Source organism: Actinoplanes couchii, from assembly GCF_016862075.1.
Classification (GTDB): domain Bacteria; phylum Actinomycetota; class Actinomycetes; order Mycobacteriales; family Micromonosporaceae; genus Actinoplanes; species Actinoplanes couchii.
Genome location: NZ_BOMG01000056.1, coordinates 110,480 through 167,853 on the forward strand (window position 1 = coordinate 110,480; position 57,374 = coordinate 167,853).

General features: G+C 69.8%; 45 protein-coding genes, 1 tRNA gene, 2 pseudogenes and 1 riboswitch (2 of these 49 running past the window's edge). Of the genes and pseudogenes, 22 read left to right on the forward strand and 26 right to left on the reverse strand.

What is annotated here, in order from left to right; translation table 11 throughout:
- A protein-coding gene (locus Aco03nite_RS22960; protein WP_203797681.1) for an alpha/beta fold hydrolase crosses the window boundary here: on the reverse strand, positions 1–857 show its 5' portion. 112 nt of this gene lie to the left of the window's left edge; the window shows 857 of its 969 coding nt (coding positions 1–857); its start codon is at positions 855–857; its stop codon lies beyond the left edge, outside the window.
- Positions 857–2,530: a Daple gene (locus Aco03nite_RS22965; protein ID WP_239145352.1), complete on the reverse strand. Its 1,674-nt coding sequence runs from the start codon at positions 2,528–2,530 to the stop codon at positions 857–859. Before Aco03nite_RS22965 ends, Aco03nite_RS22960 begins: the two co-directional genes overlap by 1 nt.
- 302 nt (positions 2,531–2,832) lie before the next feature.
- On the opposite strand from Aco03nite_RS22965, the gene Aco03nite_RS22970 reads away from it, so the two are divergent.
- The 4 genes and pseudogenes from Aco03nite_RS22970 to Aco03nite_RS22985 all read left to right on the forward strand — a co-directional run bounded on the left by Aco03nite_RS22970 (position 2,833) and on the right by Aco03nite_RS22985 (position 7,635).
- Positions 2,833–3,492 carry a TetR/AcrR family transcriptional regulator gene (locus Aco03nite_RS22970; protein ID WP_203797686.1) on the forward strand — a complete coding sequence of 220 codons (660 nt, stop codon included), beginning with the start codon at positions 2,833–2,835 and terminating at the stop codon, positions 3,490–3,492.
- A 41-nt stretch (positions 3,493–3,533) separates the two neighbouring features.
- On the forward strand, positions 3,534–3,758 hold the full coding sequence (locus Aco03nite_RS22975; protein ID WP_092548968.1) for a DUF3107 domain-containing protein: 225 nt from the start codon (positions 3,534–3,536) through the stop codon (positions 3,756–3,758).
- 221 nt (positions 3,759–3,979) lie between these two features.
- A pseudogene (locus tag Aco03nite_RS22980) lies at positions 3,980–5,692 on the forward strand (DEAD/DEAH box helicase); the annotation flags it as partial.
- An 803-nt stretch (positions 5,693–6,495) separates the two neighbouring features.
- On the forward strand, positions 6,496–7,635 hold the full coding sequence (locus Aco03nite_RS22985) for a class I SAM-dependent methyltransferase (RefSeq protein WP_203797689.1): 1,140 nt from the start codon (positions 6,496–6,498) through the stop codon (positions 7,633–7,635).
- Here Aco03nite_RS22985 and Aco03nite_RS22990 read toward each other — a convergent pair.
- Positions 7,628–8,626, reverse strand: a complete 999-nt coding sequence (locus Aco03nite_RS22990; RefSeq protein ID WP_239145353.1) for a DUF8832 domain-containing protein — start codon at positions 8,624–8,626, stop codon at positions 7,628–7,630. The genes Aco03nite_RS22985 and Aco03nite_RS22990 overlap by 8 nt on opposite strands.
- Positions 8,627–8,669: 43 nt before the next feature.
- Here Aco03nite_RS22990 and Aco03nite_RS22995 point away from each other — a divergent pair, with 43 nt between their 5' ends.
- A complete protein-coding gene (locus tag Aco03nite_RS22995; RefSeq protein WP_203797690.1) occupies positions 8,670–9,254 on the forward strand; it encodes a hypothetical protein in 585 nt (194 codons plus the stop codon).
- A 431-nt stretch (positions 9,255–9,685) separates the two neighbouring features.
- The gene (locus tag Aco03nite_RS23000; protein ID WP_239145354.1) at positions 9,686–10,171 is read left to right on the forward strand and encodes a GNAT family N-acetyltransferase; all 486 of its coding nucleotides are present in this window, start codon (positions 9,686–9,688) and stop codon (positions 10,169–10,171) included.
- Between the two features lie 130 nt (positions 10,172–10,301).
- Here the strand turns inward: Aco03nite_RS23000 and Aco03nite_RS23005 are convergent, their stop codons facing one another.
- Positions 10,302–12,410, reverse strand: a complete 2,109-nt coding sequence (locus Aco03nite_RS23005) for a RecQ family ATP-dependent DNA helicase (RefSeq protein WP_203797786.1) — start codon at positions 12,408–12,410, stop codon at positions 10,302–10,304.
- A gap of 334 nt (positions 12,411–12,744) precedes the next feature.
- Between Aco03nite_RS23005 and Aco03nite_RS23010 the strand changes: the two genes are divergently transcribed.
- Positions 12,745–13,143 (forward strand): hypothetical protein, encoded by a 399-nt coding sequence (locus Aco03nite_RS23010; protein WP_203797692.1) that lies wholly within the window; start codon positions 12,745–12,747, stop codon positions 13,141–13,143.
- Between the two features lie 277 nt (positions 13,144–13,420).
- Here Aco03nite_RS23010 and Aco03nite_RS23015 read toward each other — a convergent pair whose 3' ends face one another.
- The 10 genes from Aco03nite_RS23015 to Aco03nite_RS23060 all read right to left on the reverse strand — a co-directional run bounded on the left by Aco03nite_RS23015 (position 13,421) and on the right by Aco03nite_RS23060 (position 24,815).
- A complete protein-coding gene (locus tag Aco03nite_RS23015) occupies positions 13,421–14,146 on the reverse strand; it encodes an SDR family NAD(P)-dependent oxidoreductase (protein ID WP_203797693.1) in 726 nt (241 codons plus the stop codon).
- A 37-nt stretch (positions 14,147–14,183) separates the two neighbouring features.
- Positions 14,184–15,983, reverse strand: coding sequence for a serine/threonine-protein kinase (locus Aco03nite_RS23020; RefSeq protein WP_203797694.1), 1,800 nt, complete (start codon positions 15,981–15,983; stop codon positions 14,184–14,186).
- Positions 15,984–16,181: 198 nt separating this feature from the next.
- Positions 16,182–17,690 carry a fused MFS/spermidine synthase gene (locus tag Aco03nite_RS23025; protein ID WP_203797695.1) on the reverse strand — a complete coding sequence of 503 codons (1,509 nt, stop codon included), beginning with the start codon at positions 17,688–17,690 and terminating at the stop codon, positions 16,182–16,184.
- A gap of 96 nt (positions 17,691–17,786) precedes the next feature.
- Positions 17,787–18,797 carry a coiled-coil domain-containing protein gene (locus Aco03nite_RS23030; RefSeq protein WP_239145355.1) on the reverse strand — a complete coding sequence of 337 codons (1,011 nt, stop codon included), beginning with the start codon at positions 18,795–18,797 and terminating at the stop codon, positions 17,787–17,789.
- Positions 18,798–18,860: 63 nt separating this feature from the next.
- Entirely contained in the window at positions 18,861–19,634 is a 774-nt protein-coding gene (locus Aco03nite_RS23035) for an SDR family NAD(P)-dependent oxidoreductase (RefSeq protein WP_203797697.1), read from the reverse strand.
- Positions 19,635–19,958: 324 nt separating this feature from the next.
- Complete coding sequence (locus Aco03nite_RS23040) at positions 19,959–20,786, reverse strand: inositol monophosphatase family protein (RefSeq protein WP_239145356.1); 828 nt, start codon at positions 20,784–20,786, stop codon at positions 19,959–19,961.
- Positions 20,779–21,231: a response regulator gene (locus tag Aco03nite_RS23045; protein ID WP_203797699.1), complete on the reverse strand. Its 453-nt coding sequence runs from the start codon at positions 21,229–21,231 to the stop codon at positions 20,779–20,781. Before Aco03nite_RS23045 ends, Aco03nite_RS23040 begins: the two co-directional genes overlap by 8 nt.
- Positions 21,228–23,174, reverse strand: coding sequence for a sensor histidine kinase (locus Aco03nite_RS23050; protein ID WP_203797701.1), 1,947 nt, complete (start codon positions 23,172–23,174; stop codon positions 21,228–21,230). The genes Aco03nite_RS23045 and Aco03nite_RS23050 overlap by 4 nt, the downstream gene beginning before the upstream one ends.
- On the reverse strand, positions 23,171–24,370 hold the full coding sequence (locus Aco03nite_RS23055; RefSeq protein WP_203797703.1) for a PP2C family protein-serine/threonine phosphatase: 1,200 nt from the start codon (positions 24,368–24,370) through the stop codon (positions 23,171–23,173). The genes Aco03nite_RS23050 and Aco03nite_RS23055 overlap by 4 nt, the downstream gene beginning before the upstream one ends.
- A 73-nt stretch (positions 24,371–24,443) precedes the next feature.
- Positions 24,444–24,815 (reverse strand): hypothetical protein, encoded by a 372-nt coding sequence (locus tag Aco03nite_RS23060; RefSeq protein WP_203797705.1) that lies wholly within the window; start codon positions 24,813–24,815, stop codon positions 24,444–24,446.
- A 75-nt stretch (positions 24,816–24,890) separates the two neighbouring features.
- On the opposite strand from Aco03nite_RS23060, the gene Aco03nite_RS23065 reads away from it, so the two are divergent.
- Complete coding sequence (locus tag Aco03nite_RS23065) at positions 24,891–27,227, forward strand: M28 family peptidase (protein WP_203797706.1); 2,337 nt, start codon at positions 24,891–24,893, stop codon at positions 27,225–27,227.
- A gap of 52 nt (positions 27,228–27,279) precedes the next feature.
- On the opposite strand, the gene Aco03nite_RS23070 is transcribed toward Aco03nite_RS23065, so the two are convergent.
- From Aco03nite_RS23070 to Aco03nite_RS23080, 3 genes are all read right to left on the reverse strand, one after another.
- Positions 27,280–27,564: a Smr/MutS family protein gene (locus Aco03nite_RS23070; protein ID WP_203797708.1), complete on the reverse strand. Its 285-nt coding sequence runs from the start codon at positions 27,562–27,564 to the stop codon at positions 27,280–27,282.
- A 10-nt stretch (positions 27,565–27,574) separates the two neighbouring features.
- Entirely contained in the window at positions 27,575–27,946 is a 372-nt protein-coding gene (locus Aco03nite_RS23075) for a tetratricopeptide repeat protein (RefSeq protein WP_203797710.1), read from the reverse strand.
- 86 nt (positions 27,947–28,032) lie between these two features.
- Positions 28,033–28,257: a hypothetical protein gene (locus Aco03nite_RS23080; RefSeq protein ID WP_203797713.1), complete on the reverse strand. Its 225-nt coding sequence runs from the start codon at positions 28,255–28,257 to the stop codon at positions 28,033–28,035.
- Positions 28,258–28,442: 185 nt separating this feature from the next.
- Here Aco03nite_RS23080 and Aco03nite_RS23085 point away from each other — a divergent pair, with 185 nt between their 5' ends.
- The 6 genes and pseudogenes from Aco03nite_RS23085 to Aco03nite_RS23110 all read left to right on the forward strand — a co-directional run bounded on the left by Aco03nite_RS23085 (position 28,443) and on the right by Aco03nite_RS23110 (position 35,460).
- Entirely contained in the window at positions 28,443–29,180 is a 738-nt protein-coding gene (locus Aco03nite_RS23085; RefSeq protein ID WP_092549042.1) for a response regulator transcription factor, read from the forward strand.
- 3 nt (positions 29,181–29,183) lie between these two features.
- Positions 29,184–30,776, forward strand: coding sequence for a sensor histidine kinase (locus tag Aco03nite_RS23090; RefSeq protein ID WP_203797714.1), 1,593 nt, complete (start codon positions 29,184–29,186; stop codon positions 30,774–30,776).
- Between the two features lie 197 nt (positions 30,777–30,973).
- Positions 30,974–32,038: a 3-deoxy-7-phosphoheptulonate synthase gene (locus Aco03nite_RS23095; protein WP_203797716.1), complete on the forward strand. Its 1,065-nt coding sequence runs from the start codon at positions 30,974–30,976 to the stop codon at positions 32,036–32,038.
- A gap of 93 nt (positions 32,039–32,131) precedes the next feature.
- Complete coding sequence (locus tag Aco03nite_RS23100; RefSeq protein ID WP_203797718.1) at positions 32,132–34,084, forward strand: ArnT family glycosyltransferase; 1,953 nt, start codon at positions 32,132–32,134, stop codon at positions 34,082–34,084.
- Positions 34,081–34,887, forward strand: a pseudogene (locus Aco03nite_RS23105) (dolichyl-phosphate beta-glucosyltransferase); the annotation flags it as partial. The gene Aco03nite_RS23100 and the pseudogene Aco03nite_RS23105, both read left to right, overlap by 4 nt.
- 276 nt (positions 34,888–35,163) lie before the next feature.
- On the forward strand, positions 35,164–35,460 hold the full coding sequence (locus tag Aco03nite_RS23110) for a DUF3040 domain-containing protein (protein ID WP_203797720.1): 297 nt from the start codon (positions 35,164–35,166) through the stop codon (positions 35,458–35,460).
- Between the two features lie 18 nt (positions 35,461–35,478).
- Here Aco03nite_RS23110 and Aco03nite_RS23115 read toward each other — a convergent pair whose 3' ends face one another.
- Entirely contained in the window at positions 35,479–36,195 is a 717-nt protein-coding gene (locus Aco03nite_RS23115; protein WP_203797722.1) for a hypothetical protein, read from the reverse strand.
- Positions 36,196–36,290: 95 nt separating this feature from the next.
- Positions 36,291–41,030, reverse strand: coding sequence for an ExeM/NucH family extracellular endonuclease (locus Aco03nite_RS23120; protein WP_239145357.1), 4,740 nt, complete (start codon positions 41,028–41,030; stop codon positions 36,291–36,293).
- Between the two features lie 585 nt (positions 41,031–41,615).
- Between Aco03nite_RS23120 and Aco03nite_RS23125 the strand changes: the two genes are divergently transcribed.
- Together Aco03nite_RS23125 and Aco03nite_RS23130 are read left to right on the forward strand one after the other, a co-directional pair.
- The gene (locus tag Aco03nite_RS23125) at positions 41,616–42,710 is read left to right on the forward strand and encodes an LCP family protein (RefSeq protein WP_239145358.1); all 1,095 of its coding nucleotides are present in this window, start codon (positions 41,616–41,618) and stop codon (positions 42,708–42,710) included.
- A 35-nt stretch (positions 42,711–42,745) separates the two neighbouring features.
- Positions 42,746–42,818: transfer RNA gene (locus Aco03nite_RS23130), tRNA-Arg, on the forward strand.
- A 54-nt stretch (positions 42,819–42,872) separates the two neighbouring features.
- Here the strand turns inward: Aco03nite_RS23130 and Aco03nite_RS23135 are convergent.
- Complete coding sequence (locus Aco03nite_RS23135; RefSeq protein ID WP_203797725.1) at positions 42,873–43,412, reverse strand: LysM peptidoglycan-binding domain-containing protein; 540 nt, start codon at positions 43,410–43,412, stop codon at positions 42,873–42,875.
- Positions 43,413–43,417: 5 nt separating this feature from the next.
- Positions 43,418–43,555: riboswitch (cyclic di-AMP (ydaO/yuaA leader) on the reverse strand.
- 210 nt (positions 43,556–43,765) lie between these two features.
- Here Aco03nite_RS23135 and Aco03nite_RS23140 point away from each other — a divergent pair.
- The 4 genes from Aco03nite_RS23140 to Aco03nite_RS23155 all read left to right on the forward strand — a co-directional run bounded on the left by Aco03nite_RS23140 (position 43,766) and on the right by Aco03nite_RS23155 (position 48,458).
- On the forward strand, positions 43,766–44,992 hold the full coding sequence (locus Aco03nite_RS23140) for a saccharopine dehydrogenase family protein (RefSeq protein ID WP_203797727.1): 1,227 nt from the start codon (positions 43,766–43,768) through the stop codon (positions 44,990–44,992).
- A 77-nt stretch (positions 44,993–45,069) separates the two neighbouring features.
- Positions 45,070–45,678: a GNAT family N-acetyltransferase gene (locus Aco03nite_RS23145; RefSeq protein WP_203797729.1), complete on the forward strand. Its 609-nt coding sequence runs from the start codon at positions 45,070–45,072 to the stop codon at positions 45,676–45,678.
- A 51-nt stretch (positions 45,679–45,729) separates the two neighbouring features.
- Positions 45,730–46,812 carry a DNA glycosylase AlkZ-like family protein gene (locus tag Aco03nite_RS23150; RefSeq protein WP_203797731.1) on the forward strand — a complete coding sequence of 361 codons (1,083 nt, stop codon included), beginning with the start codon at positions 45,730–45,732 and terminating at the stop codon, positions 46,810–46,812.
- A 32-nt stretch (positions 46,813–46,844) separates the two neighbouring features.
- Entirely contained in the window at positions 46,845–48,458 is a 1,614-nt protein-coding gene (locus Aco03nite_RS23155) for a rhamnogalacturonan lyase B N-terminal domain-containing protein (RefSeq protein WP_203797733.1), read from the forward strand.
- 42 nt (positions 48,459–48,500) lie between these two features.
- On the opposite strand, the gene Aco03nite_RS23160 is transcribed toward Aco03nite_RS23155, so the two are convergent.
- Both Aco03nite_RS23160 and Aco03nite_RS23165 read right to left on the reverse strand, forming a co-directional pair.
- Positions 48,501–48,716, reverse strand: coding sequence for a DUF397 domain-containing protein (locus tag Aco03nite_RS23160; protein WP_203797735.1), 216 nt, complete (start codon positions 48,714–48,716; stop codon positions 48,501–48,503).
- A 108-nt stretch (positions 48,717–48,824) separates the two neighbouring features.
- On the reverse strand, positions 48,825–50,834 hold the full coding sequence (locus Aco03nite_RS23165; protein WP_203797737.1) for a YncE family protein: 2,010 nt from the start codon (positions 50,832–50,834) through the stop codon (positions 48,825–48,827).
- Between the two features lie 158 nt (positions 50,835–50,992).
- On the opposite strand from Aco03nite_RS23165, the gene Aco03nite_RS23170 reads away from it, so the two are divergent.
- Entirely contained in the window at positions 50,993–52,465 is a 1,473-nt protein-coding gene (locus tag Aco03nite_RS23170; RefSeq protein WP_203797739.1) for an MFS transporter, read from the forward strand.
- On the opposite strand, the gene Aco03nite_RS23175 is transcribed toward Aco03nite_RS23170, so the two are convergent.
- From Aco03nite_RS23175 to Aco03nite_RS23190, 4 genes are all read right to left on the reverse strand, one after another.
- On the reverse strand, positions 52,462–53,100 hold the full coding sequence (locus tag Aco03nite_RS23175; protein WP_239145359.1) for a LuxR C-terminal-related transcriptional regulator: 639 nt from the start codon (positions 53,098–53,100) through the stop codon (positions 52,462–52,464). The two genes, Aco03nite_RS23170 and Aco03nite_RS23175, sit on opposite strands and share 4 nt — an antisense overlap.
- Positions 53,101–53,134: 34 nt before the next feature.
- Positions 53,135–54,022 (reverse strand): NAD-dependent epimerase/dehydratase family protein, encoded by an 888-nt coding sequence (locus Aco03nite_RS23180; protein ID WP_239145360.1) that lies wholly within the window; start codon positions 54,020–54,022, stop codon positions 53,135–53,137.
- A gap of 115 nt (positions 54,023–54,137) precedes the next feature.
- Complete coding sequence (locus tag Aco03nite_RS23185) at positions 54,138–55,706, reverse strand: methyl-accepting chemotaxis protein (RefSeq protein WP_203797743.1); 1,569 nt, start codon at positions 55,704–55,706, stop codon at positions 54,138–54,140.
- 56 nt (positions 55,707–55,762) lie between these two features.
- Positions 55,763–56,770: a LacI family DNA-binding transcriptional regulator gene (locus tag Aco03nite_RS23190; RefSeq protein WP_239145361.1), complete on the reverse strand. Its 1,008-nt coding sequence runs from the start codon at positions 56,768–56,770 to the stop codon at positions 55,763–55,765.
- A gap of 32 nt (positions 56,771–56,802) precedes the next feature.
- On the opposite strand from Aco03nite_RS23190, the gene Aco03nite_RS23195 reads away from it, so the two are divergent.
- Positions 56,803–57,374 carry the 5' portion of a hypothetical protein gene (locus Aco03nite_RS23195; protein ID WP_203797745.1) on the forward strand. 313 nt of this gene lie beyond the right edge of the window, so the window shows 572 of its 885 coding nt (coding positions 1–572); its start codon is at positions 56,803–56,805; its stop codon lies off the right edge, out of view.

Consider the following 57,374-nt stretch of genomic DNA (forward strand, 5'->3'; position numbering starts at 1 on the left):
AGCAGCCGCCCGTCCGGGACGATCCGGGCCACCTGCGCCGGCACCCGCGGGTCGACCAGTTTGTCGGTCAGGCCACCGATCACCAGCGTGGGCGCCTCGACCCGGGCGGCCAGACGCCACTGCGAGTCCTCACCCGGCAGGTAGGCCCGCAGGAAGCTGGCGACCAGGCCACGCAACGTGCCGAGATAGGCCTTCGGATAGTGGGCGACGGTGAACCGGAGCTGGATCTCCTCCATCGCCTCGGCCCGGCGCTGCGGATGCACCTTGGTGGTGTCGCCGAAACACGCCGCCAGCACCTGCTCGGCCATCTGCTCGGCGGTGAGCCGGGTGAGCGCCCAGGCCATCAGGCGCTCGGCGCCGGGCAGCGCCAGCAGCGGCAGCACCGGGCCCTGCGCGGTCCGCCGCGGGTTCAGGAACGGCATCGCCGGCGAGATCAGCGTCAGGGTCCGGACCAGGTCCGGCCGGAGCGCCGCCACCCGCACCGAGATCGAGCCGCCGAGCGAGTTGCCGATCAGGTGGACCGGACCGCGGCCGGACTGGTCCAGGTAGTCGATCAGGGTCGACGAGAAGGCCGGAATCGAGTACCTCGGGCTGGGATCGCTGTAGCCGAAGCCGGGCAGGTCGACCGCCTGCGCGTCGAGCCGGTCGGCGAGCAGCCCGGCCAGATCGGTGAAATTCTGCGAGGAGCCGCCCAGGCCGTGCACATAGACGGCGGGCTCGGCCTCGGGACTCAGCCCGGGGGTGTCCCGGACGTGCAGCATCGCGCCGCCGACCGAGACCCGGCGAGCGGGCCACGGCGGCGGAATCTGACCATCCGGCAACAGCGAGCTGTCGTCGGCGAGAATCGCACCCTTCATCAGGCCAAGAGTGCCTCAAGTCGACGGTTGACGGCCGCCAATGTGGCGCGGACCATCGCGTGCCTGTCGTCTCCGGTCACCACAGCCGATCCGGCCAGCTGCTCGACCCAGCCGCCGCCGCACGAGAGCAGCAGCACGACGACCGCGACCTGCATCGGCCCGAACGACACCGCGGCGGCGTGCTCGACGAAGCAGCGCGCCGGCCCGTCCGGGTGGGCGGAGGTGGAGAGCAGCTGGTCGACCGCACCGGCGGTGGCCGTCGCGCAGAGACGCAGGAGGTAGCCGTCGACCGCCGGGCCGGTGGCCACCCCCGCGGCGGTCCGGCCGCCGGCACGCAGCCGCACCTCGACGGTGGCCTCCGCACCGAACGTGTTGACGTGCACGTTCTCGATGATCACGCGCGGGCCGGGGTTGTCGCCCGGGTCCAGCGGGCGCGGCTTGGACGCGTCCGCCGGGACCAGCGCGGCCGGGGTGCTGATCACCGGCGCCGGCGACGGCACCTGCGGCGGCGGGGCCATCAACGGTGTCGGGGCCGGCATCGTGGGCACCGTGGGCATCGCGGAGACCGGGGCTGCCGGGCTCGAGACCGGGGCGACCGGGCTGGACACCGGACGGGCCGGGCTCGACACCGGACGGACCGGGCTCGACACCGGGCGCGCCGGACTGGACACCGGGGCGACCGGGAACGAGGCCCGGGCCTGGCGGGTGGGCTGACTGGGCAGCAGCGGCGTGCGCGGCGACGAGACCGGGGCACTGGACGGCCGGAGCGCGGCCGGCGGGTCGCCGGGCATGGCCGCGTCCAGACCCATCCGGTCCTGGAGCAGACGGGCCACCTGGCGGCTCACCTCGGCCGGGTCGGCGCCGTCGGACAGGTCGAGCCGGAGACTGTGCGCACCGGCCGGCGTGGCCCGCAACGACGCGTCCCGGACCCCGTCCACCTCGCGGACGGCGGCCAGGATGTCCTGGACGTCGAAGCCCTCCTGGCGCTCCTGGGCGGGCACGACGTCGCCGCGGCGCAGGTGCGTCGCTATCCGGGCCAATGCTGGTGCTTCGGCCGACGGCTCCACGGAGGGCGGCTCCGGAACTCTCGGGACGTCCGGCTGGGCCGGAACGCGCTGGGGCAGGACCCCGCGCGGCTCACCGTCGGCGTCGGTCTCGACGTCGCCGGCATCCGGCGGACCCGCTGAGGGGAACGACGGCGTACGCGGGAAGCTCGGCGAATCGTACGCCGAACCGTCACCGGACGGCCCGTCGAACGACGGCAGGCCCTGTGCCAGCGTGTCGGTCACCAGCGCGTGCCGGGACCGGATCGGGTCCGGGGCCGGGTCGGCGGCCGGCTGCTCGGGCAGCCAGTCCGGGCGGGGCGGCACCGGGGCCGAACCACGCTGCTGCGGGTACGAATCGTCCAGATCGCCCTCGTACGGGTACGGCGGAGCGCTGTTCGGGGTCGACGACAGCGGCGCCACCCCCGGCGGGCGGCGGTGGCCGAGAATGTCGGCGAGCCGGTTCCGGTCGGAGGACCACCCGTCCGTGGACCCGGACGAGGGAATCTCGGAACCCGGCGCGGCGGGAATGCCGGACGCCGGCGCGGTCCCGGTCGGTCGCTCGGCCGGGAACTGCTGCCGCCCGAAGGTGCGCCCGTCAGCCGGCCGCCGCCATGGAGGCGTGTCCACTCCCTGCTCCAAACCCGCTCCCGTGTTGGTCCACGGGCTCTCGTTACCCGCCCAGCCGTTCATCCGTGTGCGGTCTTGCGAGTCGGCTCCGTTGCCACCCGTTGAGGCTCCGGCGTCACCGGAATGCCCTGATTCATCCACCGCGTGCTCCTCGCTCGCCCCCGCTGAGGCTACCGTGTCGTTGCAGTGGCGATAAGTTGCAGCGTCGCGACAATTGCCCGCACGACCGCGACATGCGCCGAACCGGGCAATCCGAGACGACAAACCGCGGGGACACCAGACCCCCTGGGAGGTTCACAGAAATGACCGCTGCGTCCGGCGGGCCACAGACCGCACGACCCACCCGCCTGCCCCGCTCGGCCCGCCGCAAGCAGTTGCTGGCCGCCGCGCAGCAAGTCTTCGTCGCCCACGGCTACCACGCCGCGGCGATGGACGACATCGCGGAACGTGCCGGAGTCTCGAAGCCCGTCCTCTATCAGCACTTCCCCGGCAAGCTCGAGCTGTACCTGGCCCTGCTGGACACGCACTGCGACGCGATAATCGCCAAGGTGCGCGGGGCCATGCTGGCCTCCCCGGACAACAAGGACCGGGTGAAGGGCGCCGTTCGGGCGTACTTCGACTTCATGGATCACGAGAGCGAGGCGTTCCGTCTCGTCTTCGAGTCGGACCTGCGCAACGACCCCCAGGTCCGGCAGCGGGTGGAACGGGTCGAGCAGGGCTGCATCGCGGCTGTGACCGACACCATCATCTCCGACACCGGGCTCCGGGCCGACCAGGCCGAGCTGCTCGCCTCGGGCCTCGCCGGGGCCGCCGGGCAGGCCGCACAGTTCTGGCTGGCGAACGGCCGGCGTACGCCGAAAGCTGAAGCCGAAGCGCTCGTAGCTGCGCTGATCTGGCGTGGGATCGCCAGCTTCCCGCTTCAAGGCGATTCAACTGCCGGAACGGCTCCGGAAATCGGATAGCCTTTCGATCGGGTAGACGGATCTTTTTTGGGAGGGACTCCGTGGAGGTCAAGATCGGCGTGCAGCAGTCGCCGCGCGAGCTTGTGCTGGAGAGCGCTCAGACCCCGGCGGAGGTCGAGCAGGCCGTGACGGATGCTCTGGCCAAGGACGGTGTCCTGACACTGACTGACGAGAAGGGCCGCAAGGTGATCATCCCGATCGCCAAGGTGGCATACGTGGAGATCGCGGAGGCGACGCACCGTCCCTTCGGCTTCACCACTCGCTGAACCTCAGCGCCGGGAGGGATGCCCTGTCACAGGGCGCCCTCCCGTAACTCTCTCTCGGGTGCGTCTGCTATCAGGTCGGGTAGAGTGGCCTGTGTCGTCGTCGATCTGTCAAGTCGACGGCCCGCGTGTGGCCCGCTTTCGAGCGTGCGGCCCGCGCCTATACGAGACCGCGCCCAAAGACATCCGACGGGCGCACCACGAGAGGGCACCCGTAAAACTTCATGACCGACAATGAGCAAGCTCTAGTACCCGTGACCAGTCGCGCACCGGTCCGCGCCGACAGCCCCACCTTCGCTGAGCTGGGCGTTCGTGCCGAGACCGTCGAGGCGCTGGCCACCGCCGGCATCACCCACGCCTTCGCCATCCAGGAGTACGCGCTGCCGATCGCCCTGCGGGGCACCGACCTGATCGGCCAGGCGCCCACCGGCACCGGCAAGACCCTCGGTTTCGGCCTGCCCCTGCTGGAGCGCGTCACCGCCCCGTCCGAGGGCGCCGACGGCCAGCCGCAGGCCCTGATCGTCGTCCCCACCCGTGAGCTGGGTCTCCAGGTGGCCCGTGACCTCGCCGCCGCCGGTAGCACCCGGGGTGTCCGGGTTCTGCCGATCTACGGTGGGGTGGCGTACGAGCCGCAGGTCGAGGTCCTCAAGAAGGGCGTCGAGATCCTGGTCGGCACCCCCGGCCGTCTGCTCGACCTGTGCAAGCAGAAGATGCTCAAGCTGGGTTCGGTCAAGGCGCTGGTGCTCGACGAGGCCGACCGGATGCTCGACCTGGGCTTCCTGGAGGACGTCGAGAAGATCCTGGCGATGATCCCGGCGAAGCGGCAGACGATGCTGTTCTCGGCCACCATGCCGGACCCGATCGTCGCCCTGTCCCGCCGGTTCCTGACCAACCCGGTCACGATCCACGCCGGGCACACCACCGAGAGCGGCCCGTCGCCGCTGACCAAGCAGGTCGTCTACCGCACCCACCCGCTGAACAAGGTGGAGATGGTGGCCCGCATCCTGCAGGCCAAGGACCGCGGCCTCACGATGATCTTCACTCGTACCAAGCGGGCCGCCGACCGGGTCGCCGAGGACCTCGACTTCCGCGGGTTCGCGGTCGCCGCGGTGCACGGTGACCTAGGCCAGGGCGCTCGCGAGCGGGCGCTGCGGGCATTCCGCAGCGGCAAGATCGACGTGCTGGTGGCGACTGACGTCGCGGCCCGTGGCCTGGACGTGTCGGGCGTCACCCACGTGATCAACTACGACTGCCCGGAAGACCCGGAGACCTACACCCACCGCATCGGCCGGACCGGCCGGGCCGGTGCCACCGGTGTCGCGGTGACCTTCGTCGACTGGGAGGACATGCCGCGCTGGGTGCTGATCGACAAGTCGCTCGGCCTCAGCATGCCGGAGCCGCCGGAGACCTATCACACGAGTCCGGCGCTCTACTCCGACCTGGACATCCCCGAGGGCATCTCGGGCACCCTGCCGACTGCTTCGCGCAGCCGTGCCGGGCTGTCCGCGGAGGTCGAGGAGGACCTCGGCACCGTCGGGCGGCGCGGCGGCAGCCGTGGGCCGCGCGGGCGGGACCGTGACCGGGATCGGGACCGCGATCGCGACCGGGGTGGCCGTTCCCGAGGGCCCGCGCCGGCACCGTCGGAGTCCGCTGACAGCGGGACGACCGAGGTAACCGAGCGGCCCAAGCGGCAGCGTCGCCGTCGCAAGATCGGGGAGGAGGCCGCCGCTCCTGCTGCCACTTCCACGGTCGACTCCGCCGTCGACGTGCCTGTCGTCGACGGCCCTGTCATCGACGCGCCTGCTGCTGAGGCTCCGGCCGTCGACGAGGCCGCGCCGCGCACCCGGACCCGTCGTCGGCGGGCTCCCGCGACCACGCTGCCCTTCTCCGACGGCGCTGGCCCGGACTCCGGTACTGCGGCGGCTCCTGCCGTGGACGCCGCTCCCGCTTCGGAAGTCGCGCCCGCTGTGAAGGCCGCTCCCGCTCTGGAGGTCGCGCCTGCTGTGAAGGCCGCTCCTGCCGTGGACGCCGCCCCCGCTGCGGACACTGCGCCCGCCGCGGACACTGCGCCCGCCGCGCCTCGTCGCCGGCGCCGGGTTGCCGCAGCCCCCGTCGAGGCCACCGCGACCGCCACCGAGGGCACCGCGTCCGCCGCCGCACGCACCGCGTCCGCCGCACCCGCTGTCGAGAGCACTGAGGGCACCGCACCTGCTGTTGAGGGCACCGCCGAGGCTGCCGCTGAGCCGGCCGCCCCCCGTCGTCGCCGTCGCCGCACCGCCGCGGCACCGACCGAGGACACCGCCGCCGAGGCCTGACCCCCCGGCCCGACCCGGCCGTCGTTCATACGGTCCATACGTGGTGGATTCCCACCACGTATGGACCTTCGCGGGGCTCTCCCTAGCCATCGGCCCTCCTTGCCGCCGGCCCTTTCCTTGCCGCCGGCCCTTTCCTTGCCGCTGGCCTTCCTTGCCGCTGGCCTTCCTTGCCGCTGGCTCGACCATCACGCCGGCCCTTCCTTTGCCACCGGCCTCCCCTAGCCGTTGGTGCTCCCTTTGCCGATGTGCCGTCCCTTGCCTCCGGCCTTCCCATTGCCGCCAGGCCTCCCTTCCCTGACCGTCGTGCCCTCCGCTGGCCGCCCCTCTCCGGTCGGCGAGCCTTCCCCTGGCCGCGGGGTTTTCTCCGGCCGCGGGGTCTATCTCCGGCCGTGAGGTCTTCTTCGGTCGCGGGCAGAATAGGTCTCATGCCAGAACCGCTCGAATCAGTACTCGCCGAGGTGCGTGAGCTTCTGCTCGCGCCCGGCCTCACCCGAGCCGTCGCGGCCGGCCGTCGCCGCGGGCACGCACCCTCGGTGACTCGAGCCCAACTACGCCCGGTCACCTTGAAGCAGGGGCGGAAACTACAGATCGTCACCGACGACGGTGCCCGGCCGTTCACCCGGAACGTGGACGGCACCGAGGCCGCCGAGGCGGTGGACGCGCTGCTGGCCGAGCCGTTCGGCAACTGGCACGTGGAGACCGAGTCGGCGACCGTACAGGTGCGGGTGACCAAAAAGGGTGACGCCCAGGTGCACCGAGGCGCAGCCGTCGCCGCGCAGACCACGCCGGAGACTCACGACCGGGCCAAACAGTGGCTGCTCGACCCGGGCGACCCGCTCTTCACCGTGATCGGTGGCAACGCCGCCAAGCGCCGGCAGATCGACGCCTTCCTCCGGGCGCTCGCCGCGACCCTGCCCGACGAGCTGCCGTCGCCGCTGCGCGTCGTCGACCTGGGCTGCGGAAACGCCTACCTGACCTTCGCCGCCTATCGATACCTGGCCGGGCGGGGCGTACCGGTCCAGGTGGTCGGGGTGGACGTCCGCGAGGATCAGCGGGTACGCAACAACGCGGTCGCCGCCGAGCTGGACTGTGCCGACGAGGTGACGTTCGTGGCCGGCACCATCGAGGACGCCGAGCTGCCGTTCGAGCCCGATCTGGTGCTCGCGCTGCACGCCTGCGACACCGCCACCGATCAGGCGCTGGCCCGCGCGGTCCGGTGGGACGCCCGCTGGGTGCTGGCCGCGCCGTGCTGCCATCACGACATCGCGGCGCAGATCAAAGGCGGTTCGACCCCTTCGCCGTACGGGGAACTGACCCGTCACGCGATCATGCGCGAACGATTCGCCGACGTGCTGACCGATTCGCTCCGGGCCGCCCTGCTGCGGCTGAACGGGTACCGGGTGGACGTGGTCGAGTTCATCGACTCGGCGCACACGCCGCGCAACCTGATGCTGCGGGCCCGCCGGACCGGCGCCGCGCCCACCGCTGAGCAGGAGAAGGAGTACGCCGCACTGACCGGTCAGTGGGGTGTCGAGCCGGCTCTGGCCCGGATGCTGCTCAGCTGACCACGACGGTCCAGGCCGCCGTGGACACCTTCCCGGCGACCTGGAAGTCGAGGAACATCCGGTACGTGCCCGGACTCGGCGCGGCCAGCCAGAACTTGATCTTTCCGTCGATCAGCTGCGTCTCCGGGTGCACGTGGACATAGCCGAGATCGTTCTGGCGCAGCACCACCAGATGACCGAAAGCGCCCAGGTACGGCTCCAGCACGGCCGGCTTCCCGATGCCGTCGGTAACGGTCATCAGCAGCGGTTGGGTCGACTGGGTGGACGGCGTTCCCTCGTACCCCACCTGGAAGTTTCCGGCGGTCGCGACCAGGGCCGGATCGGGCAGGGTGACCGGCGCATAGTTCCCCGCGACCGTCAGGTCGCTGCCCAGGCTGCTGACCGTTTCGACCCCGCCGACCTGCGCGGTGAAATCGGCGATCATCCGGTAGAGGCCGGGCTCGGCCAGCGTGAGATCGACACTCCACGTGCCGTCGGGCGCCATCACCGGGTGTAGATGCTGAAACCCGGTGAGGTCACGGCGGATCACGATCAGATGCAACGGCTTGTCGTGTACGACGGCGAACGTGGTGACCGGCGCGCCGCCCGGGCCGTTGATCGTGAACTGGAGATTCAGCGCCTTCCCCGCTTCGAGGACGGTCGTCACCGGGGTCAGGGTGAGGCCGTTGCCGCTGAGCGATAGGCCACCGACCGGGGCGCTGCCGGACGTGCCGATCGGGGCGGTGGTGCCGTGCACGTGCGGCTGGCTCTCGTCAAAAGCGGACACGCTCGGCACCGGTTGCGGCGTGGCGGCGTTGGTGGCGGTGGTCCCGTTGTTGAGCCGGCCCAGCCCGTAACCGGCGAAGAGAACAACGATCAGCAGAGCCCCGACCGCCGCGAACCGGAACCCGTCACCGGTCGGTTTCGGACTCCCGCCCGCTTCCCCGGACCGCGCTCCGGCTCCTGCCGACCGCGAGAGGCCGAACTGCGGTTCCTCGTCGTCGTCAGGCATCGATTCAGCGTAACTGTCAGGGGTGGGGTCTAGCGTGCGGGGCGTGAGCCGATACGAGATACATCTGACGGTGTCCGCCGAAGCCGACGACGAGAAGCTTCGCGCCTGGGCGGCCGGGATCGGCGCCAAATACACCCGCATCGTGCTCGATCGGGGCGTCACCGCCGACCAGCCGATGCTGAGCTGGCTGACCGGTGGCACCGCCGCCGAGGCAGAGCTGTCCGCCCGGCGTACCGCGGCTGATCTGCAAGAAGCGGGTTTTCCGGTGACGAGGCTCAAAGTGGAGGCCGCGGCGTCGAGTCAGGAGGCTCCCGCCGCAGACGGCCGCTATTTCGAACACCACGTGAAACTGCTGCTCCCACCCGGCGCCGAGGTCGAGGCGGTCCGCGAGGTAGCGCTCCGGCACAACGCCCGCCTGTCCCGCAACGCCCGCCGAATCCGCCCCGACGGCATCCGCGAACGTTTCGTGACCCAGCGCTGTCACCGAGGAGACCGAACCGAGGCGGCCGAGGCTCTGGCCGCCCTGGTGACCGCCCTCACCACCCAGGGTTGGGAGATAGCCGAGGTAGAGGAGGAGTTCGTCCTGATAGACGACAACCCCACCCTCGACGCCGGCTGGTTCGGCTAAGCACACACCAACCCACCCACACCCCCAGCCAACTCAAAGGCACACACCGAGCCGTCCGCACCGTCAGCCAGCCTGCCTGCACCGTCAGCCAGCCCGGCCATCAGCCAGCTTGCCAGCGCCGTCAGCCACCTCGAAGGAGGCACCCCGCGCCGCCCGCATCGCCAGGCCGGTATCAAGGTGCACGCACCAAGCTGGCCTTGCCACCAGCTGGCTCGAGGGCGCACACCCCGAGCCGTTCCCGCCGCCAGCCGGTTCGGATGGCGCACTGAGCCGCTCGCAGCGCCAACCGGTTCGGAGGAACCCGCGCCACATGCCTCACCTGGACAACGTGCCTTCTCAACTGGACAACGTGGGGCTGCCGCCATGGGCCGAACGGCCCCTGTGACACCATGCGACCGGTTGGATACCTAGCCGTCGCGAAGGAGCACTCCGTGGAAGATTTGGAACGTGACGGCTACGTCCTGTCCGCAGACCCGAAGCGCGTCGACTTCGCCCGGGTCCACCGCTGGCTCTCCGAAGAGTCCTACTGGGCGGCCGGCCGCCCTTACGACCTGGTGGCCCGTTCCATCGACGGCTCCGTCCCGTATTCGGTCTTCACCTCCCCCACAGCCTCCACCGATCCCGCTCAGCCGGCCGAACAGGTCGCGTTCGCTCGGGCCGTCACCGACGGCGCCACCTTCGCCTGGATCTGCGACGTCTTCGTCGACGCCGATCACCGAGGCCACGGCCTGGGCAAATGGATGATCGACACGATCCTGGCCGACCTCTCCGAACGCGGCATCCAACGCTTCCTGCTGGCCACCCGCGACGCCCACGACGTCTACCGCCGCTCCGGCTTCACCGAGCTGGTAGGCGCCAACCGCTACATGGAGATCGACCACCGCCCCACCAGAAACGCCATCCTCGGCCTCCCCTGACCAGGACCAGGTCACCCGAGCATCCAGGCCCTCCGGCCCCGAGTGCTCAGGTCGTCCGACTATTGCGAGTGCTCAGGTCATCCGACCGCCCTGAGCGATCCGGTTCCCCGACCAACCGCGAACGATCAGGTCATCCGGCCACCGCGAGGGCCAGGGGCAGGATTCCGGGGGCTCCTGCGCGGCGGAGGGCCCGGCCGGCCAGGGTCATTGTCCAGCCGGAGTCGACCAGGTCGTCCACCAACAGCACCGGGCCGGACAGGGCCGGCAGCTCGGCGGCCATCTCCGGCGGCACCTCGAACGCGTCGTGCAAAGCGCGAACCCGCTGGGCGCTGTTGCCCCGATGACCACCGCCGTCGGGTGCCGGCGCAGCCTGGAGAACCCCGAGCATCGGCAGCCTCCCGACCTCGGCAATCCGCTCGGCGAGGCTGTGGATAAGTTGTGGATGACGCTGTGAATAAACTGCCGCGACGGCTGCCGGGCGCTGTTTCCAAGCGTCATCTCCCCTGGCCCAGGCCTTGAGCACCTCGACCACGGCGTCAGCCAGTTCCGGTGGGATCGGACCGTCCGGGGACTCCGGTGAGACCGCGGCACGCAGCCGGTTACCCCAGCCGAGGTCGGACAGACGGCCGACGGCACGGCCCGGTTCGATCTGCTCGGCGGGCGGGATCCGCCCCTTCAGCGAGACGCCGACCGCGGCCAGCCCGGTGGGCCACATCTTCTTCGGCGTGATCTCCAGACCGGGTCGCCCGAGGAACGCCTCAGCCGCCGCGAGCGAACTCGCCGACACCTCACTGTCGAACAGCGGCTCCGCACAGTTGTCGCACCGGCCGCACGGAACGGCGTCCGGATCGTCCAGGCAACGGCGGAGGAACTCCATCCGGCAGGAGGTGGTCACCGCGTACTCGAGCATGGTCTTCTGCTCTGTCTCGCGGGCCTCGGCGACGCGCCGCAACCGTGTCTCGTCGTAGGTCCACGGCTCCCCGGTGGCGAGCCAGCCGCCCCGGGTGCGATGCACCGCGCCGTCCACGTCGAGAACCTTGAGCATCAGCTCCAACCGGGTGCGCCGCAGATCGACAAGTGGCTCCAGCGCCTGTGTCGACATCGGCTGGACCGGGGAGAGCTGGTTCAGCACCGCACGCACCTGCTCCTCGGGCGGGAAGGCCAGCGACGCGAAGTAGCGCCAGATCGCGACGTCCTCCGGCCCGGGCAGCAGCACCACCTCGGCGTGCTCGACCGCACGGCCGGCCCGGCCGACCTGCTGGTAGTAGGCGATCGGAGAGGGCGGCGCACCGAGATGGACGACGAACCCGAGATCGGGTTTGTCGAAGCCCATGCCCAGCGCCGACGTCGCGACCAGCGCCTTGATCTTGTTGGTGAGCAGATCCTGCTCGGCGGCGCGGCGCTCGGTGTCCTCGACCTGGCCGGTGTAGGTGGCCACCTCGAACCCGCGGGATCGCAGGAAGTCGGCTGTCTCACCGGCTGCGGCGACGGTCAGGGTGTAGATGATGCCGGAGCCCGGCAGCCGCTCCAGGTGATCGGCGAGCCAGGCCAGCCGGTGCGCCGGGTCCTCCAGCCGGAGGGCGGCCAGACGGAGCGAATCCCGCTCGAGCGAGCCGCGCAGAACCAGCGCGTCGCCGAGCTGGTCGGCGACATCGGCGGTGACGCGGGCGTTGGCGGTCGCCGTGGTGGCCAGCACGGGGGTACGAGCGGGCAGGCCGGCCAGGAACGTCCGCAACCGCCGATAGTCAGGCCGGAAGTCGTGCCCCCAGTCGGAGACACAGTGCGCCTCGTCGACCACGAGCAGGCCGGTGCTGCCCGCGAGGCCGGGCAGGACGTTGTCACGGAAGTCGGGGTTGTTGAGCCGCTCCGGGCTGATCAGCAGCACGTCGACCTCGCCGGCCCGGATCTCCTGCTCGATCAGGGACCACTCGTCGAGATTCGCTGAGTTGATCGTGCGAGCCTGGATGCCGGCCCGGGCGGCCGCGTCGACCTGGTTGCGCATCAGGGCGAGCAGCGGCGACACGATGACCGTCGGGCCGGCCTGCCGGTCACCGGATCTCAGCAGCGCGGTGGCCACGAAGTAGACCGCTGACTTGCCCCACCCGGTGCGCTGCACGCACAGCACCCGCCGTCGGTCGACGGTGAGCGCCTCGATCGCCCGCCACTGGTCCTCCCGAAGCACCGCGTGCTCCCCGGCGAGCCGGCGGAGCACTTCTTCGGCCCGCTCTCGCACGGCCATCCGCGTCGTATCAGTCACCCGGCATGTCTATCAGCCCGCGACGGACCGCCTTCGAGTTATCCACAGCGGGGAGTTGTCCACAGGGCAGCGGACGAAGGCCCGGCGGATCGGCAATGCTCCGGGGCGTTCAGGCGGGTTCGTTCGAAGGGGTCACCATGCAGGCGTCAGGTGGATGCACGACCCGGTTCGTCCCGGCACGAAGTGGCGTCAAACCGGCCGAGGCCGGCCCCCGCCCACCACCAGGCCGGGCCGGCTCCGGCCGGCCCGGCACCCACGTGGGGCGCGTTCGGCGAAGACGACGATCCGTTGCGGTACGGATGGAAGTCTCGGTGGCATGACCACAACGATCGCCCAGAAGCTGCTGATCAAGCCGAACTCGACCGTCTGGCTCAACGAGCCGGCCCGGTTGCCGCTGCTCACCCCGATGCCGGAGGGCGTGCGGGAGACCGCGACCCTGGCGACCGCGAGTACGGCGGTGATGTTCGCCGAGGATGCCGCGGGTGTGCGGAATCAGCTCGAACAACATCGCCCTGATCTCGATAAGCCGGGCGCGTTCTGGATCGCCTATCCGAAGGGGAACAGGGCTGACATCAACCGGGACTCGCTCTGGCCGATCGTCGCCGATTTCGACATGCGCCCGTGTGGCCAGGTGTCGATCGACGAGCGGTGGTCGGGGCTTCGGTTCCGGGCCAATCGTCCTGACGAGGGCCGCTTCACCGGCGGTGCGGGATGAGACGGCGGCGCGGTGAGACGGCGGTGCGGGACCAGACGGCAGTGCGGGATGAGGCCGCGGCGGCCTCCGGATCCGGCCGTCGCCGTCCACGGTGGGGTGGCGGCGGCCGGTTCATGTCGTCGGTGACCGACGGCCGTTCGATCGGTCGCGGTCGGGAGATCGGTTGGGCGAGCGGACGGAGAGCAGCTCGTGCGGCGGCTGACGGCGCTTCGACGGGTGACGGCCGACACGACCGATATCGCCTATGTGCCGGCCCTGCGCCCGTCCGGACCCGCGGTCAGCGACCGAGGACGGAGCCGCCGTTGACGTTGATGATCTGGCCGGTGACGAAGCCGCCGCCCGGGCCGACCAGCCAGCGGACCGTTTCGGCGATCTCGTCGGGCGTTCCGGCGCGCTTGATGAGGGTCGCGTCGACGCGGTGCTGGTGTCCTTCCGGGGTCATCCGGCCCAGGAAGAACTCGCTGTCGGTGACGTAACCGGGCGAGATGACGTTGGCGGTGATGCCTTCGGCGCCGAGCGAGGTGGCCAGGTCGAGGGCGTAACCGTGCAGTGCGGCCTTGGCCGCGGAGTAGGGCCCGCCGCCACCACGCTGGGCGGCGATCGAACTGGTCAGGACGATCTTCCCGCCCGGACGGCGGAGAAGCGGAAGGAGGGCGGTGGTCATGAGAACCGCGGTGAGCACGTTGGAGTCCAGGTTGGCCCGCCAGCGGTCCGCCACGCCCTGCAGGGTGCTCTCGTCCCCGGCGAGGTACGCCCCCGCGTTGTTGACCAGCACGTCGACCGGCCGACCGGCCACCGCCTCGACCACGGCCGGGATCTGGGCCGGGTCGGAGACGTCGGCGGTCACCGCGGTGGCCTGCGGTCCGATCCATGTCACGGCGTCGTCGAGCACCTCGGCGCGGCGGCCGACGATGATCACGTCGAAGCCCTCGCCGGCGAGCATGCCCGCCGTCGCCCTGCCGATCCCGGTCCCGCCTCCGGTGACAACTGCGAGTCTTGTCATGTCCTCGACCCTATCGGCGGATCTTGTAGCCGGAGTTTCAGAGTGCCAGGGAGAAGCCGGTGGTCCGCTTGGGCCGGGGGATCAGTTTCGGGACGGTGGCCGGGCTCTTCCGGGCCGTCCCACCGCGCCGGGGCGGCTGGCGCTTGCGCTTGTGCGCCGGTTCTCTGCCGGCCGGTGGCTGCTCGACCGTCGCCGCATTGACCGAGTCGGCGCCGGACGACACCGGTGGCCTGGTGTGCGTGGTGCCGCCCAGGACTTCGGCGCGGCACGGCAGACCGTTCAGGGTGAAGGCGAGCGGCAGCGGGTTCAGGTCCCGATAGCCACCGTGCAGGGTGACGGCCCGGGACCTGCCGCGGCCGTCGAGCACGACCCGGCGTCCGTGCTGAGCCACCGTCGCGGGGGCCGAAGCGGAAGCCGAATGCGAACCGGAGGTCGAAGCGAGGCGCTGCGAGCCGGGATAGGTGAACTCGACCCGCCACCCGGCCGTCTCGGTGGTCCGCACGCTCAGTCGCGCCTCGAAATCGGTGCCGGAGTCCCGCTTGATCTGGTACTTGATCAGGCAGCGCCCGCGGGCCGGAGCGGCCACGGCGGGCGCGGCGGCGTCGGCCACGACGGTCTGGTCCGGCTCGGTGCCCGGTGTCTGCCGACGGGTGCTCCAGCTCGCGGTCCCGGCGAGCAGGACCAGGGTGGCCAGGGCGGCTATCGCGGGTTTCCGGTCCCGGACGCCCATCAGGCGATGCGCCGGGAGGATGCGGCGCCGGTCGGCGAGGAAGAGGCCACCGCCGAGCGGGCGGACCGCTCCGCGGCGCAGGAGCAGACCGGCACGCAGTCGTACGGCGGTGACCGCGGCTGTGGGCCGGGCCAGACAGACGCGCAGGATCCGGCGTACACCCGAACCGGCTCCTCGGGCGGCCGGCACCGACGCCACCGCCCGGGCCACCGGCGTCGTGGGCTTTTCGCCCGGCCGCAACGGCGGGATGATCGGCCGCAGCCCCACGGTGGCGGCCAAGGCGCGGGCCAGTTCGGTCGCGGCGGGACGTTCGGCGGGGCTCTTCGCCAGGCAGCGCAGGCACAGTTCGGCGACGACGGCCGGCATCCCCTCGAGCTCGGGGATCGGTGCCGGATCGGCGTAGAGGTGGGCGCGCAGGGCTTCGGCGGTGCTCTCCGCGGGCCAGGGCATCCGCCCGGTGAGTGCCCGGTAGAGCAGCAGCCCGAGGGCGTAGACGTCGGTGGCGGGCGAGACGGCGGCGCCGCCGAGGCGTTCCGGGGCGAGGTAGGCGGGTGTGCCGAGCAGGCTGCCGTCCGCGGCCGCGTCACTCTGCCCGATCACCGCGGAGATGCCGAAGTCGACGATCTTCGCCCCGGACCCGGTCAGCATGATGTTCGCGGGCGTGATGTCGCGGTGCACGAGGCCGTGGGCGTGGGCGGTGGCCAGCGCGGAGGCGATCTCGGCGGTGATGATGACGGCTTCCCGCCATTCGAGCGAGCCCTGCCGGCTGAGCCGGGCGCCGACGGATTCGCCGTCGTTGAGTTCCATGACCACGTAGGGGACGGTCAGGCGTTCGGAGATCGGGGCTTCACCGAAGTCGTGGATGCCGGTGATGTGCGGGTGGCAGAGCCGGGCCGCGACCAGGGCTTCCTGGCGGAGCCGGTCCCGGAAGGCGCGGTCCTCGGCCAGCCGTGGGGAGAGCACCTTGACGGCGACGTCACGGCCCAGGATCTCGTCGTAACCGCGCCAGACCACCGACATGCCGCCGGTGCCGAGCTTCTCGACGAGGCGGTAGCGGCCGGCCAGCCGGAGCGACCCTTCGTGACCGTTTCGCTCCGTACGCCCCATGCGCCGATTCTCGCCCGATCAGCTCACCCGCCGGTGCCGCACACGAAAACCCGCTCGGAAACCGGCACCGACAGCCAGCCGACGGACGCGCCGGCCAGCAGGCGGCCGATGAACGGACCCGTCAGCGAGCGGCCGGTGGACGGACCGGTTGGCGAGCGGCCGACGGACGGGCCGGCCGAAGAGAGAGCGGTGGTCTGGTCAACCGGCGAGAAGCTGGTCCACCGGCGCGTAGTCGTCGGTCAGGACCGGCGAGTCGCCGATGAAGGTGGTCAGCTCCGTGCCGCTGAGCACGGTCACCGGCTCCGGCAGGCCCTCCAGCCCGAGCTGGATGACGTCCAGCGGGAGCTGCGTCTTCGAGGCCAGGATCACGAAGTTGGAACCCTGGCCGCCGACCAGCGCGTCCGGTGGGGCGATCAGGGCGACGTGCGGGAACGCGGCCGCCACGGTGGCCGTCTCGGCCCGGATGAACCGGTTCGGCGGGTAATCGATCACGTTCTGGGCGTAGATCCCGTCCGTGCGCAGCACCCGGGCCACGTCCGCGGCCATCTCCCGGGTGGCCAGGTGCCACGGAACGGCCAGGTGCCCGAAGGCGTCGCCGACGACCAGGTCGTAGGAGGTGTCCGGGCGTTCCGCCAGGCCCACCCGGGCGTCACCGACCCGCACCTTCATGTCCGGGCCGGTCTTCAGGCCGAGACTCTGCTTGTCCAGCTCGACCAGGCCACCGTCGAGTTCGAGGACGAGCTGGTCACTGCCCGGCCGGGTGGCCCGCAGATAGTTCGGGACGGTGAACCCGCCACCGCCGAGGTGCAGGGCGTCGATCGGGGCGCCGGGCGACTTCAGCACGTTGGTGACGGCGCCGATCCACTGCACGTACTTGAATTCGAGGTAGATCGGGTCGTTCAGGTCGACGTACGAGTGGCGGGCCGAGTTGAGCACCAGGGTCCGGCCGCCCTCCCGCGACGAATCCTTCGTCACGCTCGCGCAGTGGTACGCCGTCTCCACGTCGCACGGCGTCGGCGCGGTGGCGCCCAGCCCGGCGCCGGCCAGCCCGATCGCGGCGAGCGAGGCCCGGATCTTGGGCGAGCCGGGCAGGTCCGCCTGCGTTCCGGTCCGGCGCAGCCACCAGGCCAGGGCCACGCCGCTGATCGCCAGCAGCACGGCCAGGCTCAGGATGATCGCGCTGCTCGGCATCGCCGCGACGAAGACGAACCCGGTCACCAGGGTCGCGGTGATCGCACCGAGCGTGCCGACGCTGGACAGCCGGCCCACCACCGAACCGGCCTTGCGCAGGTCGGCGAGCTGGAGTTTCACCACCATCGGCGCGATCGTGGAGAGCACCAGCGCGGGCAGGAAGATGGCGAGCGCGGCCAGCATGAGCACGGCTGGCGCGGTGCCGCCCCGCAGCAGTTCACCGCCCCAGCGGACGAGTGGCAGCGTGACCGCGGTGCCGATGGCGCCGAGGATCAGAGCCGGCGCCAGCAGGGTCCGGGCGTCGAACCTGTCGGCGAGGCGTCCCCCGATCCACGCGCCGTAGGCGATCGCGGCCAGCGCGACTCCGATCACCGAGCTGCTGACCTGGAGGGTCACGCCGACGTAGGGCCCGACGAGGCGCAACGCGACGATCTCCAGGACGAGGACGGCACCACTGGATCCGAACGCCAGAGCGGTCGCCAGGGCCGATGGCAGGGCACGCGGCTGGTTCTCCACCGCCGGGATGCTACCGGCGGCGCCGGGGATCGCACCTCATCGACAGGCCGCACCACACCTGTGCGAAAGCTGAAGAGATCTCAGGCGGGGCGGAGGTCAGAGCATGGAGAGATGTACGTGGTTGGTGTGCACCGCCGCCGGGCCGCCGCTCGCGCTGTAGGCACGCCAGCCGGTACTCGGCATCCAGATCTGCCGGTACCAGATCACGTACATCACGCCGAGCGAACTCGCGTTCTTGACGTAGTACGCCGCGAGACGGTCGCCGTAGGCCTTGTCCCCGCCGGAGGCCGCGACGTTCTCGAAACCGCCGGAGGCCGCGGAGTGGTCACAGGCCCGGCCTTTCGGGTGCTCGCCGGAGGAGCGTTCGCTGAAGCAGACCGTGTACCGCTTGAAACCCGCTGCCTGTGCCTGCTGGTACGCGTGCAGGGTGCGCGGCGTGATGCACCCGTTCGAGGTCGGGTCCTTGACCGTGCAGGACTCCTTCGGCCAGGAGCCGTCGGAGTTGCGGGGCGCCGGCTCGGCCGCGGGCGAGTTCGGGTCGATGAAGCCACCGGCCGATCCCCCGCCGACCTCGGCCAGCGCGATCTCGGCGTCCTTCTTCCGCTTGGCCATCACGTTGACCTGACGCTGCTGCTCCTTGACCTCCGCGTCGAGGGCGGTCTTGGCCTTCGTCGAGGTCGCGATCTGCTGGCGGTAGTCGGCGAGCGTCCCGCTGTCCATCTGGGCGAGCATGTCCAGGCTCTGGATCTTCTCGATGAACTGGCTCGGGTCCGAGCTGTTGAGCAGCAGCCCGGCCGTGCTGACCCGGCCCATCTGGTACGCCCGGTTGGCGACGTGGTTGACCTGCGCGGTCAGGGCCGACGCGTTGGTCTCGGCGTCCTTGAGCGCGGTGGTCAGCAGCTTCTGCCGCTTCTGCGAGTTGGCCAGCTTCGTCTTCGCGGAGTCGTAGCCCTTGGCCGCGGTATCCAGGGCGGTGCGCAGCTTCTTCGTGCCGCCTTCGGGGTCGGCGGCATGGGCCGGGAACCCGGGCGCGACGAGGGCCACCGCGAGAACGGCGGCCAACAGCGCGAGCAGGGTTGCGAACCGGCGCGGGAGACTGGCCGCCACAGTTACCTCCAAGTCGTGAGCGCCGGTACTTTACCGTGTCTCAGCAGGGGAAAGGGAGATCGATCAGGTCGCCGAATATCCACCGTCAACGAAGAGTGTCTGTCCGGTTACCGCTTGACTTGCATTACTAGCCAGGAAAACGACACAACCGGCAAAATCGCCCGGTACGCCGTTGCGACCGATCATCGTGCGCGCGGCGTGGGATGCCACTTTCGTGGGATCGGCGAAGACCGGCTCGGTCAGTGGCGTGTGCACCACACCGGGGGCGATCGTGTTGCAGCAGACGCCGTGCGGGCTCCACGCCTCGGCCTGCGAGCGGGTGAGGCCGACCAGACCCGCTTTGGCGGCGCCGTAGGCCCCGCTGTTCCCGTAGGCGCGGAACGCCTGCTGCGAGACGACGTTGACGATCCGGCCCCAGCCGCGGGCGGCCATCCCCGGGGCGAACGCCTGACCCAGCAGGAACGGGGCGGTCAGGTTCGCGGCGAGGGTGAGATCCCACACGCCGTCACCCAGCTCGGCGAGCGGTGGGCGCAGGTTGACGGCGGCCGAGTTGACCAGGATGTCGGGGACGTCGTACCGATCGATGATCGTGGCGGCGGCGTTCTTGACGGCCTCCCGGTCGCCGAGATCCGCGGAGATCGCGTCCGCCTCCGCGCCGTGACCGCGCAACTCGGCCACCACCTCGGCCATCGGCGCCTCACGGCGGGCCACCAGCACGATCCGCGCGCCGGCCCGGCCCAGGGCGAGGGCCATGGCCCGCCCGATTCCGGAACTGCCGCCGGTCACCACCGCGGTACGCCCGGAAAGTCCGAAAAGCTCACTGAGGTACGACGTCATGACCGCACCCTAGATCCACGGCACCCCGCCCCGCGGCCCCACCGGAATGTGATGATCCGCTCACCCGGCGACCGCAGCCGACCAGGCGAACCCAAAGGGCGGCCGGTAAGGGGAAACAGACCAGAGGGACGACGCCGGGCCAAAGACCAAGTCAGAGACCAGGCCGAAAACCGGTCGGACGGGTCAGGGCCGGCCGGCCGGGAAGAGGGTGCCCAACGGAGGTGGTCAAGGGGTGACTTGTAGGCCGGCCAGGAGACGGTGGCCGGCGGAGGAGTCACAGGGTGGGCTGGTGGGCCGGCCAGGAGACGGTGGCCGGCGGAGGAGTCACGAAGTGGCTGGCGGGCCGGAGGAGAAGAGGGTGGTGTGGACTGTGTTCCAGATGTCCTCGTTGGCGGCGGTCAGCAGGCCCCGCTGGTGGCCGGCCGGGCGGTGTTCCGAGCCGTCCAGGTGCCGGACCACGCCGCCGGATTCGCGGACGATCAGGGCTCCGGGGACGTGGTCCCACGGGAGGATCCGCCAGAACATGGCGAACTGCTGCTCGTCGGTGGCGACGGCCGGGTACTCGTAGCCCGCGCAGTGCCGGCCGGTGGTGAACCCGCCCAGGCCGGCGGCCGTCGAGAGCACCTGCTGGCGCAGGTCGTCGGGGAAGTACTTGTGGGCGATCACCCCGTGCAGCGCGCCGGCGCCCGGATCGTCGGTGCGGGTCTTCACGCGGACGCCGTCGCGGTAGGCGCCGGAACCGGACTCGGCGACCGTCAGCCGGTCCGCGACCACGTCGAGGATCCAGGCCGCGGTGGTCTCGCCGTCCCGCACCAGGGCGACCATCACACAGAACGGGGTCCGCCCGGCGGCGAAGTTGTTGGTGCCGTCGACGGGGTCCACGATCCAGACCGCGCCGTCGCCGCTCAGCCGGTCCCGGACGGTGGGGTCGGCGGCGACCGCCTCCTCGCCGACGACGACCGAGCCGGGCAGCAGTGCGGTGAGCCCGCGGGTCAGCGCCTTCTCCGACTCCTGGTCGGCGATGGTGACCAGGTCACCCGGCGACTTCTGGTGGACCTCGGCGGCGGACAGGTGCTGGAAACGCGGCAGGACGATGGTGTGCGCGACCTCGCGGACGAGTTCGGCCACCTGGTCGATTATCCGGTCAGGCACGCGGCGGCAGCTTCACGACGCTGACGAAGAACTCGTCGATCTGCCGGATCACCGTGATGAACCGCTCGAAGTCGACGGGCTTGGTGACGTAGGCGTTCGCGTGCAGCTGGTAGCTGCGGAGGATGTCCTCGTCGGCGGACGACGTGGTCAGCACGACGACCGGGATCCGGCCCAGCTCGTCGTCCTTCTTGATCTCGGCGAGGACCTCGCGGCCGTCCCGCCGGGGCAGGTTGAGGTCGAGCAGGATCAGGTCGGGGCGGACCGCTTTCGCGTACTGGCCCTCCCGCCGCAGGTAGGCGAGCGCCTCGGCGCCGTCGGAGACGACGTTGAGCCGGTTGCGGACCTTGTGCTCCTCGAACGCCTCCTGCGTCATCAGCACGTCGCCGGGGTCGTCCTCGACGAGCAGCACCTCGATCGGGGTGCCGTTCTCCCGTTCCACGCTCACGTGCCCACCTTCTCTTCCTCGCCCGAAGACGAACTCGAACTCGCACCCGAAACCGAACTCGCACCCGAACCCGCACCCGCGCCCGCGCCCGCGCCCGCGCCCGCCGGCGAGGATTCCCCAGGCGAAGCGGACGACTCGGATGAAGCAGACAAATCCCCCACGGCGGAGGATCCCGGCGCGGAGGAGTCCGCGCTGGAGGAGCCCCCACCGGAGGAACCCGCTCCGGAAGAGCCCGGCGTAGAGGAGCCCCCACTGGAGGAACCCGGAGTGGAGGAACCCGCGCCGGAGGAGTCCACCGCACCTGAGGATCCCGCCGCACCGGAGGGAGCCTCGGATGAATCAGGGAGTTCGGTCACCACAGGGGATGAGGCTGCCGACAGAACAGTGGGAAGACCAGGCATCACCGGAAGCGTGAACCAGATCGAAGCACCCTCCGCCACGTCGACGTCCAGCCAGATCCGCCCGCCATGGTATTCGACGATCTTCTTGACGATGGCCAGTCCGATGCCGGTCCCCTCGTAGGCGTCCCGGGCGTGCAACCGCTGGAAGATCACGAACACCTTGTCGGCGAACTCGGCCTCGATCCCGATCCCGTTGTCCCGGACGTTGAGCCGCCACTCCGCCCCGTCCAGCTCGGCGCTGATGTGGATCCGCGCCGGCACGTCCGGCCGCCGGAACTTCAGCGAGTTCCCGACCAGGTTGACGAAGAGCGTGGTGAGCAGCGGCTCCTCACCCTCCACGGTGGGCAGTCCGGTCCAGCTGATCTCGGTGTCGGCCCCGGCCCGCGCGGAGAGCTGCGACCGCACCTCACCGAGCAGTTCACCCAGGTCGACGTCGGTGAATCCGGTGGTGAGCCGGCCGATCCGGGAGAACGCGAGCAGGTCGTTGATGAGCCGCTGCATGCGCTGGGCACCGTCGACGGCGAACCCGATGTACTGGTCGGCACGTTCGTCCATCTGTCCGGCGTACCGGCGCTGGAGAAGTTGGCAGAAGCTGGCCACCTTGCGCAGCGGCTCCTGCAGGTCGTGCGACGCGACGTAGGCGAACTGTTCCAGGTCACGGTTGGACCGGGTGAGTTCCTCGGCCTGGCTCTGCAGCTGCTGGTTGATCCATTCGACCTGCTGGCGGGCTTCCCGGACCTCGCTGAGCTCGCTGGAGATCTGCTGCCGCATCCGGTCGACGTCGTCGGCGAGCCCGACCAGGTCGGGTGACCCGTACACGCTGCTGTCGATGTGTTTGTCGTAGTCGCCGGCGGCGACCTGCCGCACCTGCCCGGCAAGGTGCAGGATCGGCCGGCTGACCAGCCGGTCCAGCAGGATCAGCAGGAAGACCCCGGTGAGCACGATGATCACCGCGGCGATGACCTCGATCGCCACCATGGTCTGGCTGCTGTCCCGGGCGGCCTGGGCGGAGGTGGCCCGCAGCACCGAGATGTGGTCCTGCATGACGCTGACGGCGCCGCGCAGTTCGTCGAAGTCGCGGGTGTCGGAGGCTTCGACCCGCTGCTGGGCGGCCTGGGTGCCCTCGGTACGGACGGTCTGCACGAGCGGTTCGGCGACGTTGGCCCGCCAGGTGTCGGCGCGGGCCTCGACGATCTCGAGGGCGGCGCGGATCTCCTCGTCCTCGGGGTTGAGCAGGCGCTGGATCCGGGCGACCTGCTCGGCTTCGGCCTCGACGCCCCGGGTGTACGGCTCCAGGGTGCGGTCCTGACCGGTGATGGCGTACCCGCGGACGCCGGTCTCCTGGTCGACCAGGGCGGTGCTGAGGGTCTCGCCGGCGGCCCGCATCGGGCTGGCCCGGTCCAGGACGTTGTCGATCTGCCGGTTGTTGGCGGCCGCGGTGAAGGCGGCGACGATGCCGAGCCCGCCGAGGAGGACCCCGGCGGCCAGGCAGAGGGCGAAGATCCGGACACGCAGGGTCCACCCGGAGATGACGCCGCTCATCGGCCACCACCCCGGGAGATCAGCAGCATCGCGACGTCGTCGGTGAGGGGGCCGCCGTTGTCCCGGTCGGCCCGGGAGACCAGCCACTCCGGGAGTTCCGGCAGCGGCCGGGCGCGGGCTTCCGGTTCGTCGAACAGCCGGCAGAGCCCGTCCACGTCGAGTCGTTCGTCACCGGCGCCGCTCCGTCCTTCGATGAGTCCGTCGGTGTACATCAGCAGCGACCAGTCGTCACCGGAGAACTCCAGTTCGGTGGCGGGGGTGGGGGTGGGCCGGACGCCGAGGACGATGCCCCGGCGCACCGCGACCGGCGCGGCCTTCCCACCGGAGAGCACGATGGGCGGCGGGTGACCGGCGACCCGGACGGTGGCCCGGTTGCCCGGCAGGTCGATGACCGCGGAGGCGACGGTGGCGAAGATCTCCCGGGCCCGCCGCTCGGTCATCAGCACCTGTTCCAGGGCCCGCAGCACCTGGTCCTCGGGCACCCCGGCCAGGATCAGCGCCCGCCAGGCGACCCGGAGCTCGACTCCGAGGGCGGCTTCGTCGACGCCGTGGCCGCAGACGTCACCGACGATCACGTGCAGCTTGTCGTCTCCGACCTGCACGACGTCGTAGAAGTCGCCGCCGAGCAGGCCCATCGCCCGGCCGGAGCGGTAGAACGGCTGGACCTCGATGCCGAAGTCGTCGCTCTTGAGCGGTTTCGGCAGCAGACCGCGTTCCAGGCGGGCGGACTCGGCCTGCAGCAGTTCGACCTCGCGCAGCAGCCGGGCGTTCTCGTCGGCGCGTTTGCGCTCGACCGCGTACCGCAGCGAGCGGATCAGCAGAACCCCGTCGACCTGGCCCTTGACCAGGTAGTCCTGGGCGCCCTCGGCGACCGCTTGGACGCCGAGGTGCTCGTCGGAGCGGCCGGTGAGCACACAGACCGCGGCGCTGCCGGCGACGGAGAGCAGTTTGCGCAGGCCGTCGATGCCCTCGGCGTCGGGCAGCCCCAGGTCGAGCAGGATGCACTCGACGCCGGTCAGCATCTCCCGGGCCTGGCGCAGGGTGGTGGCGACGTTCAGCTCGAACGGCGCCTCGGCTTCGCTGAGCAGCTCACGCACCAGGAAGGCGTCACCCTCGTCGTCCTCGACGAGGAGGATCCGCAACCGTTCCATCTGCGATGGCGCGAATCTGCGTGGTGCGAGGGACCGTTCAGTCATTCCAGTTCCCCACTCGACGCAGCAGTGACCCGCAAATCGTGTACCAAGCGGCCCGGCTTCACAACTTCGGTGGTCACGGGGAGTCGATCTCCGAAGCGGGCTGCGAAGGATCGGGCCGCGGAGAGGCGGCGAACCGGCGCACGTGATCCGCGATCACCTGGCCCAGGATGCCGTGCAGCTGCCCGCAGTCCCGGCAGTGCAGATTCTCGTCGAGGTGCCGGCCACCACAGTTGGCGCAGTCGCCCCGGTCCTCCGGGTCGCGATAGGACTCGACGGCCCGGCACAGGGCACGGATGACGTGATCGCTGAGTGTGAAGACGTCCTCGCCGAGCGCGGTGCGCACGCCGAGAACGGCGACGGGGTCGGCGTCCGGCTGGGGGTTGTAAGGGGCCACCCGGTCGATGAACTCGGCGATGACGGCTGCTGGGTCTAGCGGCTTAGTCACGCCGACAACGCTATTGCACGCGCGAATGGATCTACGGGCTACCCGCCGGGCGTACCCGGAGGATTAGATGTGCTCATGCGTGTCTCCGTCCTGACCCGACCGGCCGCCGTCCTGGTAGTTCTCGTTCTGGCCGGTTTCGCGGCGATCCGTTCCGCGCAGCCGCCCGCGGCGAGTGCCGATTCGGCGCCGGTGACCGAGTTCAGCGCTTCCCGGGCATTTGCGACGGTACGTGCCATCTCGGTCACGCCACATCCCGCCGGCAGTGCCGCCAACGACGCGGTCCGGGAGCACCTGCTGACCGGCCTGCGCGGGCTCGGCCTGTCCCCCGAGGTCCAGGACACGGTGTCGGTGCAGGGTGCCGGCCTGTCGTCGTCGGCGGGTGGCACCGGGTTCGCCCGGGTCCGCAACGTGGTGACGGTGATTCCGGGCACGCAGTCGACGGGCCGGGTGTTCCTGGTCGCGCACTACGACTCGGCGCAGATCGCCCCGGGCGCGAACGACGACGGCGCGGGCACCGCCACGATCCTGGAGACGGCCCGGGCGCTGGTCGCCGGGGAACGGCCGCGCAACGACGTGGTGCTGGTGCTGACCGACGCCGAGGAGGCCTGTCTCTGCGGGGCCAAGGCGTTCGTCGACCAGCATCCGCTGGCCCGCGACGGCGGCGTGGTGCTGAATCTGGAGGCGCGCGGCAGCAGCGGCCCGGCGATCATGTTCGAGACCACCGAGGGCAACCGGGAGCTGGTCGGGACGTACGCGAAGACCCCGTACCCGGTCGGCACGTCCTTCGCGGTGGAGATCTACCGGCTGCTGCCGAACGACACCGATTTCACCCCGTTCCGCGAGTCGGGCCGCTTCCAGGGTCTGAACAGCGCGTACATCGACGGCGCCGCGATCTATCACGCGCCGACCGACCGGCCGGAGGTGATGAACCAGGACAGCCTGCAGCACCACGGTGCGAACGCGCTCGCCCTGGCCCGCGAGTTCGGCGCGCTCGATCTGGGCACGCTCGGTGACTCCGGCGACGCCACCTACTTCCCGGTCCCGGGCCTGCTGATCCGCTACCCGGGTGAGCTGGTGCTGCCTCTGGCGGTGCTGGCCCTGATCCTGACCCTGGTGCTGGCCTGGACGATCGGCCGGCGGACGATCGCGCAGCGCCCGGCCGGCTGGCGGAGGATCCGGAACCTGACGGGTGCCGGCCGGATGTTCACCGCGATCCTGCTGACCCTGATCCCGATCGTGGTGGCCCCGCTGCTCGCGCAGGGCCTGTGGACTCTGCTGGTGCTGATCCGGCCGGCGTACGGCGGTCTGCCGATCGACCCGTACCGTCCGATGTGGTACCGCATGGCAGTGATCGCCCTGGCCGTCCTGACCGTCCTGGTCTGGTACGCCCTGCTCCGCCGCCGGTCGACCCCGGCCGCGCTGGCCGCCGGCGGGCTGTTCTGGCTGGCCGTCCTCGGTGTGCTGCTGGCCGTGTTCACCCCGGGCGGCGCTTACCTGGCCACCCTGCCCGCGCTGGCCGGCGCGACGGCCGCCCTGGCCGCTCAGCGGCTGAAGAGCTGGCCGGCCACCGCGGTCACCACCGTCGGCGCCCTGGTCGCGATCGTGATCCTGTTGCCGACCGTGCTGATGCTGTTCCCCGCGCTGGGCATGCCGATGGCCGGGGTCGGCGCGTTCCTGACCGTGCTGCTGGCCCTGGCGCTGCTGCCCGTGCTCGAATTCTTCAAAACCGGTCTTCCGGTGCGCTGGGCGATGGAAATAGCAACAGCGGCAGTCGTGGTGGTGTGCACGGGGACAGGACTGGCCGTCGACACCTTCGACGCCGAGCACCCGTCGCTGACCCATCTGATGTACGCGCTGGACGCCGACACCGGCACGGCCACCTGGCTGAGCGCCGAGGCCGAGCCGCAGAAGTGGACCGCCGGATACGTGTCGAACCCGCCCGCGACGGTCGCCGACACGTTCCCGGCGTTCGGCGACGAGTTGCTGCGCAGCGGCCCGGCACCGGCCGCGACCCTGCCCGCACCGGCGCTGACCCTGGTCTCGGAGACCCGCGGCGACGACCGGCGCACCATGAAACTGCTGCTCGATCCGCAGCGTGCGGTCCGTTTCACCACGCTGCACGTGTCCACCACGACGCCTGTCACCGCGGCCCGGATCGGCGGGCAGCCGGCTGAGATCGGCCCGGCGCGACCGGGGAAGTGGGGCTTCGGTTTTGTCTTCCACGCGCCCCCGGAGACCGGTGTCGAGATCGAGTTGACCGTCGGCACCACCGGCCTGGTGACGTTCCAGGTCATGGACGGCAGCGACGACCTGCCCACGGCCCCGGGTTTCCAGCCCCGCCCCTCGGGCGTCGGCGTCCTGGGCTCACACAGCAGCGAGCTGGTGGCGGTCGGGAAGACCTACACCCTTTAAAAGCCGATTGCGGCGGTACGCCCACCCAGGCGTACCGCCGCAAAGGTTTTGATCATCGGCCCCGGGCCCGACCGCGGCTGGGCGCATTGTGCCGGAAGTGGACGAAGAGCCGGCCCCAGTTGTCGCCGTCCTTCTCCACCCGGTGGTAGAGCTGCTTGATCTCTTTCTGATCGAGGAAGCGGATGACCTTCTTCTTCAGGGCTCCGCTGCCCTTGCCGGGGATGATCTCGACGAGGGCGGCCTTCTTCTCGATCGCCTCGTCGATGATCCCCCGCAGGGCGCGGTCGATCTCTTGGCCCTTGTTGAAGATGTCGTGCAGGTCCAGCTTCAGCTTCACGATCGTGACCTTACGCCGCGCTCGACTTGCCCAGCCACGTCTCGACCCGGCGCAGTGCCTCCTGGTAGTCGGTCTGCGTCTTCATCGCGGCGGCCAGCCGCAGGTGCGGCAGCGCCTCCCGGAACCGGCCGTCGCGCTCCAGGGTCCGGCCGAGCACGTGGTGCGCGTAGTGGTCGGACGGGTCGTGCTCGACCAGCACCCGCAACTGCTCCTCGGCCCGGCCCAGTTGAGCCGAGTTGAAGTAGGCGCGGGCCAGCAGTTGACGGACCGCGGTGTTGTGCGGCTCGGCCCGGGTTATCGGCTCCAGCAGCCGGGCAGCGCCGAGCGGGTCGCCCGACTCGAAGAAGAAGGTGGCCCTGCGGTAGTCCTCGAGAAGATCCATTGATCACTCCTCACGCTCGCGCCGCACTTTGACCAACGCTCGCACAACAACGCCCGGACATCGAGTGTTCCCCCGCTACGAGGTTGTCAACGTTTGAGCAGCAGCAGCGCCAGACCACCGGTGAGCAGGTATCCGCCGATGGCGGCGAGCAGCATCGGGCTGAGTCCCCCGCCGGGCAGTTCGACCGCGGCCGACTCGGTGTTCTCCGGCCGGCGTGGTTCGGTCCGCTCGGAACCGGCCGATGGTGACAGCGGGAAGAGCACCAGCAGGAGTGCCGAAAATATGACTGATAAGCGATGTTTAAATCCCATAACGCTCAGTATGTAATTGTCTGTCACCCGATTCTCAAGGTCCGGAACCGGTGTGCCGAAACTAAAATGTCAGTGCGACATTGGGACGGCCTGTGGTCCGGTCGTGAGCCGACTGTGCCGGACACACAGCTGGCACACAGCAGACCGAAAGCCGGCACCGAGCGTGGGATCGCACAGTAAAGGGCATGACGATGGCGAACACCGATCCGAGCACCGAACTCCGGCGTCCCGACGGAACCCCGGTCCGGGTGCTGGTCGTGGATGACGAACCGACGCTGGCCGAGCTGCTGTCGATGGCTCTGCGCTACGAGGGCTGGGACGTCCGCAGCGCCGGCGACGGCATGACCGCGGTGCGCACCGCGCGTGACTTCCGCCCGGATGCCGTCGTCCTCGACATGATGCTGCCCGACATCGACGGCCTCGAGGTGCTGCGCCGCCTGCGCGGGGAGTCGCCCGAGGTGCCGGTGCTGTTCCTCACCGCCAAGGACTCGGTGGAGGACCGGATCACCGGCCTCACCGCCGGTGGCGACGACTACGTGACCAAGCCGTTCAGCCTGGAAGAGGTGGTGGCCCGGCTGCGCGGCCTGATGCGCCGGATGGGGCACGCCCCGATGCGCACCGAGTCGCAGCTGGTCGTCGGCGACCTCACGCTGGACGAGGACTCGCACGAGGTGCGCCGGGCCGGTGACCTGATCACGCTGACCGCCACCGAGTTCGAGCTGCTGCGCTACCTGATGCGCAACCCGCGCCGGGTACTGAGCAAGCCGCAGATCCTGGACCGGGTGTGGAACTACGACTTCGGCGGGCAGGCGAACGTGGTCGAGCTCTACATCTCGTACCTGCGGAAGAAGATCGACGCCGGCCGGGCGCCGATGATCCACACCATGCGCGGCGCCGGTTACGTGCTGAAGCCGGCCGACTGACCGATGAGCTCCGCCGCCCCGGCTGCCCGCCGCACCCGCTGGATCGATCCCGCGGGCTGGCCGCTGCGCACCCGCATCGTCACCACCATGATCGCGCTGCTCGCGGTGCTGGGCCTGGTCGTCGGCGGCACCGCCGAGCTCTACCTCTACAACTCGCTGCACAAGCAGGTCGACACCGAGGTGGACGACCTGAGCCGGCGCATCGGCTTCAAGGATCTGGACAAGGGCGCCTTCGGTGATCCCGGCAAGAAGCCCCTCGGTCAGCAGCCCGACAACGACCCGTCCACGAAGCAGGCCAACAACCTTCCCGGTGGCATCCCCCGGGACGCGATCGTCCTGCAGAAGTTGACGGACGGCACGTTCGACGGTGGTGTGCTCAAGTTCCAGCCCACCGTCCCCGACGAGGTGCAGACCCTCAGCGCCACGGCTCTGGCGACCGTGATCGAGGACGTCCCGGCGGACGGCAGCAAGGCCGACGTCTCGGTCGGTGACGGCTTGCCGCAGTACCGGATGAAGAAGGTCACCAAGGACACCGGCGACGTCTACTACATCGGGATCTCCCTGAAGGAGTCGAACAGCACCCTGCTCCAGGTGGCCCTGTTCACCGGCTGTGTGATTCTCGGATCGCTGATCATCGCGGGCTGGGGTGGGGCGCTCATCGTCCGCCGTACCCTGATGCCTCTCGATCGGGTCGCGGCGACCGCGACCCGGGTCTCCGAGCTGCGCCTGGACCGCGGCGAGGTGCAACTCGCGCAGCGGGTGCCCGAGCAGGACACCGATCCCCGCACCGAGGTCGGCCAGGTCGGCGCCGCCCTGAACCGGATGCTCGACCACGTCGGCAACGCCCTGGAGGCGCGGCACGCGAGCGAGATGCAGGTCCGCCAGTTCGTCGCGGACGCCAGCCACGAGCTGCGCACCCCGCTGGCCGCGATCCGTGGGTACGCCGAGTTGAGCCGCCGCAGCCGCAAGCCGATCCCGGACGAGATCGCGCACGTGCTGACCCGGGTCGAGTCCGAGGCGAAGCGGATGACCGCCCTGGTCGAGGACCTGCTGCTGCTGGCCCGTCTGGACGCCGGCCGGCCCCTCGCACAGGACCCGGTGGACCTGACCATGCTGGCCGTCGACGCGACGAGTGACGCGCACGCCGCCGGCCCGCGGCACTACTGGCAGCTGGACCTGCCGGAGGAGCCGGTCACCGTGATCGGCGACGGCGCCCGGCTGCACCAGGTGGTGGCGAACCTGCTGGCCAACGCCCGCACGCACACGCCGGAGGGCTCGACCGTCACGGTCAAGGTCGGTTCGGTGCCGAACGCCGCCGTGGTCCAGGTGATCGACAACGGTCCCGGCATCCAGCAGGACCTGGTGCCGCGCATCTTCGAGCGGTTCGCCCGGGGCGACAGCTCCCGGTCCCGGGCGGCCGGCAGCACCGGTCTGGGCCTGTCGATCGTGCACGCCGTGGTCACGTCACATCGTGGGAAGGTGGGTGTGCAGAGCCGCCCTGGTCAGACCATATTCACGGTGATGCTTCCGCTCGGCCCGCCTCCTGTCGTCCCAACAGCTGAACAACGGCCGCAGATGCTGCATCCGGTCCGGTGATGCGGCTATGCTGGCGGGCATGTCTCGGATGTGGTCCTTCTATTGGTTTACGAGGCCGGCTCAAGCCGGTGCCTCGGCCATGACCGCATGACCTGAGACACCCGCCAGAGCCGGCGAAGGCAGCGACGAAGTCGCTGCCTTTTTGTTTGCCCCGAGCAAACCGGCTCTGACGCAGGGCCGGTCGAAGGAGAGAGACCATGACCGCCCCTGAGGTACAGCGCGTTCGGGACCAGCGCATCGAGAAGGTCGTCCCGCTGATGAGCCCGGCTCTGCTGCACCACGAGTTGCCGCTGACCAGCGAGTGCCACGACACCGTGCTGGAGGGCCGTAAGCAGGTCGAGGATGTCCTGAACGGCCGAGATCAACGCCTGATCGTGGTCGTCGGCCCGTGTTCGGTGCACGATCCGGTGGCCGCCGGCGAGTACGCGGACCGGCTCGAGCTGGAGGCCGAGCGGCTCAAGGAGGACCTGCTGATCGTGATGCGGGTGTACTTCGAGAAGCCGCGTTCCACGGTCGGCTGGAAGGGCCTGATCATGGACCCGGCCCTGGACGGCTCGGGTGACGTCGGCGCCGGTCTGCGGATCGCCCGCAAGCTGCTGCTGGAGGTCGTGGACCGGGGTCTGCCGGTGGCCGTGGAGTTCCTCGACCCGATCACCCCGCAGTACATCGCGGACACCGTGGCCTGGGGTGCGATCGGCGCCCGGACGGTCGAGTCGCAGGTGCACCGCCAGCTCTCGTCCGGTCTGTCGATGCCGATCGGGATGAAGAACCGCCCGGACGGCAGCGTCTCCACCGCGGTCGACGCGATCCAGGCCGCCGAGGCGAAGCACGTCTTCCCCGGCATCGACTACTCGGGCACCCCGGCGATCCTGCACACCGCCGGCAACCCGGACTGCCATCTGGTGCTGCGCGGTGGCGGCGGCAAGCCGAACTACAGCGCCGAGGACGTCGAGTCGTCGCTGGCGCTGCTGCGCAAGGCCGGCCTGCCGGAGCGTCTGGTGATCGACTGCTCGCACGGCAACAGCAGCAAGGACCACAACCGGCAGCCGATCGTGGCCGAGGACATCGCCCGGCAGATGGAGGCCGGTCAGCACGCGATCAGCGGCGTGATGCTGGAGAGCTTCCTGGAGCCGGGCCGGCAGGATCTGGGCGGCGAGCTGACCTACGGCCAGTCGGTCACCGACGCCTGCATGGGCTGGGACGCCACGGTGAGCGTGCTGGAGCGGCTGGCGGCCGCGTCCGCGAAGCGCCGCACGCTCTGAAGCAGCGACCCCCTGTGAGTCCGATGGGGACTCACAGGGGTCACACAGGGACGTGACAAGAGCGGGACAGGGCCCCGGCGAACCGTTGGCCCGGTGAACTCCCGCTGGGTCCGCCCCTCCCTGTGCCTCCTGTTGCTGTCCACCGCGGTGCTCTACCTCTGGGGCCTGTCCGAGTCCGGCTGGGCCAACGCGTTCTACTCGGCGGCCGTGCAGGCCGGTTCGGAGAGCTGGACGGCGTTCTTCTTCGGTTCCTCGGACGCCGCCAACGCGATCACCGTCGACAAGACACCCGCCTCGCTCTGGATCATGGCGCTGTCGGTGCGGATCTTCGGTCTCAGCTCGTGGAGCATCCTGGTCCCGCAGGCACTTCTCGGAGTTGCCACGACCGGTTTGCTGTACGCCACGGTGAAGCGCTCCTTCGGTCCCGCCGCCGGGCTGCTGGCCGGTGCGATCTCGGCGCTGACCCCGGTGGCGGTGCTGATGTTCCGTTTCAACAACCCGGACGCGCTGCTGGTGCTGCTGATGGTCGGCGGGGCGTACACGATCCTGCGCGCCGTCGAGTCGGGCGCCACCAGGTGGGTGGTGCTGACCGGCGTGCTGATCGGGTTCGCGTTCCTGGCCAAGCAGTTGCAGGCGCTGCTGGTGGTGCCGGCGTTCGGCCTGGCGTACCTGATCGCCGGCCCGCCGAAGCTGGGCAGGCGCTTCGTTCAGCTGCTGCTGGCACTGGTCGCGATGGTGGTGTCCGCCGGGTGGTACATCGCCGTCGTCGAGCTGGTGCCGGCGTCGATGCGCCCGTACATCGGCGGTTCGCAGAACAACAGCCTGCTCGAACTCACCCTCGGTTACAACGGTCTGGGCCGGCTCAACGGCGAGGAGTCCGGCAGTGTCGGCAACGCCACGAGCCGGCTGAGCGAGGTCGGCCTGAGCCGTCTGTTCAACAGCGCGCAGGGCGGTCAGATCTCCTGGCTGCTGCCGGCCGCGCTGATCATGCTGGCCGCCGGTCTGGCGCTCACCGCCCGGCGGGCCCGCACCGACGTCCAGCGGGCCGCGCTCGTGGTCTGGGGCATGTGGCTGCTGGTCACCGGGCTGATCTTCAGCTACATGCAGGGCATCTTCCACGCGTACTACACGGTGGCCCTGGCCCCGGCGATCGGCGCGGTGGTCGCGATGGGCGCCGCGCTGCTGTGGAAGAGGCGCACCGAACTGTTCGCGGCGCTCACCCTGGCCGCGGCGATCGGGGTGACCGCCTGGTGGTCGTGGACGCTGCTCGGCCGTAGTTCCGACTTCGTGCCGTGGCTGCGCCTGCCGATCCTGATCGCCGGGTTGCTGGCGGCGGTCGCGGTGGTCCTCTCGGTCCGGCTCACGGCGCGGCTGGCAGTGGTCGCCGCGACCGTCGCGGCGGTCGCCGGTCTGGCCGGGCCGGCTGCGTACGCGGCGCAGACCGTCTCCGAACCGCACACCGGCTCGATCCCGACCGCCGGCCCGTCGGTCTCCGGCGGACGGGGCGGTTTCCCGGGCGGCGGTGGCGGCATGAACGGCGGCGGCCGGAACCGCGGTGGCCAGAACAATGCCCGGGACGGCGGTGGCTTCCCCGGCGGCGGCCCCGGCCGCGGATCCACGCCTGATGAGAGCGCTCAGGGCGGCCGGGGAACACGCGGTGGCGGCGGCAACAGCGGCCTGCTCGACGCCAGCGAGGTCAGCGCCGAGGTGAAGGCCCTGCTGGAGACGAACGCCGGCGACTACACCTGGGTGGCCGCGGCGATCGGCTCGCAGAACGCGTCCGGCTACCAGCTGGAGACGCAGCAGCCGGTGATGGCGGTCGGCGGGTTCAACGGCACCGACCCGTCCCCGACCCTTGCCGAGTTCCAGCAGTACGTCGCCGACGGAAAGATCCACTACTTCATCGCCGGCGGCGGTTTCGCCCGCAACGGTGGTAACGGCGGCAGCAACGAGAGCGGCCGGATCTCCGCGTGGGTGTCCGCGAACTTCACCGCGCAAACGGTCGGCGGCGCCACCCTCTACGACCTGACGGCGGTGAACCGATGACCCTGTCCACCCTGCCCTCGTCCGGCACCGGTCACAGCCGGGTCGCGGCGCCGGTCCTCGACGTGGTGATCCCGGTCCACAACGAGGAGGTGGATCTGGAACCGGGTGTCCGGCGGCTGCACGCCTATCTGGCGGAGAGCTTCCCGTACCGGTTCCGGATCACCATCGCCGACAACGCGAGCATCGACGGCACCGCGCGGATGGCGCATCGCCTGGCGCAGACGTTCCCCGAGGTCGAGGCGGTGCACCTGCCGGAGAAGGGGCGCGGACGGGCGCTCAAGCACGTCTGGTCGCACTCCGACGCCGCGGTCCTGGCGTACATGGACGTGGATCTGTCCACCGATCTCGGCGCCCTGCTGCCGCTGGTGGCGCCGCTGATCTCGGGGCACTCGGACCTGGCGATCGGGTCGCGGCTGGCGCGTGGCTCGCGGGTGGTCCGCGGCGCTAAACGGGAGCTGATCTCCCGGGGTTACAACCTGCTGCTGCGGGGCGCGCTGGCCGCCCGGTTCTCCGACGCGCAGTGCGGTTTCAAGGCGATCCGGTCCGATGTGGCCGGACGGCTGCTGCCGATGGTCGAGGATCCGGGCTGGTTCTTCGACACCGAGCTGCTGGTGCTCGCCGAACGGGCCGGGCTGCGCATCCACGAGGTGCCGGTGGACTGGGTGGACGATCCGGACAGCCGGGTGGACATCGTGGCGACGGCGGTGGCCGACCTGAAGGGGATCGTCCGGGTGGCCCGCGCGCTGAGTACCGGCCGGTTACCGCTGGCGACTCTGCGTGCGCAGCTGGGCCGTGACCCGCTGTCGTGGCGGGTGAGCCGGCCGCACTGATCGTGATCCGCCGCGTCACCCCTGAGATGCCGTGCTGAGCGGGACCGGCCGTAATTCCTGATCAACTGGACCGTTGTACCCGAAGTCGCGGGATTTCAACAGGTCCTGTTGTCCGGAACACAACGGACCGAAAATTCGGCACACGCAGACGTATCACGAACGCAACTCAGAGGTAACAATGAGCACTGATCGGGATCTGCACATCTCGATCCATGCTTCACCGGCGCGGCAGACCGGAAGGTAGCGATCATGCTCAGCAAAGAGGACACCCGGCGGCTGGCAGCCCTGGAACGCCAATTACGGCGTGACGATCCCGATTTCTGTGCCCGGATGGGCGGCGGAAACTTCAGCGTGTCATCAACCGGTCGCCCTCCGCTACCACTGTTCGTGGTGGCCGCCGTGATCACCGTGACCGCTGTCGTCCTGGGAGCGGTCGGCTGGTGGATCGCCACCTCGATCGTCGGGGCGTGGGCCGTGATCACCCTGTCCGCGGCGATCCAGCGACTGCGCCGGCAGCGCGCCGAAACCGCGTACCGGCAAGCCTGAAAAAGTGTTGAAAAGGTCTTAAGTGCTGGTCGCGGCCTGGCTCTCGAACCGGCGGACGATCTCGACCAGCGCCCGGACCTGCCGCAGGACCGCGTCCGGCTCGGTGGACCGGTGCGGGCCCGCGCCGATGTCGACGATCGCGTCCGCCCGCACCCCGACCATGTTCAGCGGGCGGCGGTAGAGCGGCTCCTGCGCGGTGGCCCACTTGACGAAGGACCGGGACGGTTCGGGCAGGTAGACGATCCACGCCGTGCGCAGCGCCCCGGTGTCCGGTTTGCGGAAGTCGAAGACCACGAACTCCAGGTCGTCGAGGAAACCGCGCAGCACCGCGTAGGCCGGCTGGTCCTCGCCGAAGTCGGGGGTGTCGCTCCACGCCTCCAGCAGATCGCCGTCGACGTCGAGGAACTGCCAGCCGTTGCGGCGGGCGAGTTCGATCCGGTCGCCGACCCCGGCCGACTGCGGAACCGACCGGTCGGCGAAGAACACCAGCCAGACACCCGCGGCGGCGATCAGGCCACCGGCACCGAGAGTGAGCCGGCCCGCGAGACGGCCGATGCCGTCCGACTCCAGAGTGCGTGATGCGCCGTCACCGTAAGTGATGCATTGGCCGCCGACCTGTATCTCGGTAGCTCCACAGGACGCGCCGCCGTTCAGCAGCAGGATGACACCTAGGCAGAGAACTCCTAGTCCGACGATGAGGACGATCCACGAGGATCGACTCGTCCGGCCGTTCATCCAACCTCCCGTGTGCGGCTAGTGATCAAAGTACCGCTACAGGACGTGAAGAGGCCCCGGCCATACGGCGGGGGCCTCGACATGTGCGCAGGTTGTTACTTGGTGATACGCACCGTGTGCGTACGAACCGCGCTGGTGTTACCAGCCTTGTCCGTCGCCGAGTAGGTGATCACCAGCGTGCCCCTGGCGACGCCGCCGAGCTTGGCGCTCCAGACACCCTTGGCGTTCGGCGTGACGGTCTGCACCGTCGCCTTGGCCTGAGCGTCCTTCTTCGACTTCGCCTTGGTCCACTTACCGGCCTTGAGGTAGTACCAGGCACCGGACCGCTGCTCGATCGCCTTGACCTTCACCGTGGCGACACCGAGACCCTTGTCCGCGGCCTTGCCGGTGACCGTCTTCCAGGAGGCGGCCTTGGCCGGCTGCTTCGGCGTGGTCACGCTCACCGTCGGCTTGGCGGTGTCCTTGGTGACCTTGACGCTCCCGACCGCGACGACCTTGCCGGAGCCGGCCGCGTTGGACGGCGTCACCTTGACCGCGAAAGTGCCGGCCTTGGTGTACGTGTGCGACACGGTCGCGTTCTTCGCCGTGATCGTGTTGGTGGTGCCGTCGCCCCAGTTGATCGCGAGCTTGGTGGCGCCGGTGACCCCGCTGACCGTGAGGTTGACCGACTGCTTCGCCCAGATCGACTTGGTGCTCAGCTTGTAGGCGCCGGCCTGCGCCTTCACCACCACCGGCGAACCGGTGACCTTGCCGGCGCCCTTGTTGCCCGCCTCGTCGGTCAGCGCGACGGTGACCGTGAAGCTGCCCGCCTTGGTGTACGCGTGCGTGGCCTTGGTGGTACCCACGGCCAGCGTCTGGGCGGCGCTGCCGTCGCCCCAGTTGATCACCCGGCTGATCTTCGCGTTGTCACTGACGTCGTCGTCCAGCGCGGACTCGGTCAGCGTCACCGACTGGCCCGGCCAGATCGCCGCCATGTTCAGGGCGTACGTGCCGGTCGGGGCGGTGGAGTCACCGGTGCCCGGGGTGCTGCGCGGCGTGACGTCGACGGTGATCGGGGTGAACTTGGCGAAGTAGTTGACCAGCATGGTCAGGTCGTTGTCGCCGGTCGTCACCTTGTTGGTGCCCAGGCCCAGGGTGGTGAAGTTGTCGCCACCCGCGGCGAGGAACGAGTTCGACGTGACCCGGTAGGTGCCGGCCGGGTTCAGCACGGTCCCGTTCAGCTTCAGGGACGAAGCGATGATCTTCGAGCCCCGGGGCTGGTTCACGTCGTACGAGTAGGTGAGGCCCTTCGACGAACCCAGGTGCAGCACCGGCCGGGACGCGCCGTCCGGCTGCCACTGCTCCTCCAGCACCTGCTTGATCTGCGCGCCGGTGAGAGTCTGGGTGACCACGTCGTTCGCGAACGGCTGGACGGCGAACGCGGCCGAGTAGGTCACGGTGCCATCGGTGCCGTACGCCAGGTCGGCACGCAGGCCGCCCGGGTTCATCAGCGCGATCTGCGCCCCGCCGCGACCGGCGTCGCTGGTCTGGTCGAGCTGCACGTCGGCGATGAAGTTGCCCATCGGCGACTCGGCGCCCCGGTCCTCGGCGCCGGCGGCGGTGTACGCCCGCTTGATGTCGCCGGTGATCTTGCCGAGCTCACGCTTGCCCAGCTCGGTGGCCTTGACCTTGGCGTCCGCCACGATCTGCTCGACCGCCGCGTTCGCCGGGTAACCGGTCACGTTCAGCAGCTCGGCCGTCGACGAGGTCACCGACTTGGTGGCCGGGTCGATGGTCAGGACCGCCTTGCCCAGCTTCAGACCGTAGTCCTCGGCCTGGATCACCGGACGGGTCTTGTTCGTACCGGGAACCGGCACCTGGAACGCGTACGGCTGGTGGGTGTGCCCGCTGAAGATCGCGTCGATCTCGGCGCTGACCTTGGTGAACTCGCCGAAGACCGGGTCGGCGGCGAGCTTCTCGGCGGAGCTGATGTTCTCGGTGGCCGCACCCTCGTGGGCGAGCAGCACCAGCACGTCGGCCTCACCGTTGGCCTCGTCGCCGTCGGAGAGCTGCGCGGCGAGGGTGTTGGTCTCGGCGATCGGGTCGCGGAACTCCACACCCTTGATGCCGTCCGGGCTGACCAGCGAACCGGTCTGCTCGGTCACCACACCGATGTAGCCGACATTGATGCCGCCGACGGTCTGCACGACGTAGCCGGGCAGGACCCGCTGGCCGTCCTTGTAGACGTTGGCCGCCAGGTACGGGAAGCCGGCCTTGTCGGAGACCCGGCCGAGCAGGTCGGACAGGCCCTTGTCGAACTCGTGGTTGCCGACCGCGGAGACGTTCAGGCCACCGGCGTTGAGTGCCGCCAGGGTCGGGTTGTCGTCGTCGATCGCCGAGATGAACGTGGAGGCGCCGATGTTGTCACCGACGGACACCCACGCGGTGTTCGGGTTGGCCTCCCGCAGCTGGTTGACCGCGCCGACCAGCTGGGCCGCGCCACCGTTGCCGGTGGACGGCGACTCGAGCCGGCCGTGGAAGTCGTTGATGCTCAGCAGCTGCAGGTCGATCGGGCCGGCGGTGCCGGTGGACAGGCCGACGACGACCGGGTCGTGGTCGCTGGAGCGGAACGGGCCGTTGTCGTAGAACGGGCCGTAGCCGTCGTACTGGAAGGCGAACGACTCGACCGAGTTGATGTTCCAGATGTCGACGCCGGTGACCCGGCTGCCGAGACCGGCACTGATCAGTGCGTGGTCCAGCGAACCGGACTCGCCGCTGAAGACGTAGGACGGGGCCTTGTCCGGGGCGTACGTCGCGTGCGCGTCCTTGAAGCCCTTGCCGTAGAGCGGCTGGAGCGGGTCCTCGTGGGTGTACGCGTTGAAGTCGCCCAGCAGGACCACGTTGTCGGTGCCGAGGCCGTCGACGAAGGTCGCCAGCGCCTGCCCCTGCCGGACCCGGTCGCCGTTGTAGGCGCCCTGTCCGTCACCGGTGTCGACGTTGTCCCCGGTCGGGGCGACCGAGGTGCTCTTCGACTTGAAGTGGTTCGCGACCACCGCGAAGTCGATCGACCCGGCGGTGAAGGTCTGCGCGATCGGCTCGCGGGCGTTGCCCCAGACCGTCTCGTCGTTGACCGACTTGGACGCGCCCTTCGGCGTGACCGAGGCCGGCTTGTAGATGATCGCGCTGGTGATGAAGTCCTGCTGGGCCGCGCCCGGCAGCTCGGCAGGCGACCGGACGTAGTCCCAGACACCCGCGCCGTCGACCGCGTTCAGCTCGCCGACCAGGGTCTTCAGCGCCAGCTGGGTCTCGACGGCCTCGAAGCGGACCGAGTTCTCGATCTCCATGAGCGCGACCACGTCGGCGTCCATGGCGGTGACCGCCGAGACGATCTTCGCTTCCTGCTTCTCCTTGGCGGCCTCGTTCGCCGCACCGCGCGCGTCGCCACCGAAGTGGACGAAGTAGTTCAGCACGTTGAAGCTGGCGACCTTGATGTCACCGCCGACGTTCACCGGAGCGCTGGTCCGCGGGTTGGACGCGGTGAACGTGGTGCCGAGGGCGGCCGGGTTCGCCGGCTGCAGGCGCCACTCGCTGAAGCCGTAGCTCAGCACACCGGCGCCGAACTTCTCGACGGTGTCGCCGACACGCAGCGGCGCGTCCTTGGTCATGTACGCCGGGGCCAGTCCGGCGTCCGCCAGGTTGGTGGTCCGGCCGTCGTCGACGAGGATCCGGCGGGCCTTGTTGTCGGCCTTCACCTCGGCCGCGGCGGCGCTGCCCGGACGGGCGACGTCGGTCGGGATCCGGGCCGGCTCGGCACCGGCGGCCAGGACGACCTCGCCGTACCGGTTGGTGTTGTAGACCTCCGACACGGTGAACTCACCGGCCGGTGCGACGAGCATGCCCTCGGCGGACTCGCGGGCCTCGTCGCTCAGCGGCAGGGTCAGCGGGACCGGGGTGGGCAGCGGGGCGTCGCTGGAGCAGACCTTGACGTCGGTCTTGGCGCCGATGGTGATCTGGGTGAGCGTGTTGTACTCGCTCACCGTGCCGGTCACCCGGACCACGTCACCGATCTCCACCGACGGGTGGTTGGCCGCGGTCGAGGTCAGGTAGACGAAGATGCCGTCCGAGGCGGTGCCGGCGGTGACCGGGCGGTCGCCGCCGCTGCCCGCGGTCTGGACGTAGATCCCGTTGTAACCACCGGTGCGGTGGTCGGCGGTGACGACGCCCTCGACGGTCACCACCGAGCCGGCCAGCGGGGTCGCCGCGCCGGTGCCCTGTACCTGCGCGATCGTGTGGGTGGCCGCGGTGTCGCAGCCGGGGGCCGGCTCCTCCGGCTCGGGCTCCTCCGGAGTGGTGGTCCCGCCGGTGTTGAGCTTGCCGAAGCTGCTCGCCGCCGGGCCGGTCCAGGTTCCGTCGATCTTCTGCAGCGAGTGGCCGACCGGGGTGCTGCTCTGCTCGGAGACTCCGATGTCGACGCTGGTCTGCCCGGCCGCCGGGCCGTTCTTCGCCTCGAAGACACCCTCGTAGCTGAGGAACTCGACGACCGTGCCGTCCGGCTCGACCAGGGCCACGCCGTCCGGGTTGCCGTTCTGGATGCCGTTGGCGGCGTACTCGGTGACGACCACACCGGACGCCGGCACGACACCGCTGAGCGTGGTGATCGGCGTGTAGGTGTTGCCGTTGTCCCCGTTGTAGAGGTACAGCTGCCAGCCGGTCAGGTCGAAGCCGACCGGGGCCTCGACCTCGATGGCCTCGCCGCTGTCGGTGCCGACGTTGTCGTAGTGGATCTCGCTGATGAACGGCGCATCGGTGGCCGCGGAAACCGGGCCGGTGAAGCTCAGGCAGAGCGTGGTCGCCATGACGGCAGCACCCAGCGCACGGAGACCCGCAGGGGTTCTCGGTACGGGGAGGAAGCGTCCGGCGTCACTCACGCTGCGTATGAAGGAACGCATCGAGGTTGACCCTCCGAAGGAGTGTTGATCCGCCGGAGCGTAGGTAAGTTCGATGACGAAAGATTCTCGGAAAGGTAACGGAAGAGCAATGGACGGCGTACTGGAGACAGGTTTTTCCCGTCGTTCATTGTTCGCGTTTGTACAGTCGACGGATCTTAGGTGGACGGTTACCTGCTGGTAACCTGCGGCGGGATACGAGCGGCCGCGCGATCCCAAGATCGTGTGCAAGGATGCAGATCCCTCGACGCTCGGCGGATCGGATCATCGGTGGCAGAAGAGGTTGCGGAAGAGTCGGCGGAGGAACCCGCGGACGAGGTCGCGAAGGAGCCTGCGGACGAGCCCGCTGAAAAAGCGGACGAACCCGCGGAAGAAGCGGACGAACCCGCGGAAGAAGCGGACGAACCCGCGGAGGAGCCTGCTGAAAAGGCGGAGGAACCCGCGGAAGAGCCCGTAGAGGTCAAGCGGCGTGCACCGCTCTGGGCGCGGTTGAGTGTGATCGTCGGTTCTGTCCTGATCATCATCAGTGGCGGCAGTTACGTGACCGCGCAGTCCGTGGTCGCGAAGTACACCGACGCGGTGACCGACGACAGCATCTTCGAGGCCCGCCCGGCCGCGGCGGCCCGTCCCCGGGAGAAGCAGGGCGACGAAGGGGACACCATCAAGGGCCCGCTGAACCTGCTGCTGGTCGGGATCGATCCCCGCGACGACAAGTCACCGCCGCTCTCCGACTCGATCATCCTGGCGCACGTGCCGGCCGACATGAGCACCGTCTACCTGTTCTCCATCCCCCGCGACCTGTACGTCGACATCCCGGCGTTCGACAAGGCCGGTTACCGCGGCGGCACCGGGAAGATCAACGGCTCGATGTCGCTCGGCAGCCATCTCGGCGACGGCAAGTTCAGCGCGCCCCAGGGCTTCCAGCTGCTGACCAGGACGGTCAGCGCGTACACCGGCATCAAGGAGTTCGACGCCGGGGCGATCGTCAACTTCGGCGGCTTCAAGAAGATCGTCGAGGCGATGGACGGCGTCACCATGACGATCGATCAGGAGGTGAAGTCCGAGCACCTGAAACCGGACGGAACCCCTCGTGACCGGCTGTCCCGCTGCGCCGACAACACCTGCGACCACCCGTACATCGGGGTGCAGAAGGTCTACCCGATGGGCACCTACCACCTGGAGGCGTGGGAGGCCCTGGACTACGTGCGGCAGCGCTACGGCCTGCCGAACGGCGACTATGACCGGCAGCGTCACCAGCAGCAGTTCGTCAAGGCGCTGGCCAAGCAGGCGATGAGCCGGGACGTGGTGACCGATCCGGCCAAACTGCTGAAGGTGATGGAGGCGGCCGGCGGCTCGCTGACCTTCTCCGGCGGCGGGTACAGCGTGCTCGACTGGGCGTTCGCACTGAAGGGCCTCAACGTCGACGACACCATCACGGTGAAGCTGCCCGGCGTCGGGAAGTTCTCCGGCAGCCGCTACCTGGGCGAGGAACTCGACCCCTCGACGAAGGAGTTCTTCCAGTCGGTACGCGAGGACAAGGTCGCCGGATTCCTGCTCGACCACCCGGAGTACGTGAACCTCGAGAGCTGAGCCGTCCTGGTACCCTCAGCTCAAGATACGACCGAGGGCTCGTAGCTCAGTGGATAGAGCAACCGCCTCCTAAGCGGTAGGTCGCGCGTTCAAATCGCGCCGGGCCCACTCACTTCCCCGGCCGTTCCGCACCCGCGGAACGGCCGGTTTCGTCTTTCCCGCTCAGAGCCGGATCCGCTGCCCCACGACCAGCCGGTTCGGGTTGCGCACGGTGCCGGAGTTGGCCCGGTGGAGCGCTTTCCAGCCGCCCCGCACGTGGTACCGCGCGGCGATGCCGGCCAGGGTGTCACCGCGGCGTACGACATAGCTGCCCGAGGTGTGCCGGACCGGGGCCCGGCGGGCGGAGCGGGACGCGGCCTTGTAGGCGTTGCGCCGTCCGCAGGTCGGCCACGCGCCGATCCCCTGTCCGCGCAGCACCCGTTCGGCGATCCGGATCTGCTCGGAGCGGCTGGCCCGGTTGGCGGTGCTGGCGTACCGCGATCCGCCGTAGGCCCGCCAGGTGCCGTGACTGAACTGCAGTCCGCCGTAGTACCCGTTTCCGGTGTTGATGCGCCAGTTGCCCCCGGATTCACAGTGCGCGATGGCGTCCCAGTTGACGTCGGCCGGCGCGGCGGCGGCGGGCCCGGAGAGCACGGCGCTTCCGGCGACGCAGGCGACCGCCAGTCCGATCACGCGCTTCCACTGTTCACTTGTCTGGACCATGTGCGTTGTCCTCCACGCCTGCGAGGTCAGCTGTCGGGTTCGGGCAGAGGTGCCCGGCCGCGTGATGCGGCTTCACCCCGAGGCGCCGTAGCGCCGAGGAACTCTTGGGTCCCCCGCTCCATGCCTTGGGTTCGTTGATCCGTGGCCGACGGCAGGACTCGGCGTTACCGGCCACGGTGCTCGCTCGCGCGAGCCGCTGACAGGCCGCACCTCATCCGAATGACCGAGATGCGACGATCGAGTTGTACGTCACAAATTAGCCGTTTGGATCTTCCTTTGTGTGGATAACGTGCTGATCTCGGCGCGCCGCGGTGGGTATCCAACCCTCCACGGAGGGTGCACAATCGGCAGCCATGAGCGATCAACAGCGCGAGTTCGACGTGATCGTCTACGGCGCTTCGGGTTTCGTCGGCGCGCTGGTCGCGAGGCATCTCGCGGCGAATGCCCCGCAGGGCGCCCGGATCGCGATCGCCGGCCGGTCCGCGGAGCGACTGGAACGACTCGGCCTGGACCTGCCCATCGTGGTCGCCGACGCGCACGACGTCCCGGCGCTGACCACGATGGCCGGCCGCACCCGCGTGGTGCTGACCACTGTCGGTCCGTACGCGAAGTTCGGCAAACCGCTGGCCCGCGCGTGTGCCGAGACGGGTACCGACTACGTGGACCTGACCGGCGAGGTGTTGTTCGCCCGGGACAGCATCGACGAGAACCACGAGATCGCCAGGCGTACCGGCGCGCGGATCGTGCACTCCTGCGGCTTCGACTCGATCCCCTCCGACATCGGTGTGCACGTCCTGCACGAGCTGGTGCGTGCCGACGGCGCCGGTGAGCTGACCGACACCACCCTGGTCGTGACCAGCATGCGCGGTGGCATCAGCGGCGGCACCATCGACTCGATGCGGCACCAGATCGACGTGATGAAGAACGACCGGGGGCTACGACGGATCGCGGCGAGCCCGTACTCGCTGAGCCCGGACCGGGAGTCCGAACCCGACCTCGGGCGCCAGCCGGACATGCTCACCCTGGCCGGTTCCGAAGTGGACCCGAGTCTGCGCGGGCACCTCGCGCCGTTCGTGATGGCGTCGTACAACACCCGTGTGGTGCGTCGGAGCAACGCGCTGCGCGGATGGGCGTACGGCCGCGATTTCCGGTATCGCGAGGTGCTGAGCGTCGGCACCTCCCCCGCCGCGCCGGTGATCGCCCGGGTGACCAAGGCGGTGCTCAGCGGCCTGGTGCTCGGCTTCGCGGTGCCGCCGGTCCGGTTCGTGCTGGACCGGCTGCTGCCCGCGCCCGGCACCGGCCCGGACGAGAGGACCCGGCGCAACGGTCACTTCACTGTGGACATCTTCGGTGTCACCACGACGGGGGCGCGCTATCGCGCGAGGGTCAAAGCCCAGGGCGATCCCGGGTACGCCGCCACCACGGTCATGCTCAGCGAGTCCGCCCTGGCTCTGGCGCTGGACCGCGACCTCCTGCCGGATTCCGGGGGCGGCGTCCTGACCCCGGCGACGGCGATCGGCGACGCCCTGGTCACCCGCCTGCGCGCGGCCGGCCTGGAGGTGACCGCGCGCAAGGCATAACGGGGTCCAAGAGCGGTATCAGTGATCTGACCGATCGCCACTAGCACTAAGAGTGCATATTCCGGCACGATTCAGTAGTGACCGTCAGCCCTCTCCCCTACCCGTTGCGGTTGACGGGGGATGGCGTCGTCCTGCGGGAGTGGCGCTGGGAGGATCTCGACGACCTGGTCGCGCTGCTGGACGAGCCGGACATCGCCCGCTGGACGCTGCGGCCGTCGCCGTTCGACGTGGAGGCGGGGCTGGCCTATCTGCGGCGGGCCCTGCAGGGCCGGGTGAACGGCAGCCGGATCCAGCTCGCGATCACCGCCGACGGTGGCAAACCACTCGGTGAGGTGCTGTTGTTCGATGTGCGGGCCGACGCGCACGAGGCGGAACTGGGCTATCTGGTCGGCCTGCCCTTTCGCCGCCGCGGGCTCGCGTCGGCCGCATTGTCGCTGCTCACGACGTTCTCGGTGGACTCGTTGCGGTTGCGCCGGCTGCTGCTGCGGATCGACCGGGGCAATTCGGCGAGTACGTCGGTGGCGCGCCGCTGCGGTTACCGGCCGGCCGCCGATCCGGTGATCGTCCAGCAGGCCGGACCGTACGGGCCGGTGCACCTGGACACCTGGGAGTTCGTCGAGGGCCGGCCCGGTCCGCACGACGATCGCCGGAAAAATGTCGCAGCCCGCCGGTACGGTCGGCGGTGACCGAGAGAGCGGTGACCTGGAGAGCGGTGACCGGCTGATCGCGAGGTGCACATGATCGAGGTGAATCGTGAGCGGGTGATGGCCTTCCGCATGGCCGCGCAGGGCCTGTCCGAGCGACGTGACACCCGCCCCGCCGACCTTCCCCTGCTCGACCTGGGGCTGCAGGAGTATGCGCCGGATTCCACCCGCGTCGCGCTGGCCGCCCGCACCACCGCCGACCTGGCCGACGACCGGCTGATCACCGTCTGGGCCGCTCGCGGTGCCCCGCATCTGCACCGCCGCGGCGATCTTCCCGACCTGGTCGCGCAGCTGTGGCCGACCGGTGACGAGGACGCCGCGGCCCGGTTGAAGAGCGGCCAGATCCCGGCCGCCCCGGCCCTGGGGACACGGGCGTTCACGGCGACCGCGGAGGCATTCCGGTCCGTGGTGACCGGGCCGATTCCGAAAGGCGCGGCCAGCACCGCGGTCAGCAGCCGAGTTCCGGTGGAGTTGACGTATGACTGCGCGGCCTGCGGCGCCCGCCATGTCGCCGGCAACGTCTGGCAACAGGCCGGCCTGGCCGGTGGGGTCGAGGTGCTGGCCCGGGGGCGGGAGTCGTCGCTCGGCCCGATTCCGGACCCGCCGCCGATCCCGGCCGGTAACGCGGGGATCGACCGGCTGATCGCGACCTATCTGCGATTTCTCGGCCCGGCGGGCCCGGCCGAGGTGGCGAAGTACCTGGGGACCACGGCCTCGGTGATCAAGAAAGTCTGGCCGGGGGATCTCGTCGAGGTGCGTGTGGACGGCCGCCGCGCGTGGCTCCCCGGGGACGCGGCGGATCTCCTGGTCGCCGCGCCGGAACCGCGCGGGGTGCGCCTGCTCCCGGCGATGGATCCGCTGCTCCAGGCTCGTGACCGGGATCTGCTGGTGCCGCAGAAGGCGTACCAGAAGATGGTCTGGAAGATCCTCGGCAACCCGGGTGTGGTGCTGCTGGACGGCGAGATCGCCGGGATCTGGCGGGCCGCGCTGAAGAAGAAGCAGGTCGATCTGACGGTCACCCCGTTCACCACGCTGCCGACCGCACGCCTCCAGGAGGAGGCGGCCGAGGTCGCACGGGCCCGGCAGGCAACCTTTTCGGTGGTGCAGACCACCTAGGGGTGTCCGTAACAGCTCTCCTAGGTGGTCACATGTCACGCAAAAGCCGTAAAGCCCTGGCAGCCGGCCTCGCCTCGACGGCGGTCCTGGCCGGGGCCGGTCTGCTGGGGATCGGCCAGCCCTGGGCGAACGCCGCCGCGAACATCAGCTTCGACACCGGCACCGGCCTGGCGTTCACGATCAACGGCGACAACGGCAACATGACGTCGCTGAAGCACAACGGCACCGAGATGACCGCGCCCGGTTTCGCCGCCGGCCAGTTCGAGTCCGGCTTCTCGTCGGCGACGGTGACCAGCAAGACCTTCAACAACGGCAGTTCGATCCTGGTGAGCGTGGCGAGCGCGTCGACCGGGGTGACGCAGTACTACTTCGCCCGGAAGAACGACAACACGGTCTACCTGGCGACCAATGTCAGCAAGGCGCTGAACCCGGGTGAGGCCCGGTTCATCGCCCGGCTCAAGCCGTCGCTGCTGACCACGTCACCGGCCGCAGCGAAGACCGGCGGGTTCACCACCACGGTCGAGGGCTCGGACGTCTTCGCCAACTCGGCGGGGCGTACCGCGTCGAAGTTCTACAGCTCACAGCGGCTGATCACGCAGCAGCCGTTCGGTGCGAGCGGCACCGGGCACGGCGCGTTCATCCTCCCGGCGTACACCGACATGACCTCGGGCGGCCCGTTCTTCCGGGACATCGAGGTCAACGACACCGGCGCCGCCGTCAACATCACGCACTACATGTTCAGCGGCCACCAGCAGACCGAGGCGCTGCGGCTGGGCCTGCACGGGCCGTACGCCCTCTCGCTCACCGACGGTTCCGCTCCGACCGCCCGCAGCATGGACTTCCTGGCCCAGTTCATCCCCGGGATGCTGTCGAACGCGCAGCGCGGCGGGGTCAGCGGCACCGCCTCCGGCACCTGGAACGGGCTCAAGGCGACCGTCGCGCTGGCCGGCCCGAACGGGCAGTACTGGGGCCAGGTCAAGAGCGGTCAGTTCGTGATCGGCCACGTCAAGCCGGGCACGTACACCGCGACGCTGTACACCGGTGAGCTGGCGGTCGGCGCCACCAGATCGATCACTGTGACCGCCGGTTCGACGGGCACCCTGGCGATGACCGGAAGTGTTCCCGCCGCCGGTACGCTCTTCCAGCTCGGCACGTTCGACGGCACCCCGGCCGGCTTCCTGAACGCCGACCGGATCGAGACGATGCACCCGTCGGACTCCCGGATGTCGGCGTGGAAAGCGGCCGGCTACAGCGTCGCGGACGGCGCCGCGAAGTTCCCGATGGCCGCGTTCAAATCGGTCAACTCCCCCGCGGCCCTGAACTTCGCCCTGTCCTCGGTCCCGGCGAACGGCGTCAAGCTGCGCATCGCCACCACCTCGACCTTCGCCGGCGGCCGCCCCGCCGTCGCGATCGGCGGTTACACGTCACCGGCGTCGGCGTCGCCCACCCCGGTGAACCTGAACTCCCGCAACGTCACCCGAGGCACGTGGCGCGGCATCAACACCACCTACACGTATTCGATCCCGGCGAGCGCGTTGAAGACCGGCACCAACACCTTGTCCATCTCCGTGGTGAGCGGCAGCAGCGGCGAGACCTTCCTCAGCCCCAACTTCATCTTCGACGCCCTGGCCCTCGACCCCGCCTGACCCGCCTCGGTGGAACCCGGGTGGCGAAGCGAAAGGTGTGGATCAGAGGTCGAACTCGCCGTCGCCGACGCCTCCGGTGAAGGCTTCCCATTCGGCCCGGGTGAAGAAGAGGACCGTGCCCGGGTCGCTGGAGTTTCGCATCGCGGCGCCGCCGTCGGCGAGCCGGCAGATCTCCACGTGTTCCATGCCGGATCCGTCGGCCCGCAGCCATTGTGCGGTCGCTGGATCGAATGTGTCCGCATAGGACTTCTCTGCCATTCTGGCCACCCCCTGCCACCAAGGTAGACGGCCTCCCCCGTGCTGGGGGAGGCCGCGAACAGGCGACGGGCAACTGCCATCCTGCAGGTCGTCAGCCCTGTACAACCGTCATTTCGTATAGGTGAAGTAGCTCCACGAGCCGGCCGTGTCGGTGTTGCGACTGTCGCCCGACTTGCCGGGCACGTACTCGGCCCGTACCCGGAACTTCTTGCCGACCTTGGCTCCGGTGACGAACGTGAAGGACGCCTTTCCGGCGCTGCTGAGTTTGGTGTACCGGGCCGACCACAGCTTCCATTCCCCGCCCGACCACACCTGGATCGTGGTGCGGACCTTCCGGCCGGGATTCGCCGTCATGGTCTGGGTGATCAGCGGGTTCTTCGACTTCCGGAAGTACCGATAGGTGGTCTTGCCGATCTTCGCGGTCTTGTGGTGCCGGCTGAGTTTGGTGCTCGCCGCGACCTTCGTCGGCAGCGTGGAGGTGAACGTGACCGGGGTGGACCAGGTGTCTCCGGCGAAGCGGGCGGAGACCACCGTGGTGCGGGTCAGCCGCAGCTTCGCGCTGATCCGACCCTTGCCGTCGACGGCGCCCTTCTTCAGCAGGCGGGCCGGCTGATCGCTGCCGTAGGGGTCGGCCCAGAGTTCGACGATCCGGTTCTGGTACGTCGGACCGAGAGTCGCCACGACGTCAATGGTCGTCCCGTAGGCGTACTCCGTGAAGTCGTACTCCTCCGGCAGTTCGAGTTGGGTCTCGTTCCGGGGCACATGCACCGTGTATTCGCCGGTGGCCGCCATCCACCGCCCGTATCTGGCGAAGTCGAACCGGTACCTGACGTCCCCACCGACCGGCGGGATGTCGGTGACGGAGATTTGACCGCGGCTGTCGGTCTTCCAGATCCCCAGCGACCTGCCCTTGGGGGATGCCGTGTCGAACCGGGTGACGGTGATGTCCGAGCCGGTGGGGACGTAGCCTTCGTTCGCGGCGAAGAAGGGGTTGATCGTGACGGGCTCCCCGCGCCGGGCGGTGTCCCCCGATCCTCCGCTGTAGTTGACGCGCACGACCCGGTCCGGGATCTCGCTGTCCGGGTCGTTCAGGGTGAAGAACCGGAACCGGGAGGGGGTGCCGCCCAGCCGCATCTCCTCACCGGCCACCGCGAAGATGTGGGTACCACCGGGCTGCCAGGCGAGACCCCGGGCGGCGAGCGCCCAGTCGCCCAGTTCGAAGAGCTGTTCGTACCCCGCCCACCCGGCGCCCGCCCGGGCCGGGTAGATCCACACCCGGTCGCCCACGCCGATCGTGTACCGGCCGTCGGCGGCGGTGTCCACGGCGTTGTAATCGGCGGAGGAGGAGTCCAGGAGGGGCACGGCCGTGTCACCGGGAACGGCGAGCCGCACCGGGTAGCGCCCGGCGGTGAGGAACTGTGTCCCGTCAGCGGTCATCGCCCCGTCTTCGCCGCTGACGAAGTTCGACCCGCGGGCCTTCAGCTCCGGCACTCCGGAGGAGACGTCGAAGACCGCCAGCGGGGTGTTGTTCAGGAGGCCCGTCACTCCCAGCAGCCCGGGATTCGCCGGGTTGGCATAGATGTCCGGCAACCTGTCGAGGTGGATGCCGTCCGCCGATTCGTCGCGTTCGGTGATCACGTCGGTCGCCGGGTCGAGGGCGGCCAGGTTGCCGTTGGCCGAGTCGTGGGTCGCGTCGGCGAAACTGAACCAGATCTTGTCGCCGACCGGCGCGACCGAGGTCGGCCAGCGGTCCGCGCCGACCGGGTGCCGGTCGGCGACGGTGACCGGCCCGGTGGCGATGGAGACGATCTCGTGTTCGCCGTACAGCGCGGCGTAGACCCGGCTGGAGTCGGCGGAGATCGCCAGCCTCCGGACCCCGGCCAGACCGCTGATCCGGCCGACCTGCTTGCCCCGGTAGTCGGTCGCCACGACCGCTCCGGCTTTCGGATCGCTGATGAAGACCCGCTTGCGCACCGGGTCGACGACGATGTCCCCGAACGACCCGATGGAGAGATCGGTGAAGGTGTCGGCGGATGCCGGGCCGGCGGCGGTGCCGACCACCGCAGCGGTCGCTCCGATCAGGACCGACGCCGCGAAAACGGATCGCAGGATGCGCATGCGCAAGATCGTAAATGCGGATCGACCGCAGCGGATCCTCCGAATGGACGGCACCGTAACGACGTGTCCGATCGGACGATGACCTTGAATGCTGAGGGATGACTGGGAGATTGCTGGGGTAAGCCCGTGAGCGACATCACGGCAAGGGAGGTGCGTCCATGGCGCATGATCTCGATTCCACGGGGACCATCCGCAGTCTGATTCCCGCCCGCATCGACCGGCTGAGCTGGTCTCCGTTCCACACCCGGATCGTCATGGCCCTGGGCACCGCGTGGGTCCTGGACGGCCTGGAGATCACCGTGGCCAGTTCGCTCGGCCCGGTTCTGTCCGAACAGGAGACCCTCGCCCTCAGCAGTGCCCAGGTTGGCCTGATCGCGACGGTCTACCTGCTCGGCCAGGTCTTCGGGGCGCTGTTCTTCGGTCGGCTCTCGGACGCGCTCGGCCGGCGCAACCTGTTCATCGTCACGCTGGCCGTCTACCTGACCGGTAACGCGCTCACCGCCCTGACCTGGGGCAACGGTGTGGCAGCACTGGTCTTCCTGTATCTCACCCGGTTCATCGCCGGAGCCGGTATCGGTGGCGAATACGCCGCGATCAACTCCGCGATCGACGAGATGATGCCGGCGAAATATCGCGGCCGGGTCGACATCGGGGTCAACGGCACCTACTGGGGCGGTGCCATCATCGGCACCCTGGGCACGTACATCCTGCTCAACAACGTGGAACTGGACTGGGCGTGGCGGATCGGCTTCCTGCTCGGCCCGATCATCGGCCTGGCGATCTGGGGTCTGCGCCGGCACCTGCCGGAGAGTCCGCGCTGGCTGGTCATGCACGGCCGGGAGGACGAGGCCGAGGAGAACATCGCCCGGATCGAACGGGCCGTCGAGGCGTCCGGGCAGACCCTCGCGCCGCTGGACGAGTCGAAGGCGATCGACATCCGGCCGACGAAGGCGCACGGTTACCTGTCGCTGCTGCGGGTGCTGTTCCGGGTGTACCCGGCCCGGTCGACGCTCGGCGCCACCCTGATGATCACGCAGTCGTTCCTCTACAACGCGATCTTCTTCACCTACACGCTGGTGCTGACCACGTTCTACGGCGTGGACGAGAAGGCGGCGCCGCTCTACATGGTGGCGTTCGCGGCCGGGAACCTGATCGGGCCGCTGACCATCGGGCGGCTCTTCGACACCATCGGGCGCCGCAAGATGATCTCAGGAACGTACCTGATCAGCGGTGTTCTGCTGGCGATCACCGCGGTCCTCTTCAACGCGGGCGCGCTGAACGCGATCACCCAGACGATCGCGTGGAGCGTCATCTTCTTCTTCGCGTCGGCGGGCGCCAGTTCGGCGTACCTGACGGTCAGTGAGATCTTCCCGCTGGAGATCCGCGCCCAGGCGATCGCGGTGTTCTTCGCGATCGCCCAGTGCTTCGGCGCGATCGGCCCGGTCTTCTACGGCGCCCTCATCGGCGAGGGCGAGGATCCGGGCCGGCTGTTCCTGGGTTTCCTGATCGGTGCGGGTGTGATGGCGATCGGTGGTCTCGTCGAGGCCTTCATCGGCATCGACGCCGAGGGAAAGTCCCTGGAGGACGTCGCCACGCCACTGTCCGCGGTCTCCGCGTCGCAGCGCGACTAGACGATGCCGGCACTTCCGGCCAGGGCGGCTGCTTCGGTACGACTGGAGACGTGCAGTTTCCGGAGCAGCGCCGCGGTCAGCCGTTTGACGGTCCGGTCCGACACGTGCAGCAGTCCGGCTATGTCGCTCGTCGACGAGCCGGTGGCGATCAGCCGCAGCAGCCGGCGATCGTGCTCGTCGAGGTGGGCGGTCGCCGGGCTGCCGGCCTGCGGCCCGGCCCGCTCCACCAGCGAGGAGAGCAGCGCGACCGGCACGACCGCCCAGCCCTCCAGGGCGGCGAGCAGGGGCGCGGTCGCGTCCTCACCGCGGGGCAGCACCGCGGAGGCGCCGGCCCGCAGCGCCTCGATCGTGGTGTTCGGGTCGTCGCCGCCGATGGCGAGGATCCGGGCGTGCGGGGCGGCCGCGCGGGCCGCGGAGACGGCCGGCAGACCGGTGGGCGCCTCCAGGTCGACCAGGACCACATCGGGCGAGTTCAACTCCGCGCCGCCATCCGCCCCGGTCACGGTGACCCGGCCGCCCGTCGCTTCGGGCAGAGACTGTTGCAGGCCACGCACGAGTGAGGCGTGGCCCGAGACGACGACGATGCTGATCCCGTTCCGCATGAGGGCCCGAATGCCCCGCTGACGGCGGATCATGCCTCGAGTTTGCGGATGTGGCGAAAACCCTGCCTCAGCGGGGGTTGGCGGCCACAAAACCGGCGATGTACTCGTCCAGCCGGTTCTGCGGGCTCCAGCCGAGGCTGCTCGCCTTGGTGATGTCGGCCTGGCCGCGGACCCGCTCGCCCCGGCGCTCCGGGATCAGCGTGAACCCGGTGCCGAACATGCCCGCCACCTCGGCCATCGGCCACTCCGAGCCGGTGCCGAGCAGGTAGCCGTCGCCGGTGCCGCTGCGGGCGACCAGGACCAGGCCACGGACGATGTCGTCGATGTGGGTGAAGTCCCGCGTCTGGGTGCCCGGGGAGACCACGGTCAGCGGCTCGCCGTTCAGGTACTGCCGCTCGAAGATGCCGATCACGGTGGCGTACTTGCCCTGGCTGATCTGGCCCGGCCCGTACACGTTGTAGAAGTAGGTGATCGCGTAGTCCAGCCCGAACCAGTTCGAGTAGTTCTTGATGTACTCGATGTTCTTGGCCTTGGTCCACGCGTACGGATTGAGGTTCTCGTCCTCACCGTCGTTGCCGAACTTGGAGCTGGACCCGGCGTAGATCAGTTTCGCCCCGTGGCCGGCCGTGAACTTGACGACCTCCTTGGTGCCCAGGAGGTTGAAGTCCCAGGTCAGGTCGTGGTCCTCGAACGACTGCGGAATCCGCGAGTACTCACCCAGGTGGAAGACCATCTCGGGCGCCGGGAAGCCCCGGTCGGCCCAGATCTTGGCGATGTCGGCGGTCGAGCCGTCGACGTAGCTGACCCGCGGATCGTTGACGTGGTTCTCCGGGGTGCCGGTGAAGTAGTTGTCCAGCGAGATCACGGTGGCGTCGGGGAAGTCGTTCAGCAGCGACCTGATCAAGGAGCTACCGACAAATCCGGCACCACCGGTGACCAACAGTGTTCGGCTCAACGTACGTCCCATCTCTGGCAGTCCTGCAGCGCCGCCCAGGCTACCTGTGCGGTACACCCGAAAACCAACCGCTCGTACGGGTACCCCGTGGCGACACTCTGTGGTCGCCACCGGCTCACAGCCTGAAGCGGTCCACGATCCGGCGCAGGTCGGTGGACATCCCGGCCAGGTCGGTGGCGGCCCGATCGGTCTCGGCCACTCCGGCGGTGGTCTGCCGCACCGACGCGGCGACCGCGTTGATGGTGTCCGCGACCCGGGTGCCGGCCTCGGCGGCCTCACTGACGTTGCGGCTCATCTCGTTCGTGGTGACCGTCTGCTCCTCGACCGCGGACGCGATCGTGGTCTGGAAGTCGTTGATCCGCCCGATGATCTCGCTGATCTCACTGATCGCCGCGACCGCCCCGGCCGTGTCGGACTGGATCGTCTCGACCCGCCGGGAGATGTCCTCGGTGGCTTTGGCGGTCTCCTGGGCCAGGTCCTTGACCTCGCTGGCCACCACGGCGAAGCCCTTGCCCAGCTCACCGGCGCGGGCCGCCTCGATGGTGGCGTTCAGGGCGAGCAGGTTGGTCTGTTCGGCGATCGAGGTGATCGTCTTGATGACGTCACCGATCTCGGCCGACGACTCGTTCAGCTTGGCCATCACGGTGCTGGTGCCGGCGGTGACGTCGACCGCCCGGGACGCGACGTAGGCCGCCTGGGTGGCGCTCTCGCTGATCTCCCGGATCGACGCGCCCATCTCCTCGGCGCCGGCCGCCACCGTCTGAATGTTCGACGACATGATCGCGGCCGAGTCGGCCACCGTCGCCGCCTGCCGGGCGCCCTGGTCCGCGCCGGACGCGCTGTTCCGGCTGGTCCGGGCGAGGGTCTCGGACTCGTCGGCCAGCTGCCGCGAGTTGCGGTCCAGGTCGGTGACGGTCTCCCGGAGCGTGCCGATGGCCCGGCTCAGGGACGCGGCCATCTGCCCGACCTCGTCGTGCTGGCCCACCGACGGGTCGCCGGAGAGGTCACCCGCGGCCACCTGGTCCAAGACCCCGCCGACCCGGCGCAACGGCCGCACGATCAGCCGGGACACGACGACGGCGCCGGTGATCGCCAGCAGCAGGGACAGCGCCAGCACCACAGCGACCGTGACGGTGGTGCGGGTGACCTTCGCGTCGAACTCCCGCCCGTGCAGGAGCGCGGCGTCGGCGTACTCGATCTCCGCACCGATCAGGCCCTCGTACGTCTTGCGCAGTTCCCGGTTCTGGTTCAGGGCCAGGTCGATCGACGCCTGGGGTTTGGTCCGGTAGAGCGCGAACTCCGACTGCAGCGCGTCGAACCAGGCGTCGGTGGCGTCCTGGATGGCGTCGATGCGGGCCGCCGACTCGCCGGAGTCGGCGAGGTTCCGGGCGGCGGCGAGCGACGCGTCGACCTTCGTCTTGCGGCCGAGCGCCTCCTGGCTGAACTTGGCGTCCCCCTCGAGCAGGAAGCCGCGCTCGTCGTTGGCCGCCGCCTTGGCATTGAGCGCGGCGCTGTTCAGGTTGGTGCCGTACGGCAGCACCTGGGCGATCTCGGTGTTCCGCACGGTCTGCAGCTGCTGGATGCCGACCACGCCGATCGCACCGGTCAGCACCGTCCCGGCGACGGCCACCCCGGCGACCATCAGCACTTTGGTGGAGACCTTGCGGTTCCGGAGCCAGCTCATCAGCAACCTTCCCTAACTGTTCGGTACCGTTCCATCGGTTCCGGACAGTCGGGAAGTTAGTCACCAACGGGACAATCTGCCATGTTGAAGGGTGTGACCACCCGCACCGTGGACGGCCTCGATCGGATCGGGCCGGTCAGCACCCCGCGCGCCCGCAGGATCGCCCGGCACGCGTGCCGTACGTCCGCCCGCAGATCCTGATGCAGCAGAGCGGCGATCCGGTGCTCCCGCAGCAGCGCCGCGTTCTCCCGGTCCAGCCCGTGCGCGACGAAGACGTCGTAGTTGCGGTGCAGCGCGGCGAAGGCGGCCGGCACCTCGGCGCTCCCGCCCCGCCCGGCCGCGTAGACGGCCCGGATCGAGGGATGACCGGCGAGGATCGTGTGCAGCGAACCGGAGCGCGGTGAACCCGAGGGCAGCGAGGCGGAGACCACCCGGCGGGCCTGCACCACCGAGCGGAAACCGGCCTCCCGCTCCCCGTTGCCGTTGATCACCAGCACGTCGCCGGCCCGGTTCGCCAGGAACCGCTCGACCAGGTACGCCGCGGTCGCCCCGCAGTCGAAGCCGTTCACGCCGACGTGCGCGATCCGGTTACCGGCCGGCAGGTCGTGGTTGAGGGTGACCACCGGGGCCGCCAGCCGGGCCATCGCCCCGGACACCTCGGGAGTGGGCGGGGCCAGCACGATCAGCCCCTGGGTAGGGGTCCGGCCGACCTCGTCCAGGGCCCGCGCCGCGTCGTCGGTCAGGTGCGGGCGGGCGTGGACGGCCATCGGCGCGAACTCCGCGATCTCGGCCTCCAGCGCGTCCCGGACCGCGGCGCCGAACCCGGGTGACGTCTGCAACACCACGTCGATCACGATCGGGCGGGCCGGTGCCGACGCTGGTTCCGGCCGCTCCAGTTCGGCGATGGCCTGCCGTACCGCGCGGGCGGTGCCCTCCCGCACTCCGCCGCGGCGATGCAGCACGCGGTCCACGGTCGCCGCACTGACCCCGGCCCGTTCAGCGATCTCCCGGATCCGGTACGGCTGCCTCACGTCGTACAGAATGATGGTTTTCCGAGGTCTCATGGAAGGTTCTTGATATTTTGTCGCCCCATCGCGTGATCTCCCGATTCGAGGAGCACGGCGTCGACGTGTACGACGCCGAGTTGACCCTCGTGCACACGTTTCCGCTGGCGCGGACCCCGCAGACGCACGCGTACAGCGTGGCGCGGGCCCGGGACCGGATGGCCTGGGCCGGCGAGGAGTCGGTGACCTGCGTCGACACCGCCGGCGCCGAGGTGTGGCGCTTCGAGCTGGGCCCGGGTGACGGCGCCGGGGACGCCCGCACCGACGTGGCCTTCGCCGACGACGACGGGCACGTCTGGCTGTACTCCCCGGACGTCAACGGCGGCCGCGGTGGCGAGGACCACTGGATCGTGCTGGACGGGGCCACCGGCGCCGAGGTCGCCCGGCACGCGCTGCCCACCGCCGGCCACGGCGGTTCGCATCTCTGCCTGGGTGACGGGCGGATGCTGCTGGAGGTCGGCGAGGGTCAGGACGGCACCTTCTGCTTCGCGGCCGGGCCGGGCACCGAGCTGACCCGGATCGACGTCTGGGTGAACCGGGTGCCGGTCGACGTCTCACCGGATCAGCGGCAGATCATGACCGTGGACCACGAGCAGGACGACGT

What these genes read in the sequence shown, in the direction of transcription:
- Aco03nite_RS23050 (WP_203797701.1), bottom strand. Translation starts at nt 23,174, where the DNA reads ATGAGCGGCGTCATCTCCGGGTGGACCCTGCGTGTCCGGATCTTCGCC.
- Aco03nite_RS23095 (WP_203797716.1), top strand. Translation starts at nt 30,974, where the DNA reads ATGACCGCCCCTGAGGTACAGCGCGTTCGGGACCAGCGCATCGAGAAG.
- Aco03nite_RS22990 (WP_239145353.1), bottom strand. Translation starts at nt 8,626, where the DNA reads ATGCCTGACGACGACGAGGAACCGCAGTTCGGCCTCTCGCGGTCGGCA.
- Aco03nite_RS23055 (WP_203797703.1), bottom strand. Translation starts at nt 24,370, where the DNA reads ATGACTGAACGGTCCCTCGCACCACGCAGATTCGCGCCATCGCAGATG.
- Aco03nite_RS23080 (WP_203797713.1), bottom strand. Translation starts at nt 28,257, where the DNA reads ATGGGATTTAAACATCGCTTATCAGTCATATTTTCGGCACTCCTGCTG.
- Aco03nite_RS23150 (WP_203797731.1), top strand. Translation starts at nt 45,730, where the DNA reads ATGATCGAGGTGAATCGTGAGCGGGTGATGGCCTTCCGCATGGCCGCG.
- Aco03nite_RS23135 (WP_203797725.1), bottom strand. Translation starts at nt 43,412, where the DNA reads ATGGTCCAGACAAGTGAACAGTGGAAGCGCGTGATCGGACTGGCGGTC.
- Aco03nite_RS23065 (WP_203797706.1), top strand. Translation starts at nt 24,891, where the DNA reads ATGCGTGTCTCCGTCCTGACCCGACCGGCCGCCGTCCTGGTAGTTCTC.
- Aco03nite_RS23005 (WP_203797786.1), bottom strand. Translation starts at nt 12,410, where the DNA reads ATGGCCGTGCGAGAGCGGGCCGAAGAAGTGCTCCGCCGGCTCGCCGGG.
- Aco03nite_RS23115 (WP_203797722.1), bottom strand. Translation starts at nt 36,195, where the DNA reads ATGAACGGCCGGACGAGTCGATCCTCGTGGATCGTCCTCATCGTCGGA.
- Aco03nite_RS23090 (WP_203797714.1), top strand. Translation starts at nt 29,184, where the DNA reads ATGAGCTCCGCCGCCCCGGCTGCCCGCCGCACCCGCTGGATCGATCCC.
- Aco03nite_RS23010 (WP_203797692.1), top strand. Translation starts at nt 12,745, where the DNA reads ATGACCACAACGATCGCCCAGAAGCTGCTGATCAAGCCGAACTCGACC.
- Aco03nite_RS23015 (WP_203797693.1), bottom strand. Translation starts at nt 14,146, where the DNA reads ATGACAAGACTCGCAGTTGTCACCGGAGGCGGGACCGGGATCGGCAGG.
- Aco03nite_RS23160 (WP_203797735.1), bottom strand. Translation starts at nt 48,716, where the DNA reads ATGGCAGAGAAGTCCTATGCGGACACATTCGATCCAGCGACCGCACAA.
- Aco03nite_RS23190 (WP_239145361.1), bottom strand. Translation starts at nt 56,770, where the DNA reads ATGAGACCTCGGAAAACCATCATTCTGTACGACGTGAGGCAGCCGTAC.
- Aco03nite_RS23170 (WP_203797739.1), top strand. Translation starts at nt 50,993, where the DNA reads ATGGCGCATGATCTCGATTCCACGGGGACCATCCGCAGTCTGATTCCC.
- Aco03nite_RS23155 (WP_203797733.1), top strand. Translation starts at nt 46,845, where the DNA reads ATGTCACGCAAAAGCCGTAAAGCCCTGGCAGCCGGCCTCGCCTCGACG.
- Aco03nite_RS23075 (WP_203797710.1), bottom strand. Translation starts at nt 27,946, where the DNA reads ATGGATCTTCTCGAGGACTACCGCAGGGCCACCTTCTTCTTCGAGTCG.
- Aco03nite_RS23110 (WP_203797720.1), top strand. Translation starts at nt 35,164, where the DNA reads ATGCTCAGCAAAGAGGACACCCGGCGGCTGGCAGCCCTGGAACGCCAA.
- Aco03nite_RS23085 (WP_092549042.1), top strand. Translation starts at nt 28,443, where the DNA reads ATGACGATGGCGAACACCGATCCGAGCACCGAACTCCGGCGTCCCGAC.
- Aco03nite_RS22970 (WP_203797686.1), top strand. Translation starts at nt 2,833, where the DNA reads ATGACCGCTGCGTCCGGCGGGCCACAGACCGCACGACCCACCCGCCTG.
- Aco03nite_RS23120 (WP_239145357.1), bottom strand. Translation starts at nt 41,030, where the DNA reads ATGGCGACCACGCTCTGCCTGAGCTTCACCGGCCCGGTTTCCGCGGCC.
- Aco03nite_RS23175 (WP_239145359.1), bottom strand. Translation starts at nt 53,100, where the DNA reads ATGATCCGCCGTCAGCGGGGCATTCGGGCCCTCATGCGGAACGGGATC.
- Aco03nite_RS23185 (WP_203797743.1), bottom strand. Translation starts at nt 55,706, where the DNA reads ATGAGCTGGCTCCGGAACCGCAAGGTCTCCACCAAAGTGCTGATGGTC.
- Aco03nite_RS23020 (WP_203797694.1), bottom strand. Translation starts at nt 15,983, where the DNA reads ATGGGGCGTACGGAGCGAAACGGTCACGAAGGGTCGCTCCGGCTGGCC.
- Aco03nite_RS23140 (WP_203797727.1), top strand. Translation starts at nt 43,766, where the DNA reads ATGAGCGATCAACAGCGCGAGTTCGACGTGATCGTCTACGGCGCTTCG.
- Aco03nite_RS22985 (WP_203797689.1), top strand. Translation starts at nt 6,496, where the DNA reads ATGCCAGAACCGCTCGAATCAGTACTCGCCGAGGTGCGTGAGCTTCTG.
- Aco03nite_RS23035 (WP_203797697.1), bottom strand. Translation starts at nt 19,634, where the DNA reads ATGACGTCGTACCTCAGTGAGCTTTTCGGACTTTCCGGGCGTACCGCG.
- Aco03nite_RS23165 (WP_203797737.1), bottom strand. Translation starts at nt 50,834, where the DNA reads ATGCGCATCCTGCGATCCGTTTTCGCGGCGTCGGTCCTGATCGGAGCG.